Raw genomic sequence first — 57671 nt, 5'->3', positions numbered from 1 at the left:
CGGTGTGGTTCGTCGTCGAAGGTGACGAGGTGGTTTTCAATACGGGTAAGAACACGGCCAAGGGGCGGGCTTTCGCGCGTGATCCGCGGGTCGCGGTGTGCGTCGACCTCGAGGAGCCGCCGTACGCGCTGGTCGAGGTGCAGGGGACGGTCACCCTGTCCGAAGATCTCGATGAGCTCGTGCGGACCGCTACCGCCATCGCGGCCCGGTACATGGGTCCGGACAAGGCGGAGGAATTCGGCCAGCGCAACGGGGTCGCGGGCGAACTCGTGGTGCGGGTGCGGCCGACGAAGATCATCGCGCAGTTCGATATGACGGGCTAGCGGGCGCCGGTCATCGGGACCGCGTCGGGGCCAGGCGGGGTGGGGTCGTACGGCGGGGGATCGGTGCGGTCGAAGAGCGGAGACGAGCAGGTCGCGCCGACTTCCGGGGTGGTGTACGGGTTTTCGCGGAGGGCGACGACGAACTGGTCGATGCGTTCGTCGGTGGCGGAGTCGACGGTGAGCTGGTGACCCCACGACTGCAGTGAGATCGGGTGGTTCATGTCGGGGATCGGCGACATCAGGGTGTACTGGCGGTCGGTGACCCTGGCGCTCAGCGCCGCCTGATCCTGCGCGCTCACCTTCGCGGGGTCGTAGGCGATCCACACCGCGCCGTGTTCGAGCGAGTGGACCGCGTTCTCGGTGCGCAGGGCCTTCGAATAGACGACGCCGGTGCAGGCCGCCCACTGGGCGTCGTGCGGTCCGCCCACCGGGGGGATCGACGGGTAGGCGACTCGCTGGTTCGGCCGCACGTGCTGCTGCCCGGGCGCGATCTCGGTGACGACGACGCCGCGAATCTGTAGCGAGGGGTCACGGTTGTCCGAGGACGGGGCGAAGCTGTCCGCGGTGGCGGTCGCCTGACCGGCGACCTTCTCACCCGAGCACCCGGTCGCCAGCGTGGCCGCCACGACCACGACCGCGCAAGCGCCTGCGCCGCGCACCCCACCGGACCTACTCGAAACCCGCATCGCGGACCCCCGTCTCCTCGTCGCCGACACCTGCCGTCCGACACAGAACCTACTTGTCTCCCCGCGCCGGGGGCACTCCTAGACTCCCGACTATGACTGTGCACTTCATCGGGGCAGGCCCCGGCGCCGCCGACCTGCTCACGGTGCGAGCGGTCAACCTGCTGCGCGACAGCCCCGTCTGCCTCTACGCGGGCACCTACCTCGACCCCGAGGTCCTCGCCCACTGCGCGCCCGGCGCCGAACTGATCGACACCCAGCACCTGAACCTGGACCAGATCATCGACCACCTCGTGCGCGCCACCGAGGCGGGCAAGGACGTGGCCCGGCTGTGTTCGGGCGATCCCTCGCTCTATTCGGCCCTCACCGAGCAGACCCGCAGACTCGACGCCCGCAACGTGGCGTGGGACATCACCCCCGGCGTTCCCGCCTACGCGGCCGCGGCGGCGGCCCTCGGCACCGAACTGACCGTCCCCGAGGTCGTCCAGTCGGTCGTCCTCACCCGGACCCAGGCGCGCTCCACCGCGATGCCGCACGGCGAGGCGCTGGCGAACTTCGCCGCCACCGGTGCCACGCTCGTCCTGCATCTCGCGATCACCCGGATCAGCGTGCTCGCGCAGGAGCTGGTCGCCGAGTACGGCACCGACTGCCCCGTCGCCGTCGTCTATCGCGCCAGCCAACCCGAACAGCTCGTGCTGCGCGGCACCCTGTCCGACATCGCCGACCAGGTGGCGGCGGCCGGGCTGCGTCAAGCCGCGGTGATCCTGGTCGGCCGCGCGCTGGCCACGTCCATCGACTGCGCCCAGTCGCACCTCTACGACCCGGCCAGGGCCCGGTAACACCCACTCCAGCACAGCAGACCAATCGGTGTGATCCATCACTCAGTTGCCGCGGTGCACAGGTCATCCAGCGGGGATGTGAGAACGCAGACAAGCGTCAGCAAACGTGGGTCGCAGGCTTTACCTGGGCCGATGCTCGGCGGCTATGGAGGTGGTTGGTTGCGGGGCGAGCGCACCGGTAGATTGGTGCGATGGTTTGCGACGAGTAGACCGGCGCTGGCGGCCGGACGGTCAGGTGCATGGTCTCGGCCGTGTAACGAGACCAGCCTGGGTGACAGATAGTGCCAATGGACATTTTTGCCTGATTGATTCGAGAACTGAACCCGAGACGCGGGCGCCACGCTTATTCAGGTGGGCGCTCGCGTTCCGGTGTCGTCGGGGAGCGCCTGACCGGGTGTTCCGGAAGCGAGGTTTGGGTTGGACCGGCTGGATTTCGGCGGAAACGGCGAAACTGGTGACGGACGTGGAGGCTCCTCGGAGTACTTCCCGCTTTCGCCCGCACAGCTGGGTATCTGGTACGCGCAGCACGTCGACCCACAGGTGCCGATCAACATCGCCCAGTACGTCGACCTGCGTGGACGCCTCGATGTCGCCGTGCTCGAGCGCGCGAGCGCCGACGCGGCCACCGACCTCGAATCGGGCTGGCTGCGCATCGTCGAGATCGACGGTGAGCCGATGCAGACCATCGACCCCACTCAGGACGCGACGCTGATCTATGTCGATCTGCGTGGCGAGGCCGACCCCGAAGCGGCCGCCGCCGCGTGGATGCGGGCCGAGTACAGCCGCCCGCTCGACATCGTCAACGACCGTCTCGTCCAGGCCGCCGCGCTGCAGCTCAGCGATGACCGCTGGTACTGGTATGCCCGCGTCCACCACATCGTGCTCGACGGTTTCGGCGCCAACAATTTCGTCAACCGCACGGCACAGCTCTATACCGCCGAGGTCACCGGCACCCCGGCCCCGCCGAACAAAGCCACCGATCTGCGTGCGCTCTACGAGTCCGAGCTCGTCTACCGCGACAGCACCCGCTTCCAGTCCGACAAAGAGCATTGGGCCCAGCGGGTAGCGGGCCTGGAGGAAGGCAGCAGCCTCACCGGCCGCTCGGCCCCGCCCTCGCCGGTCAACGACGTCACCAGCGCGGCGCTGAGCACCGCCCAGGACGAGCTGCTCACCGCGGCGATCGCCCGGCACGACAGCACCGCCGCACCGCTGCTGATCGCCGGTTTCGCGGCGTACCTGGCCCAGATCACCGGCACCTCCGACGTCATCCTCAGCCTCCCGGTCACCGCCCGGACCACCGCGGTGATGCGCCGCTCGGGCGGTGTGACCTCGAACATCGTCCCGTTGCGCCTGCGCGTGGGCCACGACACCACGGTCGCGCAGCTGCTGCGCTCGGTGACCACCGAGGTCTCCGGCGCCCTGCGCCACCAGCGCTACCGCCACGAGGACATCCGCCGTGATTCGGCGGGCGAGGGCATGGTCTCCACGGAGTTCTTCGGCCCGTGGGTCAACATCATGCTGTTCGACAACCACCTGAGCTTCGGTGACATGGAGGGCACGCTCAACGTGCTGTCCACGGGCAGCATCGAAGACCTGGGCGTCAACTTCTATCAGTCGCACGGTGGCACCCGCTCCCACATCGACTTCGAGACCAACCCGAACCTGTACTCGGCCGCCGACGCGCAGACCCATCACGGCCGGTTCCTGGAGTTCTTCGACCGGTTCCTGGCCGCCGACGCCGAACTGCCGGTGTGGAACCTGCCGGTCACCGGCACGGCCGAGCTGGAACGCTCGCTCACCGAGTGGAACGACGCGGCACACGAGGTCCCCGCGACCACCCTGCCCGCGCTGCTCGACGCGCAGATCCCGCTGACCCCGGACAACATCGCCCTGGACTTCGAGGGCGAAACCCTCACCTACGCCGAATTCGGCGCGAAGGTGAACCGGCTGGCCCGCTTCCTGATCGCCGACGGCGTCGGCCCGGAATCGCTCGTGGCGCTCGGCATGCGCCGCTCGCTCGACCTCGTCATCGGCATGCACGCCGTGCTGCGGGCCGGTGGCGCGTACGTGCCGATCGACCCGGATCATCCGGCCGACCGCACCGCCTACATCCTCGAGTCCGCGGCACCGGTCTGCGTCCTGACCACCACCGGCGACGACCTCGACCTGCCCGGCACCGTCGCCCGCGTCGAGATCGATCGACTCGACACGACCGGTTTCGACGCCACAGCTCTCACCGACGCCGACCGCCTGTCCCCGCTGCGCCCGGACAACACCGCCTACGTCATCTACACCTCGGGTTCGACCGGTCGCCCCAAGGGCGTCGCGGTCACCCACCACGCGATCGTCAACCAAGAGCTGTGGATGCTCGACGAATACCGGTTGACCGCCGACGACGTCTACTTACAGAAGACCGCCACCACCTTCGACGTGTCGCTGTGGGGTTACTTCCTGCCGCTGATGGTCGGCGCGAAACTGGTCATCGCCAGCCCCGACGGCCACCGCGACCCGCTCTACGTCGCGGACATGATCGAACGCCACGGCGTGACCGTGACCGACTTCGTCCCGTCGATGCTCACCGTCTTCGTCTCGCATGCCACGCAGGTTCAATGCGCCTCGCTGCGTGCGGTTTTCGTCATCGGTGAGGCGCTGCCCCCGGAGACCGCCGCGGGTCTGCGCGCGATCTCCGACGCCGGCCTGCACAACCTGTACGGACCCACGGAGGCCGCGGTCTCGGTCACCTACTGGGAGGCCACCGAAGCCGACACCACGCAGGTGCCGATCGGTATCCCCGAGTGGAATGTCGAAGTCTACGTACTGGATTCACGGCTGCGCCCGGCCGCGATCGGCGCCCCGGGTGAGCTGTATCTGGCCGGTCGACAGCTGGCCCGCTGCTACCGCGGCCGCCCCGACCTGACCTCGGACCGCTTCGTCGCCAACCCCGTCGGCGCCCCCGGCGAGCGCATGTACCGCACCGGCGACCTCGTGCGCTGGAACGCCGAGGGCGTGCTGGAGTACATCGGCCGCACCGACTTCCAGGTGAAGTTCCGCGGTCAGCGCATCGAGCTCGGCGAGATCGAGACCGACCTGCTCGCGCACCCGACCGTGAGCCAGGCGGCGGTGCTCGTGGTCGACACCGCGACCGGCCAGCAGCTCGTGGCCTACATCGTGCCCGCGCCGGGCCAGTCCGCCGACCCGGCGACGCTGACTCGTTTCGTGTCCGAGAAGCTGCCCGCCTACATGGTGCCCGCGTCGATCATGGTGCTCGACGCGTTCCCGCTCAACACCTCGGGCAAGCTGGATCGCAAGGCGCTGCCCGAACCCGTCTTCACCTCTGCCGCAGGCGATTTCCGCGCACCGCGCACCCCGGCCGAGCAGATCGTGGCCGGCATCTTCGGCGATGTGCTGAGCCAGGAACGCGTCGGCGCCGACGACAACTTCTTCGAACTGGGCGGCAACTCCCTGGTCGCCACGCAGGTCGTCGCCCGCATCGGCGCCGCCTTCGGTATCCAGCTGGGTGTGCGCGCGCTGTTCGAGACCCCGACCGTGGCCGGACTCGCCGCGCGGGCCGAATCCGTCACCCCCGCCGATGTTTCCGCCGCGCGTCCGCCGCTGGTCGCGCAGCCGCGTCCCGAGCAGGTGCCGTTGTCGCTGGCCCAGCAGCGGATGTGGTTCATCAACCAGTTCGACCCCACCGCACCCACCTACAACCTGCCGTTCGTGGTGCAGATGAAGGGCAGCGTCGACGTCGACGCCCTGATCGCCGCGCTCAATGATGTTGTGGTGCGCCAGGAATCGCTGCGCACGATCTTCCCCGACGCCGACGGCGGTTTCCAGCACGTACTCGGCGCCGACGAGTTCGACCTCGGCATCGCGGTGACCCCGATCGACCAGTCGCGGCTGCGCGACGAGCTGATCGACTTCGCCTCCACCGGCTTCGATGTCACCCTGGAACTGCCGATCCGCGTGCAGATCTTCAAGGTGGCCGGTGGAACCGCCGAGTCCAACGGTCACGGTGCGGGCACCCCGGAATACGCGGTCGCCTTCGTTGTGCACCACATCGCGGCCGACGGTTTCTCTTTCGGCCCGCTGGCCCGCGATGTAGCCACCGCCTACCTGGCTCGCGCCGCGGGCCAGGCTCCGGCCTGGCTGCCGCTGCCGGTTCAGTACCGCGACTACACCCTGTGGCAGCACGAACTGCTCGGCGCCGAATCCGACCCGGCTTCGATGGCCGCGCGTCAGCTCGACTACTGGAAGAGCGCCCTCGAGGGCCTGCCCGACCAGCTCGACCTGCCCAGCGACCGCCCGCGCCCGCAGCAGCAGAGCTTCCGTGGCGCGCGCGTCGGTTTCGAGATCGACGCCGAGACCCACGAACAGCTCGCCGCCGTGGCCCGTGCCAACGGCGTCACCCTGTTCATGGTGGTGCACGCCTCCCTCGCGGTGCTGCTCGCGCGCCTGTCGGGCACCACCGACATCGCCGTCGGTACCCCCATCGCCGGTCGTGGTGAGCAGGCCCTCGATGACCTGATCGGCATGTTCGTCAACACCCTGGTGTTGCGTTCCGACGTCGATCCCACCCAGCCGTTCACCGAATTCCTCACCCGCACCCGCGAAACCGACCTGAGCGCGTTCGCCAACGCGGATGTGCCGTTCGAGCGGCTCGTCGACGTGCTCAACCCGTCGCGCTCGCAGGCCCGCCATCCGCTGTTCCAGGTGGTGCTGTCGTTCCAGGAGATGTCGCACGGCACCCTGGAGCTGCCCGGTCTCACGGTCACGGCCGACGAGGTCGAGGTCGACATGGCCAAGTTCGACCTGCAGTGGACCCTCACCGAGGAACACACCGGCACCGGCTCGCTGTCGGGCATGACCGGCGTGCTCACCTACGCCATCGACCTGTTCGATCAGTCGACCGTCGAAGAGTTGCTGCTGCGCTGGCGCCGCGTGCTCGACGCGATCCTGGCCGACCCGGCTGTCACCGTCGGCGCGATCGACGTGCTCGACGACGCCGAACGCGCCGACCTGGTCACCCGCTTCGGCGCCCCCGCCGCGGTGGCGCGCACGCTGCCGCAGCTGATCGCCCAGGCCGCCCGCGACACCGAGGCGACCGCCGTCGTGTTCGAGGGGACCGCCGTCTCCTACGGCGAACTCGATCGTCGCTCGAACCAGTTGGCGCGCTTGCTGATCCAGCAGGGTCTCGGCGCCGAGGACTTCGTCGCCGTCGCCGTGCCGCGTTCGCTGGAATCGGTGCTCGCCGTGTGGGCGGTCACCAAGACCGGTGCCGCGTTCGTGCCCGTCGACCCGAACTACCCGGCCGACCGCATCGCCCACATGATCACCGATGCCGGTGTGTCCGTCGGTATCACGGTCACCGGTGAAGCCGATGAACTCCCTGATTCGGTGGGCTGGGTGGTGGTCGACGACATCGACCTCACCGGTATCTCCGATGCCCCCCTCGCACCGCGTGAACTGGTGTGCCAGACCGATCCCGCGCAGCCCGCGTACCTGATCTACACCTCCGGTTCCACCGGTGTGCCCAAGGGCGTCGTGGTCACCCACGCCTCCGTCGCCAACTTCTGCGCCGAGCAGATCGACCTCTACTCGCTCGACTCCACCACGCGCGCACTGCATTTCGCCTCACCGTCGTTCGACGCCTCGGTACTGGAAATGCTGCTCGCCATCGGTCGCGGCGGCACGCTCGTCGTCGTCCCGCCGGGTGTGTACGGCGGTGAGGAACTGCGCGACATCCTCATCACCGAACAGGTCACCCACGCGTTCGTGACCCCGGCCGCGCTGGCCACCTTCGACGCCCGCGGCCTCGATCACCTGCGGGTGCTCGCCGCGGGTGGTGAAGCGGTCCCGCCGGAACTGGTCGCCAAGTGGGCCGTGCGCCTGCCCGACGGTTCGCGCCGCATGCTGGGCAATGTCTACGGACCCACCGAGACCACCATCGCGTCCAACCTCAGCGAAGGGCTGATCCCGGGGGAGCGGGTCGTCATCGGCGGTCCCATCCGCGGCGTCCACACCCTGATCCTCGACGACCGCCTTCGCCCCGTGCCGGTCGGTGTCGCGGGTGAGCTCTACATCGGCGGCGTCGGCATGGCGCGTGGGTACCACGCGCGCGCCTCGCTCACCGCCGACCGTTTCGTCGCCAACCCCTACGCCCCCGGTGCGCGGATGTACCGCACCGGTGACGTGGTGCGCTGGACCGCCGACCGCAACGTGGAGTACGTCGGCCGCTCCGACTTCCAGGTGAAGGTCCGCGGTTTCCGTATCGAACTGGGCGAGATCGACTCCGCGCTCGCCTCGCACGAGACAGTCGACTTCGCGGTCAGCATCGGTCACAAGAACAAGGGCGGCAGCACCTCGCTGGTGTCCTATGTCGTGGCGGTGCCGGGCAGTTCGATCGATATCGCCGAACTGACCGACCATGTCGCACAGCGTCTGCCCGCGTACATGGTGCCCTCGTCGATCATGGTGCTCGCCGCGGTCCCGCTGACCGTCAACGGCAAGCTCGATCGTCGCGCGTTGCCCGCGCCGGTGTTCGAGGTGCGTGAGTTCCGCGCGCCCACCACCCCGATCGAGCAGATCGTCGCGCAGATCTTCGCCGACGTGCTCGAACTGGGCCGGGTCGGTGTCGAGGACGACTTCTTCGAACTGGGCGGCAACTCGCTGATCGCCACCCAGGTCGCGTCCCGCATCGGCATCGCCCTGGACACCCGGGTCCCGGTCCGCATGCTGTTCGAGGCCCCCACGGTGGCGGCGCTGGCCGCCCGGGTGGAGTCACAGGCCGGCGACGGCGCGCGCAAGGCGCTGGTCGCCCGCGAACGCCCCGACCGGGTGCCGCTGTCGCTGGCGCAGCAGCGCATGTGGTTCCTCAACCGCTTCGACACCGCGTCGGCGGTCAACAACATCCCGGTCGCGATCCGGCTGTCCGGTGACCTGGACGTGGCCGCCCTACAGGTCGCGGTCATCGACGTGATCGACCGCCACGAGTCGCTGCGCACCGTGTTCCCCGACTCCGGCACCGGTCCCGTGCAGGTGATCCTGGACGCCGCGCAGATCGTTCCCGACCTCACCCCGTACCGGGTGACCGAGGACAACCTCATCGATCACCTGATCGATCTGGCGTCGATGGCGTTCGACGTGACCAGCGAAGTGCCGCTGCACGCACGGCTTTTCGAGGTGTCGGAGTCCGAGTACGTGCTCGGCATGGTGGTGCACCACATCTCCGCCGACGGCTGGTCGATGGCGCCGCTCTCGCGCGATGTGATCATGGCGTACGCGGCCCGCACCTCGTGGGAGGCGCCGACCTGGGCCGAACTGCCGGTCCAGTACGCCGACTACTCGCTCTGGCAGCGTGAGGTCCTCGGCTCCGAGGACGATCCGCAGTCGTTGATCTCCTCCGAGATCGCTTACTGGGCAAAGGAACTCGCGGACCTACCCGACGAGCTGGTCCTCCCGGCCGATCACCCGCGCCCGCCTGCCGCGTCCTACCGTGGCGGCACGTACAGCTTCGTCATCGCGAGCGAAACCCAGCGTGCCCTGGTCGAATTGGGTCGCCGCTACAACGCCTCGCTGTTCATGGTCATGCACAGCGCCCTCGCGGTGCTGCTGGCCCGTGCCAGCGGCTCCAGCGATATCGCGATCGGTACCCCGGTGGCGGGCCGTGGCGATCAGGCGCTCGACGACCTGGTCGGCATGTTCGTCAACACCCTGGTGCTGCGCTCGCAGGTCGACGGCGCCACCCCGTTCGCCACGTTGCTCGCCCAGGCCCGCGAGACCGATCTGCAGGCCTTCGCCCACGCCGACGTGCCGTTCGAGCGCCTGGTCGAGGTGCTCAACCCGGCCCGTTCGCAGTCGCGCCACCCGCTGTTCCAGGTGATGCTGTCGTTCCAGAACAACAAGCAGGCCTCGCTGCAGCTGCCCGGTCTCGCGGTGAGCGGAATCGATTACGACCCGCAGCTGGCCAAGTTCGACCTGCAGCTCACGCTCACCGAGGTCCAGGACACCGACGGTGGCGTCGGCGGTATGGCGGCCGAATTCTCGTACGCGCTAGATCTTTTCGACGAATCGACGGTCGCCGCGTTCGCCCGCAGGCTCGACAACATCTTCGCCGCGGTGGTCGCCGATCCCGAGGTGTTCGTCGGCGACATCGATCTGCTCGCGCCCGAGGAGCACGCACAGGTCCTCGTCGACTGGAACGACACCGCGCACGCCGTCCCGCACGCGACGCTGATGTCGCTGTTCGACGCACAGGTGGAGCGGACCCCGGACGCCGTCGCCCTGGTCTTCGAGCAGCAAGAGCTGTCCTACCGCGAGTTGCAGGAGCGGGCCAACCGCATCGCGCGCCGCTTGATCTCCGACGGCGTGGGCCCCGGTGACAATGTGGCACTGGCGATCCGGCGCTCCACGGAGTTGGTCGTCGCCATGTACGCGGTGCTGCAGACCGGCGCCGCCTACGTGCCGCTCGACCCGGATCAGCCCGCCGACCGCATCGGCCACATCATCGAGACCGCGCAGCCGCGACTGGTGCTCACCAGCCGCCGCGACGCGTTCGAGTCCGACGGCGTCACCGTGCACGCGGTCGAGAACATCTTCTCGCCCGCCGACTTCAGCGGTGCGCCGATCACCGATGCCGAACGCGTGCAACCGATTCGGGCCACCAATACCGCCTACGTGATCTTCACGTCCGGCTCGACCGGCCGCCCCAAGGGCGTCGCGGTGGATCACGCGGCGATCGTCAACCGCCTGCTGTGGATGCAGCACGAGTACCCGATCGACGCCGCCGACGCCGTTCTGCAGAAGACCCCGGCCACCTTCGACGTGTCGGTGTGGGAGTTCTTCTGGCCCTTGCAGACCGGTGCCCGACTGGTCGTCGCCAAGCCCGACGGCCACCGCGATCCGGTGTACCTGGCCCAGATCATCGCCGAACGCGGCATCACCACCGCGCACTTCGTGCCCTCGATGCTGTCGGTGTTCGTCTCGACCCTCGGCAGCAACGGCAACGGTGACGCGGTGCGCCTGCGACAGGTGTTCGCCTCCGGCGAGGCGCTGCCCGCGCCCACCGCGCAGCGTCTGCGCGAGCTCACCGGCGCCCGTCTGCACAACCTGTACGGTCCCACCGAGGCCGCGGTCGACGTCACCTATCACGAGGTCGTCGACGCCGATGTGGAGTCGGTGCCGATCGGGCGCCCGGTGTGGAACACCCGGGTGTTCGTGCTGGATTCGCGCCTGCACCCCGTGGCGCCCGGCGTTGCGGGAGAGCTCTATCTGGCGGGCGATCAGCTGGCCGTCGGCTACCTCAACCGGGCCGACCTGACCGCCGACCGTTTCGTCGCCAATCCGTACGGCGCGGCGGGCTCGCGCATGTACCGCACCGGTGACCTCGTCACCTGGACCGCGGTGTCGGGCGAGAACGGTCTCACCTACGGCGAACTGAACTACCTGGGCCGCACCGACTTCCAGGTGAAGCTGCGCGGTCTGCGCATCGAGCTCGGTGAGATCGAGGCGACCCTGCTGGCGCAGCCGGGTGTCGCGCAGTCGGTCGTCGTCGTGCGCTCCGACGCGCACGCCGGTGACCAGCTCGTCGGTTACCTGGTGCCAGAGGTGGACTCGGCCCTCGACGTGGCCGCGGTGAAGGCGGGCATCACCACCGAACTGCCCGCCTACATGGTGCCGTCGGCCCTGGTCGTGCTGGATGCTTTCCCGCTCAACGCGTCCGGCAAGCTCGACCGTAAAGCGTTGCCGGCGCCCGTGTTCGAGGCAAAGGTGTTCCGTGCGCCCTCGACCCCGATCGAGGAGATCGTCGCCGAGATCTTCGCCGACCTGCTCGGCGCCGAACGCGTGGGCGTGGACGACGACTTCTTCGCCCTCGGCGGCAACTCGCTCGTGGCCACGCAGGTCGCGGCGCGCCTGAGCACGGCGCTCGACACCGAGGTCGGCGTGCGCACCCTGTTCGAGGCGCCCACCGTCGGCGCGTTGGCCGCCCGCGTGGAATCGCACGCGGGCACCGGTCTGCGCGCCGAGCTCACGGCCCGTCAGCGTCCCGAGTATCCGCCGCTGTCGCTCGCGCAGCAGCGCATGTGGTTCCTGAACCGCTTCGACGTCGCCGACACCGGCACCTACAACATCCCGGTCGCGGTCCGCCTGCAGGGCCTGCTCGACCTGCCCGCGCTGCGCGGCGCGGTCGCCGACGTGGTCGCCCGCCACGAAACCCTGCGCACGGTCTACCCGGTGTACGTCGCCCCCGAGTCGGGGCGCGCCGCCATGGCCGACGGCACCGCCTACCAGAAGGTGCTCGCCGCCGCGGGCTCGATTCCGGACGTCGAGCTGATCGAGGCCGACGAGACCGACATGGCGATCTCGCTCTACGAGTTCGCCCGTCGCGGTTTCGACGTCACCGCGAACGCGCCGGTGCGCCTTCGGGTCTACGAGCTCAGCGAGCGCGAACACGTGCTGGTGATGGTGGTCCACCACATCGCCGCCGACGGTTTCTCGCTGCGTCCGCTGGTGCGCGACCTGATGACCGCCTACGTGGCCCGCACCGCGAACACCGAACCCGGCTGGCCGCCCCTGAACATCCAGTACGTCGACTACGCGCTGTGGCAGCGCGAGATCCTCGGCGACGAAACCGATCCCACCTCGCTGATCTCCGAGCAGCTCGAGCACTGGCGCGGCGCGCTCGCCGATCTGCCCGACGAACTGCGTCTGGGCCACAAGTCGCGGCCCGCGCAGGCCAGCTACCAGGCGGGCACGCACCGCTTCGAAGTGCCGGGCGAGCTCGTCGAGGCATTGAACCGGGTCGCCCACGAGCACAGCACCACCCTGTTCATGGTGGTGCACAGCGCTTTCGCCATCCTGCTGTCGCGGCTGTCGGGCACCCCCGACATCGCCATCGGCACCCCGGTCGCGGGCCGTGGTCAGCAGGCACTCGACGATCTGGTCGGCATGTTCGTCAACACCCTGGTGTTGCGCGCGCAGGTCGATCCGGGCGCCACCTTCGCCGAGTTGCTCGGTCAGGTCCGCGAGCACGATCTGGCGGCCTTCGCGCACGCCGACGTGCCGTTCGAGCGCCTGGTCGAGGTGCTCAACCCGGCGCGCTCGCAGTCGCGCCACCCGCTGTTCCAGGTGATGCTCTCGTTCCAGAACCTGGGCCGCACCACCCTGGAACTGCCCGGCCTCACGGTCTCCGAGCTGGGCATCGACCAGCACATGGCGAAGTTCGATCTGCAGCTCGCGCTCAGCGAGGTCCCCGCCGACGACGACAGCCACATGGATGCCGAACTCGTCTACGCGACAGACCTTTTCGACGCGGGCTTCGCCGCGACCTTCGGCGCCCGCCTGCTGCGCGTGCTCACCGCCGTCGTGGTCGACCCCTCGGCTCCCGTCGGTGACATCGAGCTTCTCGACTCCGCCGAGCGCACCCTGGTGCTCGATCGCTGGAACGACACCGAATTCGCCGTCGACGCCGCGCTGAGCACGCCGAGTGACGACGAACCGGCCACGCTGCACGCGCTGTTCGAGGCGCAGGTCGCCCGGACCCCCGACGCGGTCGCGCTCACGTTCGAGGGGACGAGTCTGTCCTATGCCGAGTTCGCGGGCCGCGTGCGTCAGCTGGCGCGCTGGCTCAAGGACGCCGGCGTCGGCCCGGAATCGTATGTGGCACTCGGTATGCGGCGCTCGATCGATCTGCTGGTCGGCATGTACGCCGTGTCCGCCGCCGGTGGCGCGTACGTACCGCTGGACCCCGATCACCCGGCCGAGCGCATCGAGCACATCCTCGAGACCGCGCAACCGGTCTGCGTGCTCACCTCCGGCGAGAGCCTGCCCGCGGCCGCCGGTCGCGAGGTCCGCATCGACCAGCTCGACCTGTCCGGCCACTCCACCGAGCCGGTCACCGACGCCGACCGGCACCGCCCGCTGCGCTCGGGCAACACCGCCTACGTCATCTTCACCTCCGGCTCGACCGGTCGCCCCAAGGGCGTCGCGGTCAGCCACGCGGCGATCGTCAACCGCCTGGTGTGGATGCACGCCGCCTACGGCCTCGCCGCCGCCGACGTGGTGCTGCAGAAGACCCCCGCCACCTTCGACGTGTCGGTGTGGGAGTTCTTCTGGCCCTTGCAGGTCGGCGCGCGCCTGGTGGTCGCCAAGCCGGACGGGCATCGCGACCCGGCCTACCTGGCCCGGCTGATCGTGGCCGAACAGGTCACCACGGTGCACTTCGTGCCGTCGATGATGGCCGTGTTCGTCACCGAACCGCTGGCCGCCGAGTGTGTTTCACTGCGCAATGTGTTCGCCTCCGGCGAGGGTCTGCCCGCGCCGACCGCGCAGCGTCTGCGCGAATTGACCGGCGCCGCGCTGCACAACCTCTACGGCCCCACCGAGGCCGCGGTCGACGTGACCTATCACGAGGTCACCGATGCCGACATCGAAACGGTGCCGATCGGCGCCCCGGTGTTCAACACCCGTCTGTACGTGCTGGATTCGCGGCTGCGGCCGGTTCCGGTGGGTGTCGCGGGTGAGCTCTACCTCGCGGGCGTGCAGCTGGCCCACGGGTATGTGGGTCGTGCCGACCTGACGATGGATCGTTTCGTCGCCGACCCGTTCGCGCCCGGCGAGCGCATGTACCGCACCGGTGACCTCGTCACCTGGACGCCGGCCGGCGAGCTGGAGTACCTGGGCCGCACCGACTTCCAGGTGAAGCTGCGTGGTCTGCGCATCGAACTCGGCGAGATCGAGGCGGCGCTCACGGCGCTGCCGGAGATCGCCCAGTCGGTGGTCGTGGTCCGTGCCGACGAGCACACCGGCGATCAGCTGGTCGCCTACGTCGTCCCGCAGACCGGCGCCACCGTGGACACCGACGCGGTGAAGGACGCACTCGGCGCGGAGCTGCCCGTCTACATGGTGCCCGCCGCGTACGTGGTGCTGAACGCGTTCCCGCTCAATGCTTCCGGCAAGCTCGATCGCAAGGCGCTGCCGTCTCCGGTGTTCGCCGCGCGTACCTTCCAGGCGCCGGTCACCCCGGTGCAGCAGATCGTCGCCGCCACCTTCGCCGAGGTGCTCGGCGCCGGTCAGGTCGGCCTCGACGACGACTTCTTCGAACTCGGCGGCAACTCGCTGGTCGCCACCAGGGTCGCGGCCCGGCTGTCGGAGGCGCTCGATACCCAGGTGCCGCTGCGCGCGCTGTTCGAGGCGTCGACGGTGGCCGCGCTGGCTGCTCGGGTCGAAACGCACACCGGTCGTGGTGGCCGCATCCCGTTGGCTCCCCGCCCGCGGCCCGAGCTGGTGCCGCTGTCGCAGGCGCAGCAGCGGATGTGGTTCCTCAACCGCTTCGACAACCGCACCGCCGTCAACAACATCCCCGTCGCGATCCGCCTCACCGGTGACCTCGATGTCGCCGCGCTCGAGGCGGCCATCGCCGACGTGGTCGCCCGGCACGAGTCCCTGCGCACCTTCTACCCGGCAGCCGATGTGGCCTCGGGTGCGGTCGAGGAAGGCGCGGGCTACCAGCAGATCCGGCCCGCCGACGAGGTCCGTTTCGCGCTGGCCGCCCAGCCGGTCGCCGCGAGCGACGTGGTGGCCAGGGTGATCGAACTGGCGAGCGTGCACTTCGACGTGACCCGCGAAGTCCCGTTCCGCGCGAGCCTGCTGCGCGTCGACGACCGGAACCACGTGGCCGTGCTGGTCATGCACCACATCAGCGGTGACGGTTTCTCGCTGCGTCCGCTGCTGCGCGATGTCGTGATCGCCTACACCGAGCGCACCCGCGGTGAGAACCCCGCCTGGACGCCGCTGGAAGTCCAGTACGCCGACTACACCCTGTGGCAGCGTGAGATCCTCGGTGCGGAGTCCGATCCCGAATCGGTCGCCGCGAGCCAGCTCGCCTACTGGACCGAGCAGCTGCGCGATCTGCCCGATCAGCTCGAGCTGCCCGCCGATCGGCCGCGCCCCGAGGTCGCCACCAATGCCGGTGACCTGCACCGCTTCTCGGTCGACGCGCACCTGCACCACGCGCTGACCGAGATCGCCCGCGCCCGCGGCGTCACCCTGTTCATGGTGATGCACGCGGCACTGGCCACCTGGGCCGCGCGCCTGTCCAACAGCACCGACATCGCCATCGGCACCCCCATCGCCGGTCGCGGCGAGCGCACGCTCGACGACCTGGTCGGCATGTTCGTCAACACCCTGGTGCTGCGCAGCGAGGTCGACTCGAGCGCGAGCTTCGGCGACCTCCTGGATCAGATCCGCAAGGTCGACCTGTCCGCCTTCGCCAACGCCGATGTGCCGTTCGAGCGCCTCGTCGACGTGCTCAGCCCCACCCGTTCACAGGCGCATCACCCGCTGTTCCAGGTGGCGCTCACCTTCGAGGCGGCCACCGCCGCCGACGCGGGCACCATCGCACTGCCCGGCCTCGATCTCGAGGTCGTCGACTTCGATCCGGGCACGGCGAAATTCGACGTGCAGCTCACCGTGGGCGAAGCCGCCGACGGCTCGCTCGCGCTGTCGTGGAACTACGCCACCGATCTGTTCGACGCCGAAACCGTCGCCGCCTTCGGCGACCGCCTGGTCCGCATCCTGCGCAGCGTCGCCGAGAACCCCGACGTGATCGTCGGCGACATCGACCTGCTCGGCGAGGCCGAACAGCGTGATGTCGCGCAGCGCTGGGTGTCCTCCGGTCCCGACGCCATCGGTCTGCCGGTCATCCACGACGCCAGCACCCCCGCCGGCTACCGGCGTGGCCTGTTCGGCAACAAGCACACGACCCTGGTCGACCTGTTCGACGCCGCGGCCGCCGCCTACCCCGACCGGATCGCCGCCAAGTTCGGCGTCGAGTCGCTGACCTACGCCGAGCTCGATCGCCGTGCGAATGTGCTGGCGCGCAGGTTGATCGACGACGGCGCAGGCCCGGAATCGCTGGTCGCGGTGATCCTGCCGCGTTCGCTCGATCTCGTGGTCGCGCTGCTCGCCGTCGTGAAGACCGGTGCGGGCTACGTGCCGGTCGATCCGACCTATCCGGCCGAGCGCATTGCCTACGTGCTCGAGGACTCGCGCCCCACCAGCGTCGTCCTCGATTCCACCGTCCAGGTGCGGGTGCCCGAGCACCTGCCCTCGGTGGTGCTCGACGGATTCGCCGTGGAAACCGGCAATATCGAAGACGCCGACGATGCCCCGATCACCGACGCCGACCGGCTCGCCCCGCTCTCGCCGGACAATGTCGCCTACGTCATCTACACCTCCGGCTCGACCGGCCGCCCCAAGGGCGTCGCGGTCGCGCACCGCAATGTGGTGCGCCTGTTCGCCAACACCGATCGCGACTTCGGCTTCGGCCCGCGCGATGTGTGGACGCTGTTCCACTCCTACGCCTTCGACTTCTCGGTGTGGGAGCTGTGGGGCCCGCTGCTGTTCGGCGGCTCGCTGATCGTCGTCGACTACTACACCTCGCGTTCGCCCGAACAGTTCCTGGAACTGCTGCGCGTGGAGCAGGTGACGGTCCTCAACCAGACGCCGTCGGCGTTCTACCAGCTGGCCGAGGCCGACCGCAACGCCGGACCGGGCCTGGAGCCGCTGGCCCTGCGCTATGTGGTGTTCGGTGGCGAGGCCCTCGAGCTGCGCCGCCTGTCGGATTGGGTCGCGCGCCACGGTGACAGCTCGCCGACGCTGGTCAACATGTACGGCATCACCGAGACCACGGTGCACGTGTCGTTCCGGGCGCTGGACGCGAAAACCATTGCCGCCGCCGCCGGTTCGGTGGTCGGCCGGGCGATCGCGGGTCTGGGCGTGTACGTCCTCGACAACCGGTTGCGGCCGGTGCCGGTGGGTGTCGCGGGCGAAATGTATGTCGCCGGACCGCAGTTGGCGCGCGGCTACCTCGGTCGCCCCGACCTGACCGCCACCCGCTTCGTCGCCAATCCTCTCGCGGGCCCGAACCAGGGTGGCTCGCGCCTGTACCGCTCGGGCGACCTCGCGCGCTGGAACCGCTTCGGCGAACTCGAATATCTCGGCCGCGCCGACGACCAGGTGAAGGTTCGCGGCTTCCGCATCGAGCTCGGTGAGATCGAAGCCGCCGTGCTCGCGCAGCCGGGCATCGCCCAGGCCGCGGTCATCGTGCGTGAGGATCAGCCGGGTGACCAGCGGATCGTCGCCTACGTGGTCGCCGAGGGCGACCTCGAACCCGACCTCGAGACCATCCGCAGCGGTGCGGCCGAACAGCTGCCCGCCTACATGGTTCCGGCGGCGCTCGTGCGCCTCGAGTGGATCCCGCTGACGGTCAACGGCAAGCTGGACCGTCGCGCGCTGCCCGCTCCCGCGGTGCAGGCGCGGGCCTTCCGCGCGCCGGTCACACCGGTGCAGGAAGCCGTGGCGGCGGTCTTCGCCGATGTGCTCGGCTTGGATCGCGTCGGTGTCGACGACGACTTCTTCGACCTCGGCGGCAACTCGCTCATCGCCACCCGCGTGGTCGCCCGCATCGGTGCGGCGCTCGGTGCGACGGTCCCGGTGCGCGCGCTGTTCGAAGCATCCACCGTGGAAGCCCTTGCGGCACGGGTGGAATCGCACACCGGCGGCACCGCCCGCGCGGCGCTGGTCGCCCGTGAGCGGGCCGAAGGGGAACTGGTTCCGCTGTCGTTCGCGCAGCAGCGCATGTGGTTCCTCAACAAGTACGACACCACCTCGGCCGCCTACAACCTGCCCGTCGCGATCCGCCTCACCGGCGAACTCGACACCGAGGCACTGTCTTTGGCGCTGGCCGACCTGGTCCGCAGGCACGAGTCGCTGCGCACCCGCTACCCCGAACACGGCGGCACCCCGGTACAGCAGATCGTCGCCGCGGAGCGCATTTCGCTGGATCTGCGCCCGATCGCGATCGCGCAGGACGAGCTGTTCGAGACCGTCACCGAGTTCGTCTCCACCGGTTTCGATGTGGCCGAACAGGTTCCGATGCGCGCCCGCCTCTTCCGGGTCGCCGCCGCAGGCCACACGGGTCGCACCGCTGACACGGAGCAGGCCGCGGGTGCCGGGCACGTCGATGGTGGGGTCACCGAACACGTCTTGGTCGTGGTCGTGCACCACATCGCCGCCGACGGTTTCTCGATCGCGCCGCTGACCCGCGATGTGATGCGCGCGTACACCGCCCGGGCCCAGGGCGCTGCCCCCGGTTGGGCGCCGTTACCCGTCCAGTACGCCGATTTCGCGATCTGGCAGCGCGCCGTACTCGGCACCGAGGACGACGCCGACTCGCTCATGTCGCGCCAGGTCGGTTACTGGCAGTCCCAGCTCGCCGGTGTCCCCGACGAACTGACCCTTCCGTTCGACCGCCCGCGTCCGGCCATCGCCTCGCTGCGCGGCGCCACCGTGCACCGCGAGCTCTCGCCCGAACTCGTCGCCGCGCTCGACGAGATCGCCCGCCGCCAGGGCGCGTCGCTGTTCATGGTCATGCACACCGCCCTCGCGGTGTTGCTGGCTCGCCTGTCCGGCTCCGACGACGTCGCCATCGGCACCCCGATCGCGGGTCGCGGTGAGCAGGCGCTCGACGACCTGGTCGGCATGTTCGTCAACACCCTGGTGCTGCGCACCGGCGTGCGCCCGGCCGAGACGTTCACCGACCTGCTCGAGCAGGCCCGCAAGACCGACCTCGACGCCTACGGCAACGCCGACGTGCCCTTCGAGCGCCTGGTCGAACTGCTCGCGCCCGAGCGCTCGCAGTCGCGCAACCCGCTGTTCCAGGTGATGCTGGCCTTCCAGAACCTGGACCGCACCACCCTCGAACTGCCCGGCCTGGCAGTGTCGGCGCTCGACCTCGACGAGAGCGTTGCCCGCTTCGACCTGCAGTTCACCCTCTCCGAGCTGGGCGAACCCGGCCACGGCGGGATGGCACTGGCACTGAACTACGCCACCGAACTGTTCGACGAGGACACCGTCGCCGGCATCGCCGTGCGCTGGCAGCGAGTCCTCGAGGCCGTCGCCGCCGAGGCCGACATCACGGTCGGCGCGATCGACGTGCTCGACGCGGCCGAACGGTCCGACCTGGTGTTCCGGGTCGGCGAACCGCCGGTGCCCGCACGTACCCTGCGTAACCTCCTGGCCGACGCCGTCGCACAGAACCCGACCGGCACCGCCGTCGTGTTCCAGGGGACCAGTGTTTCCTACGCCGAGCTCGACGAACGCTCGAACCGTTTGGCGCGCTTGCTGATCGCCGAGGGCATCGGCGCCGAGGATCTCGTCGCGATCGGCGTTCCGCGCTCGGCCGACTCGGTGCTGGCAGCGTGGGCCGTCGCCAAGACCGGCGCCGCTTTCGTCCCGGTCGACCCGACCTACCCCGCCGACCGCATCGCCCACATGGTCACCGACTCCGGTTCGCCGCTGGGCATCACTGTCGCCTCTGTGCTGGGCGGACTTCCGGACATCGCGCCGCGCGATGCCGCCGGTATCGAATCCACGCCGCACGCGACGGCGACACTCGACAGCTCGGCCGCGGATGCTGCTGCCGCTGGCTGGCTGGTACTCGACGAGCTCGACCTCGCTCGTTTCGACGGCGGGCCGATCGCCGACGACGAGCTCGTGCGGGCGACCACCCCCGAGCAGCCCGCCTACATCATCTACACCTCCGGCTCGACCGGCGTGCCCAAGGGCGTCGTCGTCACCCACGCCGGTCTCGCGAACTTCGGTGAGGAGCAGGCCGAGCGCTACGCCCTCGATACCGGCACGCGCGCACTGCATTTCGCCTCGCCCTCGTTCGACGCCTCGATCCTCGAGCTGCTGCTGGCCCTGGCCCGCGGTGGCGCGCTGGTCGTCGTCCCGCCGGGCGTCTACGGCGGCGACGAGCTGTCCGAGCTGATCCGCACCGAGCGGGTCACCCACGCCTTCATCACCCCCGCCGCCCTGGCGACCTTCGACCCCAGCGGCCTCGACTCGCTGCGCGTCCTGGTCGCCGGTGGCGAAGCGGTCCCCGCCGATCTGGTGTCGAAGTGGGCAGTTCCCTTGGCGGATGGCACAACTCGCGCCTTCCACAACGGTTACGGCCCCACCGAGACCACGATCATGACCAACATCAGCGCCGCGCTGACGCCGGGCGAGCTGGTCACCATCGGTGGGCCGACTCGCGGCATGCGGTCGCTGATCCTGGACGCCCAGCTCCAGCCCGTTCCGGTGGGTGTCGCGGGTGAGCTCTACCTGTCGGGCATCCAGCTGGCCCGTGGGTATCACGCCCGTGCCGGGCTCACCGCCGACCGGTTCGTCGCCGACCCGTTCATCCCGGGCGAGCGGATGTACCGCACCGGCGACGTGGTCCGCTGGACCGCCGAGCGCACCGTCGAGTACGTCGGTCGTTCCGACTTCCAGGTCAAGATCCGCGGCTTCCGGATCGAGCTGGGCGAGATCGACTCCGCCCTCGCCTCGCACGAGACCGTCGACTTCGCCACCACCGTCGGCCACAAGAGCACCGCGGGCGCCGTCTCGCTGGTCGCGTATGTCGTTGCCGCGCCGGGTCATTCGATCGATGTGGCCGCGCTGACCGCGCACGTCGAGGATCGTCTGCCCGCGTACATGGTGCCGTCGTCGATCATGGTGATCGACCACGTGCCGCTCACCCCGGTCGGCAAGCTCGACCGAAAGGCCTTGCCGGAGCCGGTGTTCGCCACCGAGGTCACCTTCCGGGCCGCGCGCAACCCGATCGAGCAGACCATCGCCGAGGTCTTCGCCGAGGTGCTCGGGGTGGAACGCGTGGGCGTGGACGATTCGTTCTTCGCGCTCGGCGGCGACTCGATCGTCTCCATCCAGCTCGTCTCCCGGGCCAAGGCTCGCGGCGTGCTGTTCTCCCCGCGCAACGTCTTCGAGCAGCGCACCGTCGCCGGCCTGGCCTCGGTCGCCGAAACCGCCGATGTCGCGGCGGCTTCCGCGATCACGCTGGCAGAGCTGCCTGGCGGTGGCGTCGGCGAGATGCCGCTGACCCCGGTCGTGCGGTTCATGGCCGAGCGTCCCGGTTCGTTCGACCGGTTCAACCAGACCATGGCGCTGGAACTGCCGGTCGGCATCGACCGCGCGGGCATCGCCGCCACAGTCGGCGCGGTCATCGACCGCCACGACATGCTGCGCTCGCGCCTGCACCAGGTCGACGGCCGCTGGGTCGTCGACACCGCTCCCACCGGCACTGTCGACGCCACCGCGCTCATCGACCACACCTCGTTCGACCCCGCCGTCTCCGATGCCGAACTGGTCGAAATCGCCGCCGCCGCGCTGGATGCCGGCCTCGACCGCCTCGACCCGGCCAACGGCGTCGTCGTGCGCTTCGTCTGGCTGGAACCGGAGCTGAACGCAGGATCAGCCACCGTGGATGGGCTCACCGCCGCGGGCACCGACGCCACCGCGGAGGGGTTGGCGGTCACGCAGACCAGCGATGCCGCCGCGACCGGTGGTGCCGACGGTTCCGCCACCGCCCGTCGGGCCGGTCGCCTGATCGTCGTCGCCCACCACCTCGTGGTCGACGGTGTCTCGTGGCGCATCCTCGTGCCCGACTTCGTGTCCGCGTGGGGTCAGCTCTCCGCCGGACAGCAGCCGGAACTGGTCGCACCCGCCACCTCCATGCGGGCATGGGCGCACGCCCTCGCGGACGAGGCGCGCACCACCGACCGTGCCGCAGAACTCGACTTCTGGCGTGAGGTCGTCGCGACCCCCGACCCGCTGCTCACCGAGCGGCCGATGGACCCGGCGGTCGACGTCTCCGGTGTCGTGGAGAAGCTGCCGGTCGAGGTGTCCGCCGAGGTCACCAAGGCCCTGCTCACCACCGTCCCCGCGCTGTTCCACGGTGGCGTCAACGACGGTCTGCTCACCGCGCTGGCGCTGGCCGCCGCCAAGTGGCGCTCGACCCGGACCGGTCCCGGCGCGCTCGGCAACGGCCACCGCGCCGACCCGAGCGGCGACGCGCTGCTGGTTCGTCTCGAAGGCCACGGTCGCGAGGAAGAGGTCGCGCCCGGCGCCGACCTGTCGCGCACCGTCGGCTGGTTCACCGCCATCTTCCCGGTCCGCCTCGACCTGGCCGGCATCGACATCGATGCCGCGCTCGCCGGTGGTCCGGCGCTGGGACAGGCCGTCAAGGCGGTCAAGGAACAGCTGCTCGCGGTGCCCGACAAGGGCATCGGTTACGGCCTGCTGCGGTACATGAACGCCGAGACCGCCGTCGAACTGCCCACGCAGCTCCCCGGCCAGATCAGCTTCAACTACCTCGGCCGCGTCGCCGACAGCGACGTCCCCGACGCGCTGCGCGGCTTCGGCTGGATCCCCGCGCCCGAGCTGGCCGCCCTCGGCGGCGCCTACGACGCCGACATGCCCGCGATGGCGCCCCTCGACGTCAACGCGATCGTTGTCGGCGACAAGCTCAGCGCCAATATCGGCTACCCGAGCACCCTGCTCGCCGAGGCCGAGGTCCGCGAATTTGCCGACCTGTGGATCACCGCGCTGGAAGCCGTTGCCCGGCACGCCAATTCGGCCGAGGCGGGCGGTCACACGCCGTCCGACTTCGCTCTCGTGCGCTCCACCCAGCGCGATATCGACAGCTGGGAGAAGCGCTACCCCGAGCTGACCCAGGTGTGGCCGCTCGCCGCCCTGCAGGCAGGTCTGTTCTTCCACGCCCGGCTGGCCGCCACCTCGGTCGACGTCTACACCGCCCAGGCCGTCCTCACGCTCACCGGTCGCGTCGACGCCACCCGTCTGCGCGCCGCCGCCCAGGCGCTGCTCGACCGCCACGAAACCCTGCGCACCGCGTTCGTCACCGACCACGACGGCAACGCCGTGCAGGTCGTCCTCGACACCACCCGCGTGGCCTGGACCGAACACGACCGCATCGAGACCGGCGAATTCGCCGACCTCGTCGAGGCCGACCGCACCGCCCGCTTCGACCTGGCCAACCCGCCGCTGATCCGCTTCACCCTGATCCAGATCGCCGAGCACGAATGGCGCTTCGTGGTGTCCAACCACCACATCCTGCTGGACGGCTGGTCGACGCCGCTGGTCATGCGCGACCTGCTCGCCCTCTACGCCCTGCACGGCGACGCGAGCGCGCTGCCCGCCGTCCGCTCGTACCGCCACTTCCTGGAATGGGTCGGCCGTCAGGATCATTCGGTCTCGGTCGAAGCCTGGTCGCACGCGCTGCGCGGCGTCACCGAGCCGACCATGCTGGCCCGCCCCGACGCGAGCCGCGAGATCGCCGCCCTGTCCGACGAGTACCTGTTCGACCTCGACGAGCCCACCACGGCGCGGCTCGTGGCGCTGGCCGCCGACCTCGGCGTCACCCCGAACACCGTCCTGCAGGTGGCCTGGTCGATCGTGCTCGGCCGGATGACCGGCCGCGACGACGTGCTCTTCGGCACCACCGTCTCGGGTCGTCCCGCGCAGCTGTCCGGCGTGGAATCCATGGTCGGCCTGTTCATCAACACCGTCCCGGTGCGCGTGCGTTTCGACGCCGCCGAATCGGTGCGCGACGTGCTCACCCGCACCCAGGGCGAGCAGGCCGACCTGCTCGACCACCACTACATCGGCCTCGCCGAGATCCAGTCGGCGGCCGGCGTCGGTGGCCTGTTCGACTCGCTCGTCGTCTTCGAGTCCTACCCGGTCGACGCCGAGGGCATCAAAGCCCAGGCCGCCGATATCGACGGCATGGCCGTCACCGGTCTCGACGCCGCCGACGCCACCCACTACCCGCTGTCGCTGATCGCGCAGCTCGACACCCAGCTGCGCATCCGCGCCGGCTACCTCAGCGATCTGTTCGACACGGCCACCGTGCACCGCATCGCCGAGCGCCTGATCCGGGTGCTCACCGCGATCACCACGGAACCGGCTGTCGCCGTGGGCGATATCGAACTGCTCGATGCCGCCGAACGCGAACTCGTCGTGCGCGAGTGGAACGCCACCGCGCACGAGGTCGACCAGCGGGTCACCCTCGTCTCGATGTTCGAGGCCCAGGTTGCCCGCACGCCGCAGGCCACCGCCCTGTCCTTCGAGGGCACCAGCCTGTCCTACGCCGAGTTCGCGCAACGGGTCTACCGTCTGTCGCGCTGGCTGATCGACCGCGGCGTCGGCCCGGAAACCTATGTGGCACTGGGCATGCGCCGCTCGCTCGACCTGGTGATCGGCATGTACGCGGTGAGCGTGGCCGGTGGCGCCTACGTGCCGCTGGATCCCGATCACCCGGCCGAACGCACGGAATACATTCTGGCGACGGCGGATCCGGTGTGTGTGCTCACCTCGGGCACCGATCTGGAGATCGACACCGCACAGGTCCGTATCGATCTGCTCGACCTGGACGGCTACACCGACACCCGCGTCACCGACGCCCAGCGCACAGCCCCGCTGCGTCCGGCGAACACGGCGTACGTGATCTTCACGTCGGGTTCGACGGGTCGTCCGAAGGGTGTGGCGGTCAGCCACGGTGCGATCGTCAACCGTTTGGTGTGGATGCAGGAGGCTTACGGTCTGACCGAGGCCGATGTGGTCTTGCAGAAGACTCCGGCGACGTTCGACGTGTCGGTGTGGGAGTTCTTCTGGCCCTTGCAGATCGGCGCGCGGCTCGTTGTCGCGAAGCCCGATGGTCACCGCGATCCGGCCTACCTCGCCGAGATCATCGCCACTGAAGGCGTCACCGTCACCCACTTCGTGCCGTCGATGCTCGCCGTGTTCGTCGCCGACGCCGCGGCCGCGCGCTGCGCGTCGCTGCGGATGGTGTTCGCCTCCGGTGAAGCGTTGCCGCCCAAGCCCGCTCACCGTTTGCGCGAGCTGACCGGCGCCGCTCTGCACAACCTGTACGGCCCCACCGAGGCCGCGGTCGACGTCACCTTCCACGAGGTCGTCGACACCGACGTGGACACGGTGCCGATCGGTGCCCCGGTCTTCAACACCCAGGTCTACGTCCTCGACGCGCGTCTGCGCCCCGTCCCGGTCGGTGTCGCGGGCGAGCTCTACCTCGCCGGTGTCCAGCTGGCGCGCGGCTACGTCGCCCGCCCGGACCTGACCGCCGATCGCTTCGTCGCCGACCCGTTCGGCGACGACGGCGAGCGCATGTACCGCACCGGCGACCTCGTCGCCTGGACCGAACAGGGCGAGCTGGAGTACCTGGGCCGCACCGACTTCCAGGTGAAGCTGCGTGGCCTGCGCATCGAGCTCGGCGAGATCGAGTCCGCGCTGACCGGCCTCGACGAGGTCGCTCAGTCGGTGGTCGTCGTCCGCGGCGATCAGCACACCGGCGACCAGTTGGTCGCCTATGTCATCCCCGCGACCGGCCGCACCGTCGACATCGAGGACGCACGCGAGGAACTGGGCGGCAACCTGCCCGCCTACATGGTGCCCTCGGTCATCGTCGTGCTCGACGAGTTCCCGCTCAACGCCTCCGGCAAGCTCGACCGCAAGGCGCTGCCCGCGCCGGTGTTCGAGGCCGCGGTGTTCCGCGCCCCGACCACCCCGGTCGAGGAAATCGTCGCCGCCACCTTCGCCGGCGTGCTCGGCGTGGATCGGGTCGGCCTGGACGACGACTTCTTCGCGCTCGGCGGTAACTCGCTGACCGCCACCCAGGTCGCCGCCCGCCTGTCGGCCGCGCTGGACACCGATATCGGCGTGCGCGAACTGTTCGAGTCCTCCACCGTCGCCGGGCTGGCCGCGCGGGCCGAGACGCACTCCGGTGCCGAACGCCGCGCGCCGCTGGTGCCGCAGCAGCGCCCCGAGCGGGTGCCGCTGTCGCTGGCCCAGCAGCGCATGTGGTTCCTCAACCGCTTCGACCCCGAGTCCGCGGTGGACAACATCCCCGCCGCCGTCCGGCTGTCGGGCCTGCTCGACCGCCAGGCGCTGCAGGTGGCCGTGGCCGACGTGCTCGCCCGCCACGAATCGCTGCGCAGCTACTACCCGGAGGTGTCCGGCGCCGGCTACCAGGTGATCGTGCCGACCGGCAAGGTCATCCCCGACCTCGCGCCGATCGAGACCACCGCCGCCGAACTGCCGCAACGGCTTTCGGAGCTGGTACGCACCGCGTTCGACGTCACCGCCGAGGTGCCGTTCCGCGCGGCCCTGTTCGAGGTGAGCCCCACCGAACACGTGCTCGCCCTTGTCGTGCACCACATCTCGGCCGACGGCTTCTCCATGGGCCCGCTGACCCGCGACGTGATGACCGCCTACAGCGCCCGCGTCGAAGGCGCCGAACCGGCCTGGCGTCCGCTGGAAGTCCAGTACGCCGACTTCGCGCTGTGGCAGCGTGCCGTGCTCGGTGACGAGGACGACGCGAAATCCGTGATCGCCCAGCAGATCTCGTACTGGGGTTCGACCCTGGACGGCCTGCCCGAGCAGCTCGACCTGCCCGCCGACCGGCCGCGCCCCGCGGTCGCCAGCGGCCGCGGCGCCACCCACACCTTCGAGATCGACGCGAAAACCCATGCGGCCCTGACCGAGCTGGCCCGCACCCGCGGCGCGACGCTGTTCATGGTCTCCCACGCGGCGCTGGCACTGCTGCTCTCGCGCCTGTCCGGCGAGCACGACATCGCCATCGGCACCCCCATCGCGGGCCGTGGTGAGCGCGCGCTCGACGACCTGATCGGCATGTTCGTCAACACCCTGGTGTTGCGCACCGAGATCGACAGCGACGCGAGCTTCGCCGACCTGCTCGGTGCGGTCCGCGCGAGCGACATCGCCGCCTTCGGCCACGCCGATCTGCCGTTCGAACGCCTCGTCGAGATCATCAACCCGGCCCGCTCGCAGGCCCGCCACCCGCTGTTCCAGGTCATGCTGGCCTTCCAGAACACCGGCCAGACCAGCCTGGAACTGCCCGGCCTCACCGTGAGCGGCGTCGATCTGCCGATCGACGTGGCCAAGTTCGACCTGCAGGTCGTGCTCACCGAGAAGCCGGGTGAGGCATCGGGCATCGTCGCCGAGCTGATCTACGCCACCGACCTGTTCGACGCGGCGACGATGGACCGCTTCGGTGCCCGCTTCGCCCGCCTGCTGGCCGGCATCGCGGCGGCGCCGAACCGCGCCGTCGGCGATCTCGCGCTGCTCGACTCGGCGGAAACCGCGCTGGCCGTGCACGGTTGGAACGACACCGCCCGCGAGCTGTCCGAGGCGGGCACGCTGGTGGACGAGTTCGCCCGCCAGGCCGCGGCCACGCCCGACGCGGTCGCGATGGTCGACCCCGCCACCGGCGAAACCTTGACCTACGCCGAATTCGCTTCCCGGGTGCACCGTCTGGCGCATCGCCTGATCGAGGCGGGCGTCGGCCCGGAGTCCCTGGTCGCCCTCGGCCTGCGCCGCAGCATCGACCTGGTCGTCGCCGCCTACGCGGTGCAGGAGGCGGGCGGTGGTTACGTGCCGCTGGACCTGGACCAGCCCGCCGACCGCATCGCGTACGTGCTCGAGACCGCCGCACCGGTGGTGGTTCTCACGACGATTCGCGACGGCTTCGAGGATGCCGCACCGACACTGGTCATCGACGCGCTCGATCTCTCGGCGTACCCGGAGACTCCGGTCACCGATGCGGATCGGATCGCGCCGCTGCTCCCGCAGCACCCGGCCTACGTCATCTTCACCTCCGGCTCGACCGGCCGCCCCAAGGGTGTGGCCGTGCCGCACTCGGCCGTGGTGAACCAGATCCGCTGGATCACCGGCGAATACGGCATCGGCGCCGGCGATGTGGTGCTGTTCAAGACGCCCGCCACCTTCGACGTGTCGGTGTGGGAGCTGTTCGGCCCGCTGAGCACCGGCGGCCGGATCGTCGTGGCGAGCCCCGATGGTCACCGCGACCCGCAGTACCTCGCGGATGTCATTGCCGCGCAACGGGTCACGATGACCTCGTTCGTGCCGTCGATGCTCACCGTGTTCGCGGGCAGCATCGATCAGGCCGCGGTCGAGGGCGGAGCTCTGTCCTCGCTGCGCGCTCTGCTGATCGCCGGTGAGGCATTCACCGCCGATACGGTCGTCGCATTCCGCAAGGTGAGCGACGCGGCGCTGTTCAACCTGTACGGCCCCACCGAGTTCACCGTCCACGCGACGCACGGCCCGGTCGCCGACCAGGTCGACGGCGCTGTCCCGATCGGTGCGCCGGTCTGGAACTCGCAGGCCTACGTCCTGGATTCGCGCCTGCACCCCGTGGCCGCCGGTGTCGCCGGTGAGCTGTACCTGGCCGGTGCCCAGCTGGCCCGCGGCTACTTCGGCCGACCGGACCTCACCGCCGATCGCTTTGTCGCCGACCCGTTCGGAACCGACGGCGAACGGATGTACCGCACCGGTGACCTCGTCCGCCGCGACGAGAACGGCGTCATCACCTATCTCGGCCGCACCGACTTCCAGGTGAAGCTGCGTGGTCTGCGGATCGAGCTCGGCGAGATCGAAGCCGCGCTCACCGCGCACAACACCGTGACGCAGGCCGTGGTGGTCGTGCGTTCGGACGCTCGCATCGGTGACCAGCTCGTCGGCTACGTCGTCCCCGCCGTGGGCGAGACCGCCGATATCGACGTTCTGCGCGCGCAGCTCGCGGCACAACTGCCGTCCTACATGGTGCCGGCCGCGTTCGTCGTGATCGACGAGATGCCGCTGAGCGCCAACGGCAAGCTCGACCGTCGTGCCCTGCCCGAGCCGGTGTTCGAGGCGCGCGAGTTCCGTGCGCCGCGCACACCGATCGAGGAGATCGTCGCCGCCACCTTCGCCGAGGTGCTCGGCCTGTCCGGTGATCGCGCGGTCGGGCTCGACGACGACTTCTTCGACCTGGGCGGCAACTCGCTCATCGCCACCCAGGTGGTCGCCCGCCTCGGTGCCGCCCTCGACACCCGCGTCCCCGTGCGCGCCCTGTTCGAGGCGCCCTCGGTGGCCGCGCTGGCTACCAAGGTCGAGGTCCACGCGGGCAGCGGCAGTCGCCGCGAGCTCGTCGCCGGTGCGCGCCCGGACCAGATCCCGCTCTCGCTCGCCCAGCAGCGCATGTGGTTCCTCAACCGCTTCGACAGCGCGACCGGCGTCAACAACATCCCCCTCGCGGTCCGTCTGACCGGCGACCTCGACATCGACGCCCTGCGCCAGGCCGTCGCCGACGTGGTCGACCGGCACGAGGTGCTGCGTACCGTCTACCCGGAGACCGCCGACGGCCAGGGCGTGCAGGTCGTGCTGCCCGCCGGGCAGATGCCGATCTCGCTGCACCCGATCACCGTCGGCGAGGACGAGATCCGCGATCGCATCAGCGAACTCGTGCTCGCCGGATTCGATGTGACCGCCGAGGTCCCGGTGCGCGCCGAACTGCTGCGCATCGCGGGCTCGATGGACGGCTCGCACCCCGACACCCACGTGCTGGTCTTCGTCGTGCACCACATCTCCGGCGACGGCTGGTCGGTGCGCCCGCTGGCCCGCGACGTGATGATCGCCTACGCCGCCCGCTCGCGCGGTGAGGCGCCCGGCTGGACCCCGCTGCCCGTGCAGTACGCCGACTTCGCCCTGTGGCAGCGCGAAACGCTGGGCTCCGAAGCGGACTCGTCGTCGATGATCGCCCAGCAGGTGGCCTACTGGTCGCAGAACCTGGCCGGGCTGCCCGACCAGCTCGACCTGCCCGCCGATCGGGCCCGTCCCGCCGTCGCGTCCAATCGCGGTGGCGTGCACGAGTTCTCCATCGACCCGGCCCTGTCCGCCGGACTCAACGCGCTGGCCCGCGAACACGGCGCCAGCCTGTTCATGGTCGTGCACGCCGCGTTCGCCGCACTGCTGGCTCGCCTGTCCGGCAGCGACGACATCGCCATCGGTACCGCCGTCGCCGGTCGTGGTGAAGCGGTGCTCGACGATGCCATCGGTATGTTCGTCAACACCCTGGTCCTGCGCAGCGCGGTCGACCCGGCCCAGCCGTTCACCGAGCTGCTCGCGCAGACCAGGGAGAACGACCTCGCCGCCTTCGGCCACGCCGACCTGCCGTTCGAGCGGCTCGTGGAGATCCTCAACCCGGCCCGTTCGCAGGCGCGCCACCCGCTGTTCCAGGTGATGCTGTCGTTCCAGAACACCGGTGAGGCGTCCTTCGAACTGCCCGGCCTCGAGGTAGCGGGCGTGCCGCTGGATGTGGTCACCGCCAAGTTCGATCTGCACCTGAACCTGGCCGATCGTCACCGTGCCGACGGTTCCGCCGACGGCATGACCGCCGAATTCGCCTACGCCACCGACATGTTCGACGCCGACACCATCGCCGTCCTCGCGCAGCGCCTGGTGCGGATGCTGACCGCGGTCGTGGCCAAGCCCGCCCGCGCGATCGGCGAGATCGAGCTGCTGGCCCCGGCCGAATACCGCCAGGTGGTCACCGACTGGAACGCCACCGAGCATCCGGTCGACCAAGCCGCCACGCTGGTGTCGATGTTCGAGGCACAGGCCGCGACCAGCCCGCGCGCGACCGCCGTGACGTTCGAGGGGACGAGTCTGTCCTACCGCGAGTTCACCGCGCAGGTGAACCGCCTGGCCCGCCACCTCATCGCCCAGGGCGTCGGCCCGGACACCATGGTCGCGCTCGGCATGCGCCGCTCGCTCGACCTGGTGATCGGCATGTACGCGGTGAGCGTGGCCGGTGGCGCCTACGTGCCGCTGGACCCGGATCACCCGGCCGAGCGCACCCACTACGTGCTCGAGACCGCGGCGCCGGTGTGCGTACTGACCACTGTCCGGGACGAATTCGGCGCCGGCTCGACCACCGCGCTGAACATCGAAGGCCTGGATCTCTCGGGTTACTCGGATGCGCCGGTCACCGATGCCGAGCGGATCGCGCCGCTGCGTCCGGCGAACACGGCGTACGTGATCTTCACGTCGGGTTCGACGGGTCGTCCGAAGGGTGTGGCGGTCAGCCACGGTGCGATCGTCAACCGTTTGGTGTGGATGCAGGAGGCTTACGGTCTGACCGAGGCCGACGTCGTTCTGCAGAAGACTCCGGCGACGTTCGACGTGTCGGTGTGGGAGTTCTTCTGGCCCTTGCAGATCGGCGCGCAACTCGTTGTCGCGAAGCCCGATGGTCACCGCGATCCGGCCTACCTCGCCGAGATCATCGCCACTGAAGGCGTCACCACCGCGCACTTCGTGCCGTCGATGATGTCGGTCTTCGTCGCCGAACTGGCCGAATCCGCCGCCGTGGCGCTCGCCGACGGTGCCGAGGTCTCGAGCAGCCTGCGACTGGTGTTCGCCTCGGGTGAGGCGCTGCCCGCGCCGACCGCCCAGCGGATGCGCGCCCTCACCGGCGCGGCCCTGCACAACCTGTACGGCCCCACCGAAGCCGCCGTCGACGTGACCTTCCACGAGGTCACCGATGCCGACACCACCTCGGTGCCGATCGGTGCGCCGGTCTTCAACACCCAGGTGTACGTGCTGGATTCGCGTCTGCACCCCGCGCCCGTCGGCGTCCCCGGCGAGCTCTACCTGGCCGGTGTCCAGCTGGCGCGCGGGTACGTCAACCGTCCCGACCTCACCGCCGACCGCTTCGTCGCTGATCCGTTCGGCGAGGACGGCGCCCGCATGTACCGCACCGGCGACCTCGTCGCCTGGACCGCGGACGGCGAGCTGGAATACCTGGGCCGCACCGACTTCCAGGTGAAGCTGCGTGGTCTGCGCATCGAACTCGGCGAGATCGAGTCCGCGCTCACCGCGCTGCCCTCGATCGCCCAGTCCGTGGTCGTGGTCCGCTCCGACGAGCGCCTCGGCGACCAGCTGGTCGGCTACCTGATCCCGGCGGCCGGTGCCGGCATCGACCTCGACGCCGTGCGCACCGAACTCGGTGGCGCGCTGCCGGCCTACATGGTCCCCACCGCCTTCGTGATCCTGGATGCCTTCCCGCTCAACGCCTCCGGCAAGCTCGACCGCAAAGCACTGCCCGCGCCGGTGTTCGAGGCGAAGGTGTTCCGCGCGGCGTCCACCCCGATCGAGGAGATCGTGGCGGGCACCTTCGGCGACGTGCTCGGCGTGACCCGCGTCGGCGCCGACGACGACTTCTTCGAACTCGGCGGCAACTCGTTGCTGGCCACCCAGGTCACCGCCCGCATCGGCGCCGCCCTGGACACCCAGCTCTCGGTGCGCGACCTGTTCGAGGCTTCGACGGTCTCCGCGCTGGCCGCCCGCGCCGAGCACAACGCGGGCTCCGGCCGCACCCGTCCGCGCCTGGCCGCGGGGGAGCGGCCCGCCGTCATCCCGCTCTCGCCCGCCCAGCAGCGCTACTGGTTCCTCAACCAGTTCGACACGTCCACCTCCGCGGTCGACAACATCCCCCTGGCCGTCCGCCTCACCGGTGAACTCGACGTGCCCGCGCTCGAGCAGGCCATCGGCGACGTGTTCGCCCGCCACGAAATGCTGCGTACCACCTACCCGGGCTCGCCGGACGGCCCGCACCAGGTGATCCTGCCCGTCTCGCAGAGCCGCGCCGTGGTGCACCACATCGCGGTCACCGAGGCCGAATTGCTCGGTAGCGTCATCGAATTCGCGATGACCACCTTCGACGTCACCCAGGAGGTGCCGCTCAAGGTCGCGCTGTTCGAACTGAACGCCACCGACCACGTGCTCGCGTTCACCGTGCACCACGTCTCCGCCGACGGTTCCTCGATGGGCCCGCTGGCGCGCGACATCATGGCCGCTTACGTGGCCCGCGTGCAGGGTGAGGCGCCGCAGTGGGCGCCGCTGCCCGTGCAGTACGCCGACTATGCGCTGTGGCAGCGCGAAGTCCTCGGCGACGAGACCGATCCCGAATCCCTCGCGGCCAAGCAGGTCGCCTACTGGAGCGAAGCGCTCGCCGGGCTGCCCGACCAGCTCGAACTGCCCGCCGACCGGCCGCGCCCGCCCGCGCAGTCGTTCCAGGGCCAGGCCATCCGCTTCGAGATCGACCCGGAGCGGCACGCGGCCCTGCACGAACTGGCACGGGCGAACAACGCCTCGCTGTTCATGGTCGTGCACGCCGCGCTCGCGGTGCTGCTGGCCCGCCTGTCCGGCACCGACGACATCGCCGTCGGCACCCCGATCGCGGGCCGTGGCGAGCGTGAGCTCGACGACCTGATCGGCATGTTCGTCAACACCCTGGTGTTCCGCACCGCCGTCGACCCCGGCGCCTCCTTCGCCGAACTGCTCGCCGACGTGCGCAACCGCGACCTGGAAGCCTTCGCCAACGCCGACGTGCCGTTCGAGCGTCTCGTCGAGGTGCTCAACCCGGTCCGCTCCACCGCCCGCAACCCGCTGTTCCAGGTGGGCCTGTCGTTCCAGAACCTGGCCGACGCCACCTTCGAACTGCCCGGCCTGACCGTCAGCGCCGTCGACTACGACTCGCAGCTGGCCAAGACCGACCTGCACGTCACCCTCTACGACCGCTACACCGACGACGGCGCACCGGCCCAGCTGGTCACCGAATTCGGTTACGCCATCGACCTGTTCGACGAGGCGACGGTCCAGAGCTTCGCCGACCGCTTCCTGCTGGTGCTCGACGCGGTCGCCGCCGACGCCACCATCCCGGTCGGCGACATCGACCTGCTCACCACGCCGGAATCCGAGCGGATCGTCAGCGCGTGGAACGACACCGCGCACGCTGTCGACACCGACGCCACCCTGGTATCGCTGCTCGATGCGACAGTGGCGGCCACTCCCGAGGCCATCGCGCTGGTCGTGGACGAGCCGGAATCCGAGGCGGTTGCCGCCGACGCCGAATCCGGTAGTGGCACAGCCGCAGTCGGTCGGATCGTCGCAGGACGCCGCGAGCTGACCTACGCCGAGCTCGACGCCGAGGTCAACCGTCTCGCGCGGCACCTGATCTCGCGCGGCATCGGCACCGAAGACCGGGTGGCTCTTGCCATCCGCCGTTCCGCCGAGCTGATCATCGCGATGTACGCGGTGGCCCGCACGGGCGCGGCGTATGTGCCGATCGACCCGGATCAGCCTGCCGAGCGCACCGACTACATCCTGGAGACGGCCGCACCGGCTGTCGTGCTGACGACGGCGAACGCCGAATTCAGCACGGCGGCAGCCGAAGTCGTGGTCCTCGATGACCTCGACCTGAGCGATGTCAGCGATGCCGCGATCACCGGGCGCACCCTGGTCCCCGCGAACACCGCGTACGTCATCTTCACCTCCGGCTCGACCGGCAAGCCCAAGGGTGTGGCGGTTTCGCACGGCGCGATCGTCAACCAGTTGCAGTGGGAGACGGCCGAATTCGGCATCGGCGCCGACGACGCGGTGCTGCTCAAGACGGCCGCCACCTTCGACCTCTCGGTCTGGGAGTTCTGGACCGCCGCCGTCGCGGGTGCCCGTCTGGTGGTCGCCACCGCTGACGGCCACCGCGACCCGGCCTACCTCAACGACCTGATGCGGGGCACCGGCGTCACCACGCTGCATGTGGTGCCGTCGATGCTCGACGCGCTGCTCACCGAATCCGGTGCCGCACTGCCGCGAACGTTGCGCCGCGTCCTCGCCATCGGTGAGGCGCTGCCCGCCGCGACCGCCCAGCGTTTCCGCACGGCCAACACCGCCGCGCTGTTCAACCTGTACGGCCCGACCGAGGCCGCGGTCTCGATCACCAGCCACGCGGTGACCGACGCGGACACGGTCTCGGTGTCGATCGGCGCGCCGGAGTGGAACAGCCGTGTCTACGTGCTGGATTCGCGCCTGCGTCCCGTTCCGGTCGGTGTCTCCGGTGAGTTGTACCTGGCCGGCGCCCAGCTGGCCCGCGGCTACTACGGTCGCGCCGATCTGACTGCCGACCGATTCGTCGCGGACCCGTTCGCGGTGACCGGCGAGCGCATGTACCGCACCGGTGACCTGGTGGCCTGGAATGCCAACGGCGAGTTGGACTACCGGGGCCGCACCGACTTCCAGGTGAAGATCCGCGGCTTCCGCATCGAACTCGGCGAGATCGAGGCCGCGCTGCTGCGTCAGCCCGGCATCACCTCCGCGGCGGTTCTCGCGCACACGGATCCTGTCGTAGGCGATCGCCTGGTCGCCTACGTCGTCGCCGGAACCGCCGCCGACAAGGCCGCGGCAACCAGCGCTGTGAACTCGGCGACCGCTGACGCCGCGACCGAGAGTGCCCCGGCTCGCTCGGCTGCTGAGCTCGACAAGCTGGCCCTCCGTGCCGCGCTGGCCGCCGAACTGCCGTCGTACATGGTTCCGACCGTGTTCCTGCAGCTCGACGCGCTGCCGCTGAACGCCAACGGCAAGCTCGACCGCAAGGCTCTCCCGGAGCCCGAGGTCGAGAAGGCCGTGTTCCGCGCGCCGGTGAGCCCGAGCGAACAGCTCGTCGCGGCCACCTTCGCCGAGGTCCTTCGTCTCGACGTCCAGCCGCGACCGGCGGGCCCGGAGGCGGTAGCGAAGCGTGACCACGCAGGGCCCTCGGGAGTGGCTGCATCCGGCTCAGCCAAGCGGTTCGGTCTCGATGACGATTTCTTCGCCTGGGGCGGTAACTCGCTGCTGGCGACGCAGGTCGCCGCCCGCCTCGGCGCGGCACTCGATACCCGCATTCCCGTGCGCCTGCTGTTCGAGGCGTCCACGGTGGCCGCGCTGGCCCAGCGGGTCGAGCAGCACGCCGAGACCGGCGATCGCAAGGCGCTGACCGCGGGTCCGCGCCCCGAGCACATCCCGCTCTCGCTCGCGCAGCAGCGGATGTGGTTCCTCAACCGGTTCGACACCCAGTCGGCCGCGTACAACGTGCCCGTCGCGGTCCGCCTCACCGGCGACCTCGACGTGAACGCGCTGCGTGCGGCGGTCACCGACCTGGTGACCCGCCACGAGATCCTGCGCACGATCTACCCACAGACCGAAGCCGGTGCGGCACAGGTGATCCTGTCGCCCGCGCAGGCCGCGCCGGAACTGATCGAACGCACCGTGGCCGCCGACCAGGTGGAATCGGCTGTGGCGGAACTGATGTCGACGATGTTCGACGTCACCGTCGAGGTCCCGCTCAAGGTGGCGCTGTTCCGCGTCGAGAACACCGACGACTTCGTGCTCGCCCTGGTCGTGCACCACATCTCCGGCGACGGTTCCTCGGTCGCCCCACTGACCCGCGACCTGATGACCGCCTACGCGGCCCGCTCCATGGGCTCCGAGCCCGGCTGGGCACCGCTGGCAGTGCAGTACGCGGACTACAGCATCTGGCAGCGTGATCTCCTCGGCAGCGAGGACGACGCCGACTCGATGGCGTCCAAGCAGGTCGCGCACTGGAAGCAGGCCCTCGCGGACCTCCCCGATCAGCTCGACCTGCCCGCCGACCGTCCGCGCCCCGCGGTGCAGACCTTCGCCGGCAGCAAGGTCGACGTCCAGATCGACGCCGACACCCACCGCGCGCTGGTCGAGCTGGCTCGTGCCGAGGGCGCGACGCTGTTCATGGTCGTGCACACCGCCCTCGCGGTGCTGCTCGCCCGCCTGTCCGGCACCGACGACATCGCCATCGGCACCCCGATGGCCGGCCGTGGCGAAGCCGCGCTCGACGACATGATCGGCATGTTCGTCAACACCCTGGTGTTCCGCACCAAGGTCGACGGCGGCGAGGCGTTCACCGAACTGCTGGCCCGCCAGCGTGAAGACGACATCGCGGCGTTCGCCAACGCCGACGTGCCGTTCGAGCGCCTGGTCGAGGTGCTCAACCCGGTGCGCTCCACCGCGCGTCATCCGCTGTTCCAGGTGGGTCTGTCGTTCCAGAACCTCAGCCGCGCCACCCTGGAACTGCCGGGCCTGACGGTCTCGGGCCTCGATATCGCCACCGAGCTGTCGCAGTTCGATCTGCACCTGATCGCCACCGACCGCTACGGCGATGCCGGTGAGCCCGAGGGCATCTCGGGTCTGTTCACCTACGCCACCGACCTGTTCGACCACGCCACGGTCGAAGGTTTCGTGGAGCGTTTCGTCCGGCTGCTCGGCGCGATCGTCGCCACCCCGCGTACCGCGGTCGGCGATATCGAGCTGCTGGCCACGGCCGAACGCACCCAGATCCTCGACGCCCGCAACGCCACCGCCTACTCGGTCGACACCGAGGCCACCCTGGTCTCGCTGCTCGACGCGTCGGTGGCCGCCGACCCGAAGTCGACCGCCCTGGTCACCGACGACGGTGCCCAGCTCACCTACGCCGAACTCGACGCGAAGGTGAACCGCCTCGCACGGCACCTGATCTCGCTCGGTGTGGGCCCGGAGTCCCGTGTCGCGCTGGCGATGCGCCGCTCGGTGGACCTGGTTGTCGCGATGTACGCGGTGGCCAAGTCCGGTGGCGCGTACGTGCCGGTCGACCCCGATCAGGCGGCTGAGCGCACCGATTACATCCTCGAGACGGCGGCACCGGTCTGCGTGCTGACCAACGCCGAGTTCGCCACTGATGTCGCACCGGTCGTGCGGATCGACGAGCTCGACCTGGAATCGATCGGCACCGCACCGATTTCCGATGCCGAGCGCACCGAGCCGTTGCGTCCGGAGAACACCGCGTACGTGATCTTCACGTCCGGTTCCACCGGCCGCCCGAAGGGTGTCGCCGTTCCTCACCGATCCATCGCCAACCAGCTGCAGTGGAAGCTGATCGAGTTCGGCATGGACGCCGCCGACGCGGTGCTGCTCAAGACCGCCGCCACCTTCGACCTCTCGGTCTGGGAGTTCTGGTCGGCCGCGGTCTGCGGTGGACGCCTGGTGATCGCCTCGGCCGACGGCCATCGCGACCCGGCTTACCTCAACGAGCTGATGTCGCGCGAATGGGTCACCACCCTGCACGTGGTGCCGTCGATGCTCGACGCGCTCATCACCGCGGGAATGCCCGATTCGCTGTGGCGGGTCCTGGCCATCGGTGAGGCGCTGCCGGGTTCGCTGGCCCAGCGCTTCCGCGCCGAGTTCAGCCGTACCGAGCTGTTCAACCTGTACGGCCCGACCGAGGCCGCCGTCTCGATCACCTCGCACCGGGTGAACGCCGCCGACCAGGTGTCGGTCTCCATCGGTTCGCCCGAGTGGAACAGTCAGGTCTACGTGCTCGACGAGCGTCTGCGCCCGGTGCCAGACGGGGTCGCCGGTGAGCTGTACCTGGCGGGCGCGCAGTTGGCTCGCGGCTACTACGGTCGCCCCGACCTGACCGCCGATCGCTTCGTGGCCAACCCGTTCACGCCGGGCACTCGCATGTACCGCACCGGTGACCTGGTGGCCTGGCACAACCGCGAACTCGACTACCGCGGCCGCACCGACTTCCAGGTGAAGATCCGCGGCTTCCGGATCGAGCTCGGCGAGATCGAGGCCGCGCTGCTCGCGCTGCCCGAGATCGCCCAGACAGCGGTGATCGCCAAGTCCGATCCGCGCACCGGTGACCGTCTGGTCGCCTACCTGGTCGGCTCGGATATCGAGGTGGCACAGGTCAAGTCGACGCTGGCCGCCGGTCTGCCGTCGTACATGGTGCCCGCCGCGTTCGTGGTGCTGGACGCGCTGCCGCTGAATGTCAATGGCAAGCTCGACCGCAAGGCGCTGCCGGAGCCGGAGTTCGAGGCGCAGACCTTCCGCGCGCCGTCGACCCCGATCGAGGAGATCGTGGCCGGCGTGTTCGCCGATGTTCTCGGCGCCGAACGCGTCGGTGCCGACGACGACTTCTTCGCCCTCGGCGGCAACTCGCTGCTGGCCACCCAGGTCGCGGCCCGCCTCGGCGCCGCTCTGGACAGCCGGGTGCCCGTGCGCCTGCTGTTCGAGGCGTCGACGGTGGCCGGGCTCGCGGTGAAGGTCGAGCAGGGTGCGGGTGCCGGTGGGCGTCGCGCGCTGGTCGCCGGTCCGCGCCCGGATCAGGTGCCGCTGTCGCTCGCGCAGCAGCGCATGTGGTTCCTGAACCAGTTCGACACTGCCTCTTCGGTGAACAACATCCCCGTCGCCGTTCGCCTGTCGGGCGCGCTGGACGTGGTGGCGCTGCAATTGGCCGTCGCCGATGTGCTCGCACGGCACGAGACCCTGCGCACGGTGTACCCGTCGACCGACGGCACGCCGCACCAGGTGATCCTGCCGGTCGAAGGCAACGTCCCGGATCTGACGCCGGAAACCGTTGCTCCCGAACAGGTGCGCGACAAGATCGCCGAGCTGATCACCACCGGTTTCGACGTGATCGACGAAGTTCCGTTGCGTGCGAAGCTCATGCAGGTCGCCGACGAGGAATTCGTCCTTGTCTTCGTGGCCCACCACATCAGCGCAGACGGTTGGTCCATGGGCCCGCTGACCCGCGACGTGATGATCGCCTACGCCGCCCGTGCCACGGGTGAAGCACCGGGCTGGGCGCCGATGCCGGTGCAGTACGCCGACTTCAGCGTCTGGCAGCGCGAGGTGCTCGGCGCCGAGACCGACGAGACCAGCCTCATCGCCCAGCAGGCCGGCTATTGGAAGCGCGCGCTCGCCGGTGTTCCCGACGAGCTGAACCTGCCCCTGGATCGCCCGCGTCCGAGCACGCAGTCCTTCGCCGGTGGCCGGGTGCTGTTCCCGATCGGCGGCGACATCCACGCCGGACTGTCCGCCATCGCTCGCGAGCAGAACGCGACGCTGTTCATGGTCGTGCACACCGCGCTGGCGGTATTCCTGGCACGCATGTCGGGCACCGAGGACATCGTCATCGGCACCCCGATCGCCGGCCGCGGCGAAGCCGAACTCGACGACGTGATCGGCATGTTCGTCAACACCCTCGCCCTGCGCACGCAGGTCGGCGGACAGCTCACCTTCGCGGAGCTGCTGACCCAGGCCAAGGAAGCCGACCTGGCCGCCTTCGCCCACGCCGACATCCCGTTCGAACGCCTGGTGGAACTGCTCAACCCCGAGCGCTCCACCGCGCGGCACCCGCTGTTCCAGGTGGCGCTGTCGTTCGAGAACCTGCCCGACGCCGGCTTCGAGCTGCCCGGCCTGTCGGTCTCGGCCGTCGACTTCGACGTCGACACCGCCAAGTTCGACCTGCTGCTCACCGTGCGGGAAGCCGCAGCTGGTGATGACGCGGGCGCCTACGCCGAGTTCTCCTACGCCAGTGCGCTGTTCGACCAGTCGACTGTGGAGAAGTTCGCGCAGCGCTTCCAGCGTCTGCTCGCCGAGGTCGTCGCCGACACCACCACCCCGGTCGGTGACCTCGAACTCCTCGACAGCGCCGAGCGCACCGAACTGCTCAGCCGCACAGGCGGTCCCGCCGCAGAGGTGAGCACCCTGCCGGAGTTGCTGGCCCAGGCCGTGGCAACCAACCCGACCGGTCAGGCCATCGTGGCGCCGGGCGAGTCGGCCTCGCTGACCTACGCCGAGCTCGACGCGGCGTCTTCGCGCCTGGCACGGGTGCTCATCGAGCGCGGTGCGGCACCGGAGACCGTCGTCGCCATCGCCATGCAGCGTTCGCTCGACACGACCCTGGCCATCTGGGCCGTCAGCAAGACCGGCGCGGCGTTCCTTCCGGTCGACCCGAAGTACCCGGCCGAGCGCATCGCGCACATGATGTCGGACTCCGGTGCGGCACTGGGCATCACGGTGTCCGCCGAGGCCGACCACCTGCCGACGCCCGTGCTGGGCGACTGGCTGACCCTCGACGACGCGGCCACCGAGGCCGAGGTCGCCGCACAGTCCGAGGCCCCGATCACCGAGGCCGATCGCCGTGGTGAAGTCCGCCCCGGCAACACGGCTTACATGATCTACACCTCGGGTTCGACGGGTCTGCCCAAGGGCGTCGTCGTCACCCATGCCGGTGTGCCCAACTTCGCCGCCGCCCAGGTCGCGCAGTTCGGTCTCGACAAGAACGCGCGGACCCTGGCGTTCGCGTCACCGTCGTTCGACGCGTCGATCCTCGAGTTCCTCCTGGCCGTCGGCTCGGCGGGCACCCTCGTGATCACACCGGTCGGTGTGGTCGGCGGCGAGGAGCTGGCCGACATCATCGCCGGCGAGCAACTGACCCATGTGTTCCTCACCCCGCTGGTCGCGGCGTCGATGGAACCCGCGGCACTGGCCGGGCTCGAAGCGCTGATCGTCGGTGGCGACAAGGCTCCCGTCGACCTGGTCGCGAACTGGCACAGCGCGGGTACCGACCCGGCGCTGCACCGGTTCTACAACGCCTACGGTCCCACCGAGGCGACCATCGCCACCAACCTGTCCGATCCGCTGCTGCCGGCCGACACCATGAACATCGGTGGCCCGATCGCGGGCGCGACCGTGTACGTGCTCGACAGCCGCCTGCGCCCGGTCCCCGAGGGCGTGGCCGGTGAGCTGTACCTCGGCGGTGTCCCGCTGGCGCGCGGCTACCACGCGCGCCACGGCCTCACCGCCGAACGTTTCGTGGCCAGCCCGTACGTGGCAGGCGAGCGCCTCTACCGCACCGGTGACGTCGTCGCCTGGCGCACGGTGCACGGCAAGCCGGTCGTGGAATACGTGGGCCGCAACGACTTCCAGGTGAAGATCCGCGGTTTCCGCATCGAACTGGGCGAGATCGACGCGGTCCTCACCGCGCACGACAACGTCGAGTTCGCCGCCACCATCGGCCGCAAGACCGACGCGGGCGCCACCATCCTGGTGTCCTACGTCCGCGGCAACGTGGATCCGGCCGCCCTGGTCGAGTACGCGGCGCAGCATCTGCCCGCGCACATGGTGCCCGCCGCCGTGATGGTCCTCGACGAGATCCCGCTGACCCCCGCGGGCAAGCTCGACCGGCGCGCACTGCCGGAGCCGGTCCTCGCTCCGCGCGAGTTCCGCTCGCCGACCAGCGAAATCGAGGCGATCATCGCCACTGTCTTCGCCGAAGTGCTCGGTGTGGACGCCGTGGGGCTGGACGATTCGTTCTTCGCCCTCGGCGGCGACTCGATTCTGTCCATCCAGCTGGTCTCGCGGGCCAAGGATCGCGGCGTGCTGTTCAAGCCGCGTGATGTGTTCGACAAGCGCAGCGTGGCAGGGCTTGCCGAGATCGCCGTGCTCGCGGGCGACGCCGAACAGATCGTGCTCGAGGAACTGCCGGGCGGCGGTGTCGGCGATATCCCGATGCTGCCGATCATGCGCCAGATTCTGGCGAGCGGTTCCACCTACGACCGGTTCTCCCAGTCGATGGTGCTGCGTCTGCCCGACAACATCACCGCCGATGTCCTGCACGCCACGATCGGCGCGGTCTTCGACCACCACGATGTGCTGCGCTCGCGAGTGGCGAAGGACGCCGCGAACGGGTGGATCTTCGAGGCTCTGGCACCGGGCGAGGTCGACGTGACCACGCTCGTGCGCCGGGTCGAGGTCGCCGGTGACATCGCCGACGATCAGCTGTCCAAGCTGGCCAGCGTCGAATACGACGAGGCCATGGGCCGTCTCGACCCCGCGAACGCCGCCATGGTGCAGTTCGTCTGGTTCGCCTTCGGTGAGCCCGCCGAAGGTCCGCGCCGGCGCGACGCCCTGCTCATCGTCGGCCACCACTTCGTGATCGACGGCGTCTCCTGGCGCATCCTGATCCCGGATCTCGGCATGGCCTGGGGACAGATCGCGGCGGGCCAGCAGGTGACGCTGCCGGTCAACGGCACCTCGATGCGTCGCTGGGCGCACAGCCTGGTCGAGCAGTCGACCGATCGTCGCGCGGAACTGCCGTTCTGGCGCGAGGTGTCGGCCACCGTCGATCCGCAGCTCGGCGCGCGGGCCTTCGACCCGCAGGTCGACACCTTCGCCACCGTCGACCGGGTACAGGTCACCCTCTCGCCCGAGGTCACCGACGCGGTCCTCACCGCGATCCCGGGCCTCTACCACGGCGGCGTCAACGACGGTCTGCTCACCGCACTCGCGCTGGCCGTATCCCGTTGGCGTGGAGACGAATCCGGCACCGCGGCCCTGATCAAGCTGGAAGGCCACGGCCGCCAGGAAGAGATCGTGGCCGGTGCGGATCTGTCGCGCACCGTCGGCTGGTTCACCACCGCGTTCCCGGTCCGGCTGGACCTGGGCGGTGCCGACCTCGACGACGCGTTCGCCGGTGGCGCCGCGCTCGGTGACGTCATCAAGTCGGTCAAGGAGCAGATGCTCGCGGTGCCGGACAAGGGCATCGGCTTCGGCATGCTGAAGTACCTCGACGGCGCCGACCTGCCGAGCGTGGGCCAGATCAGCTTCAACTACCTCGGTCGCGCGACCGCCGGTGAGATCCCGGCCGAACTCGCCGAACTCGGCTGGGTGCCGGTGGCGGATCTGGGCCAACTCGACGCCGAGATGGACCTCGACATGCCCGCCAACGCGACCCTCGACATCAACGCCATCGTCAACGACGGCGACGAGGGCCCGCAGCTCGGCGCGAACATCGCCTTCCCGAAGGGTCTGCTCACCGCCGACCAGGCACAGGAGTTCGCTGATCTGTTCGTGGCCGCGCTCACCGCGCTCGCCACGCACGCCCAGCGGGTCGACGCGGGTGGCTTCACCCCGTCCGACATGTCCCTGGTCCGGGTCGGCCAGTCCGATCTCGAGCTGTGGGAGCGCGACTACCCGGCGCTGTCGGAGGTGTGGCCGCTCTCGCCGCTGCAGGCGGGCCTGATGTTCCACGCCATGCTCAGCTCGGCGACCGTCGACGTCTACACCGTGCAGGCCGTCCTCGACCTCACCGGCACCCTCGACACCGAGCGCCTGCGCGGCGCCGCCCAGGCCGTGCTCGACCGGTACCCGAACCTGCGGACCGCGTTCGTCACCGATTCGGCCGGTCAGCCGGTACAGGTGGTGCTCTCCGAGCTCGAGGTGCCGTGGCGTGAGGTCGACCTCACCGACCTGCCCGAAGACGAGCGGATGCCGCGCATGCGCCAACTGCTGCAAGCCGACCAGGCGAACCAGTTCGACATGGCCACCGCGCCGCTGATCCGCTTCGGTCTCTACAAGATCGACGAGGAGCACTCGCACCTGGCGATCACCGTGCACCACATCCTGGTCGACGGCTGGTCCATGCCGCTGCTCATGCGCGACCTGCTCGTGCTCTACGCGGTGCACGGTGACCTCACCGCGCTCCCGCGCGTGGCGTCCTACCGCAACTTCCTGTCCTGGCTCTCGGGCTGGGATCGCGAAGTGTCGCTGCAGGTGTGGGCCGACGCGCTGGCCGGGGTCGAAGGCCCCACCCAGCTCGCGCCCGCGCCGCGCACCGAGGAACGCTACGAGCTCGGCAAGGTCATCGTCGAGATCGACAACGACCGCACCAGGGCGCTCGGCAAGTTCGCCGGCGAGCTCGGGGTCACCGTGAACACGATGCTGCAGACCGCGTGGGGCATCGTCGTCGGTCGCCTCACCGGGCGCGACGACGTGGTGTTCGGCGCGACCGTCTCGGGTCGTCCGGCGGAACTGCCCGGCGTCGAGTCGATGGTCGGCCTGTTCATCAACACCCTGCCCGTGCGCATCCAGATCGACGACCGGATGACCGCGGAGAAGCTGACCCAGCGAGTGCAGTCCGAGCAAGCCGAGCTGCTCAGCCACCACTTCGTCGGTCTGTCCGACATCCAGCGGGTGGCGGGCATGGGCTCGCAGTTCGACACGCTGGTGGTGTTCGAGTCCTACCCGATGGACAAGGACGCCGTCACCGCGGCGAGCTCGATCGACGGCATGCAGGTCACCGGTGTCGGCCTCGACGACGCGACCCACTACCCGCTCACCCTGGTGGTGATGGCCGAGTCGACCATCGAGATCACGATGAAGTACCTGACCAGTACCTTCACCGCCGACGAGGTCCGCACGCTGTCGCAGCGCCTGCTGCGGGTGCTCGACGAGCTGCTCGACAACCCGTCCGGTCTGGTCGGCGACATCGACATCCTCGATGCGAGCGAACGCGCTCAGCTGCTCGCCGATTCCGGTGTGACAGCCGCTGTTTCGGCTCCGGTTGTTTCCGGTGTCGGCGCGCAGACGGTGGCCAAGATCCTCGCCGAGGTCGTCGAAGCCGATCCGCAGGCTCCGGCGTTGCTGCGCGGTGACAGCGAAATCGCCTACAGCGCACTGGATCGCAAGTCCTCCCAGCTGGCCCGGGTGCTCATCGCGCGCGGTGCGGGTCCCGGCGACGTGGTCGCGATCTCGCTGCCGCGCAGCGTGGATTCGGTCCTGGCCGCCTGGGCGGTCCAGAAGGCGGGTGCCGCGGTGCTGTTCGCGGGCGAACTCTCCGGCGTCGAGATCGCCGCCGCGGGAGCTCTTTTCGGGATCAGCGCGTCGCCGGTCGCCGGGGTGGCGGGTCAGTGGCTGATCCTGGCCGACGTCGAGGACGAGATCGCCGCGGCCGCGGCCCATCCCGTCTCCTACGCCGACCGCGTCCGCCCCCTGGCCGAGGACCACCCGGCCTTCGTGCTGGTCTCGGGCGAGAACACCACGGCCCTGGCCCAGTCCGACGCGGTGGCCCTCGCCGAGCGCCTGCGCGATGAACACGCCATCGACTACGAAGGCACCACCTACACCACCCACGCCTCCGGCCCGGCCGCGGTCCAGGAATTCCTGGCCTCGTCCACCGCGGGCGCCCTGTCGGTCCTGCCCGACGCCTCGGTCGAAGACGACCTGGCCGAGGGCGAGGTCACCCACTGGTTCGTCGTGGCAGGCGATCCGACCGACGCGGCCGAGGGTGAAGTGACGGTGATCGTCGCCGAATAGTCCGCCGCTACTCGCCTACCGAAGCGCTCGGTAGGCGAGTAGTTGTGGCGCAGGTGCCCTCGTCGGCCCTATCCTGGGTGCAGGAACAAGGGGAGGGCCTATGACCGATCAGCACGACGACCAGACCGATCCACGAGCGCAGTGGCGACAGCTTCCGCCCGCTCCCGCGGAGTGGATCGAGGAAACCCCGGCCAACACCCAAGCCACCGATCTCGGACTCCCGGCGATCGACCTCACCGAGGAATTCGTCCGCAAGTACGGCCTGTGATGTAGTTCCCCCCGATGTGACGTGGGGTCCTTCTTTCCGAAATGTGCTCGAAGCAGAACCGGGATAAGGTCCGGGTTCGCTTCGGGAAAAGGAAGGGAGCGGTTGCCATAACGCTTCGGATTTGGCTGAGCAGTGCGGGTGCGGCCAGCGTTCAGGTCATGCGGTTGCTACGGGAGAACCCTGATGGGGTCGAGGTCACTGTTTTCGCCAGCAATGTGGATCCGAGTGCGGCAGCTCTCTCGGCGTGTGATGTGTCGGCGATCGAACCTCGGTATGTCAGCAACGAGGAGTATGCGCAGTTCGCGCTCGATTTCTGTCGGACACATCGCATCGACGTGCTCATTCCGCCGCGACGGCTCGACGCACTGGCGGGCCGCGCGGCGGACTTCGCCGCGGTCGGTACCAGTCTGATGTGTTCGCCGCTGTCCGCGGTGACGGCGCTGACCAGCAAGGTTCTCACCTACGAGATAGCCGGTGCCGCGGGGATTCCCGTACCGCCGTGGCGCGAGGCGGCCGACGTCGATGAGTTCTACGCGGCTGTCGACGAGCTTTCGCTCACCGGGGAGACGCTGTGTATCAAGCCCAGCGGTGAGTACTCGGCGTTCGGCTTCCGCATCCTCGACGACCGCCCGCTGACCATGGCGAACCTGCGGGTCGCGCCCCGGCCGGTGGCCTCGGTCGAGGCGGTCGCGGGGGCGATGCGGCGGGCGGCGGAAGAGGGCGAAGCGGTGCCGCCGCTGCTCGTGATGCCGTTCCTCGAAGGACCGGAGATCAGCATCGACTGCCTCTCCGCGTCGGGAGGCGAACTGCTGATGGGTATTCCGCGGGCCAAGCAGGGGCGTTTCCGCATCCTGCTCGACGATCCCGCGCTGGTCGACATCGCGCGCCGGCTCGTACGGCATTTCGAACTGGCCTATCTGACGAATGTTCAATTGCGTTATCGCGGTGGCGAACCGGTGCTGCTCGAGGCGAATCCACGCCCCTCGGCGGGCCTGTTCCACACGTCGTTCGCTGACGTGAACCTGCCATGGGCCGCGGTTCGGCTCCTGCTGCAAGGGGATTCGGGATTGCGCCGACTGCCGCGGCTCGGCGCCTGCCTCGCCGTGGCGGAAGCGGTGATGGAGGTCGCGCCGCAATCGGACGGTCAGTTCCCCGGTGCCGTGCGCAGGAGCGCGGACCTGGTACCCGGTTGATCGGCTGCCGGAGTCGGTCACTCGCCGGTGGTGAACAGGCCCCGCTTCATCGCGACGATGACCGCGTGGGTGCGGTCGTTGACGTCGAGTTTGGCGAAGACGCGCAGGAGATGGGTTTTGACGGTGGCTTCGGCGATGACGAGGCGCCGGCCGATCTCGGGGTTGGACAGGCCGTCGGCGACCGCGCGCAGGACGTCGATTTCTCGCGGTGTCAGGGTGACCGGCTCGGGGCGGCGGATGCGGGCGACCAGGCGTTCGGCGACCCGGGGCGCCAGGACGGTCTGGCCGCGGGCGGCGGCGTGGATGGCGTCGACGAGTTGATCGCGGGTGGTGTCCTTGAGGAGGTAGCCGATGGCGCCCGCTTCGATGGCGCGTTCGATCTCGGCATCGGTGTCGTAGGTGGTGAGGATCAGGACGCGGGTTCCGGTGCGGCGCACGATGTCGCGGGTCGCGGCGACGCCGTCCAGAACCGGCATTCGTAGATCGAGCAGCGCAACATCGGGGCACAGCCGTTCGGCGAGATCGATGGCTTCCGCGCCGTCGGCCGCCTCGCCGACGATCCGGATGGACGGTTCGGCCTGCAACAGCGCGACGAGACCCGCCCGCATCACGAGGTGATCGTCGGCGAGGATCAGGCGCAGGGGCTCGGTCACGTCGGTCCGGTCGCGGGGAGAAGGGCGAAGATCCTGGTGCCCTCGCCGGGCGAGCTGGTGACGTCGAATTCGCCACCGAGCTCGGCTAACCGGTTACGCATCCCGTTCAGGCCGAATCCACGAGCCTCGTGCGGTGCGAAACCGATTCCGTCATCGGTGATCTCGAGTTCCGGTCCGGCATCGGTGTGGGAGAGAACCACGCTCACAGTGCTCGCCTTCGCGTGCTTGCTCACGTTGGCCAGTGACTCCTGCGTGCAGCGCAGCAGGCCGATTCTGGTGGGTTGGTCGCAGACGATGTCCGCCAGTTCGGCGTGCACGGTCAGCCCGGTGTCTTCGACGAAGCTATCGAGGACCCGGCGCAGCGTCTGGGCGATCCCGGTGCTGTCCGCGCGACTTCCGCCGACCAGCACCCTTGCCTCGGTGAGATTCTCGCGGGCGGTGCGCTCGATCGACAACAGCTGTTTGGCGGTGGCCGCCGGATCGGTGCCGATGCCGTCGCGGGCCGCCTCGGCCAGCACGACGATGGAAGCGAAGCCCTGGGCGAGCGTGTCGTGGATTTCGCGGGCGATCCGTTCGCGTTCCTCGGCCGCGCCCTGCCGCTGGTGGGCGGCGGCCAGATCCGATTGGGTGCGTTCCAGCTCGGCGCCGAGGGCGCGAGTACGTTCCGCGCCCTGCCTGATCACCTGGTCCATCCACAGCCCGAGCAGGACGCCGCCCGCGTATCCGAGCAGGGTGAAGGTGGCATTGCCGGGGGAGAAGATCGGTCCGGTGAGATTCCCGATGAGGGTGGCTACCGCCGCCGCGCTGAGGTAACCGACCGCGCGGCGCGGTGTCGGAGTGTAGATCCAGAACAGCGGAATGGAGACGATGAAGAAGGCCGCACCGCCCTCGAGCAAGATCGCTGTCATGCCGAGGACGGCGACCAGCAGGCACAGAAAGCCGGTGGTGCCGACGACGCGGTGACGCGGAAAGGTCGTCAGCGCCAGATAACTCGCGGCCAGCGCCGTGATCAGGATCCACGTCGAGTACTTCGTCATATCGGTGCGATCGTGCACGGCGATCACGGGCGGGCCGAGGCCGAACAGCACCCAGCATCCGGCGTACCACCGGCGCAGAATCCGCATCCGGGTCGGCCTCTCCTCCATTTCGCTCAGCCTACTTTCACCGGCTCGGCGGTGCGGGCGGGGCGGGCGGGCCACCAGGTGCGATCACCCAGCAGCAGCAACATCGCGGGCAGGATCACGATCCGGATCACGAACGCGTCGAGCAGGACCGCGGCCGCGAGGGCGAAGCCCATCTGCTTCATCTCCATGATGTGCAGCGGAACGAAGCTCGCGAACACTGTGACCATGACGAACGCGGCGCTGGTGACCGCGCTCGCCGAACCGCCGACGCCGTCGAGTACGGCCCGGCGGGTCGGCACCCCGGCGCGTGCGAGCTCGCTGATGCGGCTGAGCACGAAAATCTGGTAGTCCATCGACAGTCCGAACAGGATCACCAACAGCAGCAGGGGGACTCGGGAGCCGATCGAGCCGGTCGAATGGAAGTCGAGCAGGCCCTCGGCCCAGGTGTTCTGGAAGACCGCGGTCAACAGGCCCAGCGATGCGCCCGCCGAGAGCAGATTCAGCACGACACCGATCGATCCGAGGACCACGGAGCGGAACGTCACGACGGTGAGGACGAACGTCACCAGCAGCAACGTCGCGATGATCAGGGGCAGCTTCTGTTCCTGGTGGCGCGGGTAGTCGGCATAGCGAGCGACATCACCGGTCACCGCGTAGTCCACGCCGGAGAGGGTGCCGACGGTTGCCGGTAGGTAGTCCGTGCGGAGGCGTTCGAGGGACTGTTGGGCCGCATCGTCGCTGACGTGGTGCTGGACCGGCAGTTCCAGCAGGCTGACCCGGCCGTCGGGGGAGGTGCGCAGTTCGGCTTCGCCCGCGAGGGCGGGATCGGACTCGGCTCGTCGGGCCAGTGCGCGCAGCGCGTCGGTGACCTCGTCGGCTCGCTGCGGCTCGGCCGCCACCACGACCTGGTGCATCGACTTCAGCTGGGGGAACGCGGTAGTGAGCCGATCGAACGTTTGCATGGCGGGGATGGAGCGGGGGTGGGTCTCGCGGCCCATGTCGGTGAGGTCGAGGCCGAGCAGTGGCACGGTGAGTGTGAGCATGGCCAGCACCGCGACGGTCAGTGCGGCTACCGGGCGTGCGGCGGTCAGTCGCAGCAGCGAACCGGTGAGTCGGCCGGTGCTCTCTCGCTCCGGTGCCGAGGGCTTACGGGCCGCGCGCCGCTCGGCTCGATCGGCCAGCACTGTCAGCAGGGCGGGCAGTGCGGTGAGCGAGCTGGCCACCGCGACCAGGGTGACCAGAATCGCGGCGGTCGCGATCGAGGAGAAGACCACGTCGTCGGCCAGATACATCGTCGCGCTGGAGACCGCGACGGCGATCCCGGAAACCACCACCGCGCGCCCGGAGGTCGCCGCGGCCAGTTCCACCAGCGCCCGTGAACTGAGCGCGCCGCCCGCGCGGGCCCGCTCCTCGCGCGCCCGCTTCAGATAGAACAGGGTGTAGTCGACGCCGACCGCCATCCCGATCAGCAGAATGATGTTCGTGCCGACACCGTTGTCGGGGAACAGGTGTGAGGCGGGCAGCGACAGCCCGATTGCCGCGACGATCGACGATATCGCCAGCAACAACGGCACCAGAGCCATTGCCGCCGAACGGAACACAACGAGCAGGGTGAGCAGGGTGATCGGCAGCGCGATCATCTCGGTTCTCGCCAGATCGCGCCCGCGCAAGACTTCGACGCCGCTGCTGATGGAGGGACCGCCGGTCTGCTCGACCTGTAGGTCCGGGTATGCCCGCTGTACCTGATCGGTTTGCGCACGCAGCGCGGCCACGTGCTTCTTGGCATCGAGTTCGGCGCCCGCCATGGTCACGTCGACGCGCAGCACCGTTCCATCCGGTGAATACACCGCAGCATCAACGGATCTGACCTCGGGCAGGGTCAGCATTCGGTCGATGACATCCTGAGCGGCGTTGTGCGCGGCAGTTCCGCCGCCGGTGATCAGCACCCGTTCCATCGGCGCCTGCTGCAATCCGCCCGAGGTCGCGAGCGCCTCACCGCGGCCCGCCTCGCCGATCCAGAAGTCCTCGGTGGCTGCGGGTTTCCCGCCGATGCCGACCCCGATTCCGACGCACAACGCCACGAAGACGAACCAGCCCACAATGGCCCGCCACGGATGGCGCGCGCTGGCAACGGCGATCAATACCAAGCGATTTCGCATGTCGTCGATGCTGCTCGGGTGGCCGGTGCCGTAGCCAGCATCGACCGGTCGAACTTCGTGTCCACCGATCGGTGGACAACCTCTGGCCACATTCCGGAACGGTGTATTCGGTGGCACGAAGGTCACGGGTCGGTAACATTCGTTTTCGCGGTATCACGCCGGGAAAACCGCCGGCTTCCGCGGCAGGGGACGTTTCGCGGGCGAACCGTCGAGGCCCGGAAGTGACAGTTCCGCGATGCCACTGCGTCTGACGTAATGCTTTCTTGCCTGGAGTTTGCCCTCGTCACAGCGAAGACTGAGGGAGCGCGCAGCTAGGAACCAACCAACCGAGTTCACCCAGAGAAAGGACTCCCCATGTCCGCGAAGATCAGCAAGGCGGCCGCCGCTGCCGCCATCGTTCTGGCTCTTGGCGCTGTCGCCGCTCCCGCGGCCTCGGCTGCCGTGCCCGCGCCTCCCACAGCATCGGAAGTCGGATCGGTGGCATTGTGCTTCCCGTTGGGCAGCGTGGAGATCTGTATCTGATCACCACGCCGTTGTCAGCGGGGGAGCAGACCGGCCAACCCCTCGAGAATTAGCTCGAGGCCGAAGGTGAAATCAGCCGCGCCGGAGTGGGTTCCGGCGATGACGCGCGCGGCCAGCGCGTGCATGTGGGGATGGGTTTCGGCGGGAACGAGCGGAAGGAATTGTTGTGCCGCCGAAGCGTATTCGGAGGGGTCGAGAGGGAAGTTGACGGCCTGGACGGTGAAGCCGTAGATGTGGCTGTCCAGGGCATTCCAGGCTCGGTCGGCCTGTTCGTAGGTGAAGCCCGCGGTGATCAGGCAGCCGAGGGTGGCGTCGACGTAACGCAGCATGGCGGGGCCGACGTTGATGCGGGAGCCGAGCAGGCCGGTGGCCCAGCGGTGGCTCAGCAGGACCTCGTGGGCAGAGGCGGCGCGGCGGCGGAGTTCGGCCTGCCAGTCGCCGCCCGCACGGGGGACGTAGATCTCCGCGACCACCAGGTCGATGATGCCGTCGTAGAGGTCGTCCTTGTTGGCGACGTGGTTGTACAGCGACATCGCCTCCACGCCGACGGTCTTGGCGAGGTTGCGCATCGACAGGGCGGCCAGGCCCTGCTGGTCGGCGAGGTCGATGGCGGCGCGTAGGACGCGTTCCCTGGTGAGTGGGGTGCGCGTCGGCATGGGTGTCCTCTCCTTGACCTACTTACGGCGTAAGTGTACCGTTTCGTCTCAGAGACTTACGCTGTAAGTGCGAGATGAGGGACAGTTCTCATGACCGATGTCGATACCGCCTCGATGACCGCCTGGATCGCGCCCCGATACGGCGGGGGTGAAGTGTTGCGGACCGAGATCGTGCCGAGGCCGACGCCGGGGGACCGGGACGTGGTGGTCCGGGTGCGGGCGGCGTCGCTGTGCAGCGGGGACCTGCATCTGCTCACCGGGACGCCGTACCTGCTGCGGCTCGGGTTCGGGTTGCGCAGGCCCAAGTGTCGGATGATCGGGCAGAACTCGGCGGGCGAGGTCGTCGCGGTGGGCGCCTCGGTCGCTGAATTCCGGGTGGGCGATCAGGTTTTCGGTGCGGTCCCCAGCGGCGGGTTCGCCCAGTACGTGTGCGCGGACGCGGGTTCGTTCGCCGCTGTCCCCACTGGGTTGAGCCTGGAAGACGCCGCGGCGATACCGGATTCGGGAATGACGGCCCTGCAGGGGCTGCGCGACATCGGCAAGGTCGGGCCGGGACAGCGGGTGCTCGTGAACGGTGCGTCCGGTGGGGTGGGCAGTTTCGCGGTGCAGATCGCGAAGGTGCTCGGCGCGCACGTGACGGCGGTGTGTAGCACCCGGCATGTCGACATGGTGCGTGATATCGGTGCCGATGTCGTAATCGATTACACCACAGACGATTTCACTGTGACAGACGTGCCTTATGACGTGATCTTCGACCTTGCGGGCAACCGTGAACTGCGCGAAATCCGTCGCGTGCTGACCGTGGACGGTGTGTTCATCTCCTCCGCCGCCGCGCCGGGCAACAATTGGTTCGGCCCGATCCGATGGCTCGGTCAGGTGGCACTCACCGACCTGTTCGCGCGACAGACCCTGAAGGCACTGCTCATGCGACCCGCCACCGCCGACCTGCGATACCTGGCCGAATTGGCCGTCTCCGGAAAGTTGCGGCCGGTGATCGGGCGGCGGTTCCCCTTGTCCGACACGGCCCTTGCCATGGCCGCGTTCGAGCAAGGGCACGCGTCGGGGAAAACTGTTCTCATTGCCTGACGTCGCTCAGTCGGTGAGTTCTCCTGCGGTGCGCCAGGATTGGCGTTCCTCGGCGAAGGCTCCCGCCTGCAGGGTGCGGAAGTCGGTGATGGAGTCGGCGTTGTCCGCCAGGAACGTGCGATAGTCGGCCAGGCGGAAGTCGCCGTTCTCGGTGGTGATGTCCACCTTGCCCGCCGCGAAATCCGCGCGAAGGTCGAGTAGCTCGTCCGCCTCGACCGGGTGCCAGCGGATGCGGTCGAAATAACGCAGAAGCCAAGGGGTTTCGGGGTCGGTGGAAAAGCGGTCGACGCCGGGGCCCGCAGTGCCGCTCGGGCGTGCCCGGTGGTTCCAGACCTGGGTGGTGCGCCCCACGAATTGGTAGCCGCCCGGGCCTTCCATGCCGTAGATGCACAGGTAGGCGCCGCCGATGCCGACCGCGTTCTCCGGGGTCCAGGTGCGGGCCGGGTTGTATTTGGTGGTGACGAGGCGGTGGCGGGGGTCGGTCGGGGTGGCCACGGGGGCGCCGAGGTAGACATCGCCCAAGCCGAGGACCAGGTATTCGGCATCGAAGACCGTCTTGTAGACATCCTCGACGGAAGGCAGGCCGTTCATGCGTCGGATGAACTCGATGTTCCACGGGCACCAGGGGGCGTCGGCGCGCACGCCGTGCATATAGCGGGTGATCGCTTCCCTGGTGGAGGGGTCGTCCCAGGACAGCGGGAGATGGACCGTGCGACTCGGGACGACCAGCTGATCGGAATTCGGCAGCTGCGCCTCGGCTTCGGTGAGGAGGTCTAGCAGGCGGGGGATCGGCAGGACAGCGGGGTCGACCCTGATCTGGAGTGAGCGAATCCCCGGGGTGAGCTCGATGACGCCACGCAACCCGATCGCGATGAGGTGCTGGTGCAGGGCGTGGACGCGGGCCCGAAGTCCGAGATCCAGGGTGAGCGTGCCGTATTCGACGAGCACGCCGTCGTCGCCTTGGCGGCGGTAGGTCACGCCGGTCTCGTCGTCGACTTCGGTGCGGCGCAGGATGCCGTCGTCGCCGTCTCGACCTGCCGAAAGGACGGTGCCGAAGCAAGCGCGTCGACGAGCGCCGAGTTCCGCCGCGGGGGCGGCGTGTTCGGAACGGATGGGGACGAAGCGGACCTTGTCGCCCGGCGTGAGTTGGCCGAGTTTCCAGCGATCGGCGGCGACGACGGTGACCGGGCAGACGAATCCGCCCAGGCTGGGGCCGTCCGGGCCGAGCAGGATCGGAGTATCGCCGGTGAAGTCGAGGGCGCCGACGGTGTACGCGTTGTCGTGGATGTTCGACGGATGCAAGCCCGCTTCGCCGCCGTCGGTGCGGGCCCACTCGGGCTTCGGGCCGATGAGGCGGACGCCGGTGCGATCGGAGTTGAAGTGGACTTCGTAGTCGGTTCCGATGATGGTGTCGAAGTCGTAGCGGGTGAAGAACTCCGGTGCGCCGTGGGGGCCCTCGGTGACGGCGAGTTCCCAACGATGCGCGAAGGCGGGCTGGTCGGCCATCGGGACGGCGGGGGCGCGGCGGGTCGACGGCGCGCCCAGCGTGAGCGAATCGTCGGCGCGCAACGCGGCACCCGTTCCGCCACCGAACTTGCCGAGTGTGAATGTCGCTGCGCTGCCGAGGAACTCGTCGACATCGATACCGCCCGCGATCAGGATGTAGGTGCGCATGCCGGGGCCCCGGATCGCGCCGACATCGAGCACGCCGCCCGCCGGGACCTCGACGGTCCGCCACTGCTCGACCGGGACGCCGTCCACCCGGACATCGGCGACCGCGCCGGTCACGCACACCCACGTCGGCTCGGAGAACCGCAACGCCGGTCCGCCCAGCGTGCACTCCAGCCCGGCCGCGCCCTCGAGGTTGCCGAGCACACGATTGCCCAGGCGGAACGACAGGTCATCCATCGGCCCCGACGGCGGAACTCCGATGTGCCAGTATCCGATTCGTCCCGGCCAGTCCTGCACGGTGGTCTGCATTCCGGGACGGACGACATCGAGGCGCCGCCGACTGGGCGCCGGCGCCGCCGGGGTGTCCGAAGTCGGCTCGGTCGCACTGGTGCCTGTCGGGTCGACCGTGCTCGCGGGGCGCGACTCGGCCGGGTCGACCGCCTGCTTCGTGGTCGAGTCGATGACACCACTGGGCGCGGGGAGCTTCGTCGGGGCCAGGTCGGCAGCGGGATCGATGCGGGTGTCGGTGAGGCTCATCGGGTCACCACCATGCGGACCGGGGTGGGGTCGAAACCGTTGCAGGGGTTGTTGATCTGGGGGCAGTTGGAAACCAGGACCAGAGTGTCGATCTCGGCCCGGAGGGTGAGCTTCTTGCCGGGGGCGGACAGGCCGTCGACGATGCCGAGCGTGCCGTCGGGTTCGACGGGGACGTTCATGAACCAGTTGATGTTGGAGACCAGGTCGCGTTTGCCCAGGCCCCATTCGAGAGCGGCGGTCAGGAAGTTCTCCACGCACGCGTGCTGGTGGCGGGTGTGGTGGCCGTAGCGCAGCGTGTTGGATTCCTGGGAGCAGGCGCCGGCGATGGTGTCGTGATTGCCGACCTCGTCGGCGACCACCGTCATCAGCGGGGTGCCGCCTTCGGTCCGCAGGACGCTGCCGGTGGTGAGGAAGATGTTGCGCTGGGCGGCGATGGTGGCCTGGGCGCTGTAGCGGTCGGTGCGATCGGCGGCGGAGTAGAGCAGGCAGTCGACGGCCTGATTGCCGTGCAGGTCGATGATGTCGACGTGGTCGCCCGCGCGGACGACGGCCGACCACGGCGCCCGGGCGGGGACGGTCTCGTCGAGGACGACGGTGCGGGTGGCGGTCATGCCGGAACCTCCGTGTTCAGTGCGGCCGTCCAGGCGGCTTCGGTGTTCTCCACGGCCCGGCGGTATTCGGGGTCGTCGTTGCGGGTGTCCAGATCCGCGGGGGAGGACCAGGCGAGAAGGTCGAGGTCGCCGGTGGGGCGGTCGTCGAGGGGGTGCGGGGCGTTGGCGACCAGGAGGGTCAGGGGGAGGTGGACGATGAGGTCGAGGGTGGCGCCCGCCGGGCCGTTGCCGGTGGGCTCGATCGCGCCGTCCACCGCGACCACGGCTCCGCGGAACACGGCGATCGAGGGGCCGATATCGCGCGGCTCCAGACCTTGTTTGGCACCTGCCAGGTGGAGTTGGTGGCGGCCCTCGGTGGTGGGGCCACAGAGGGTGTCGTGGTGGCCGTCGGAGTCGGCGAGGACGGTGGCCAGGACCCGGCCTTGGTCGGAGAGCAGTGGATGGCCTGCGCTGAGGTAGGCCTGCCACGGGACTTTCACGGTGTCGGCGACATTCAGTCGTTCCCAGGGGGATTCGGTCCGGAGTAGGAACAGGTGGGCGCAGGTGGTGCCGGTGGGGTCGCTGAGGCGCACTCGAGTGCCGCGGCCGAGCGCGATGTTTGCGTAGCTGCCTTGGGGGATGCGTTGTGCGGCAACGATTTTTGTGGGATCTATGTCAGAGGGTGTGTCGGGGGTGGTGATGGTCGCTGCTGCGGCTTGGGCGCGTGCGTGGGCGCGGGCGCCGGTGGTGGAGTGGGTGTTTGTCATCGTTGACCTCCTGGGATGACCTGGGTTCGGTAGTCCCAGGACGGTTTGACGCTGTGTTTTTGGCGCGCGGGCGCGCGCGTGTCCGCGGCCCTGAGGGG

The 57671-nt window shown here is 69.4% G+C and carries 15 protein-coding genes (1 of these 15 running past the window's edge); 7 read left to right on the top strand and 8 right to left on the bottom strand.

Annotated elements, in window-relative coordinates:
* Window positions 1-323, top strand: the 3' portion of a protein-coding gene (locus ACFQ9R_RS13860) for a PPOX class F420-dependent oxidoreductase (protein WP_378990850.1). 103 nt of this gene lie to the left of the window's left edge; the window shows 323 of its 426 coding nt (coding positions 104-426); the start codon falls outside the window, past its left edge; its stop codon occupies window positions 321-323.
* On the opposite strand, the gene ACFQ9R_RS13855 is transcribed toward ACFQ9R_RS13860, so the two are convergent.
* Window positions 320-1009 (bottom strand): DUF3105 domain-containing protein, encoded by a 690-nt coding sequence (locus ACFQ9R_RS13855; RefSeq protein WP_378990848.1) that lies wholly within the window; start codon window positions 1007-1009, stop codon window positions 320-322. The two genes, ACFQ9R_RS13860 and ACFQ9R_RS13855, sit on opposite strands and share 4 nt — an antisense overlap.
* Window positions 1010-1101: 92 nt before the next feature.
* On the opposite strand from ACFQ9R_RS13855, the gene cobM reads away from it, so the two are divergent.
* From cobM to ACFQ9R_RS13835, 4 genes are all read left to right on the top strand, one after another.
* Window positions 1102-1845 carry a precorrin-4 C(11)-methyltransferase gene (gene cobM, locus ACFQ9R_RS13850; protein ID WP_378990847.1) on the top strand — a complete coding sequence of 248 codons (744 nt, stop codon included), beginning with the start codon at window positions 1102-1104 and terminating at the stop codon, window positions 1843-1845.
* A 417-nt stretch (window positions 1846-2262) separates the two neighbouring features.
* The gene (locus tag ACFQ9R_RS13845) at window positions 2263-46347 is read left to right on the top strand and encodes a non-ribosomal peptide synthase/polyketide synthase (RefSeq protein ID WP_378990846.1); all 44085 of its coding nucleotides are present in this window, start codon (window positions 2263-2265) and stop codon (window positions 46345-46347) included.
* A gap of 100 nt (window positions 46348-46447) precedes the next feature.
* Complete coding sequence (locus ACFQ9R_RS13840) at window positions 46448-46615, top strand: hypothetical protein (protein WP_378990843.1); 168 nt, start codon at window positions 46448-46450, stop codon at window positions 46613-46615.
* A 41-nt stretch (window positions 46616-46656) separates the two neighbouring features.
* Complete coding sequence (locus ACFQ9R_RS13835; RefSeq protein WP_378990841.1) at window positions 46657-47808, top strand: ATP-grasp domain-containing protein; 1152 nt, start codon at window positions 46657-46659, stop codon at window positions 47806-47808.
* A 17-nt stretch (window positions 47809-47825) separates the two neighbouring features.
* On the opposite strand, the gene ACFQ9R_RS13830 is transcribed toward ACFQ9R_RS13835, so the two are convergent.
* Genes ACFQ9R_RS13830 through ACFQ9R_RS13820 form a run of 3 tightly spaced genes read right to left on the bottom strand, consistent with a single transcriptional unit; the run spans window position 47826 to window position 51744 of the window.
* A complete protein-coding gene (locus ACFQ9R_RS13830; RefSeq protein ID WP_378990839.1) occupies window positions 47826-48461 on the bottom strand; it encodes a response regulator in 636 nt (211 codons plus the stop codon).
* Window positions 48458-49606: a sensor histidine kinase gene (locus ACFQ9R_RS13825; RefSeq protein ID WP_378990838.1), complete on the bottom strand. Its 1149-nt coding sequence runs from the start codon at window positions 49604-49606 to the stop codon at window positions 48458-48460. Before ACFQ9R_RS13825 ends, ACFQ9R_RS13830 begins: the two co-directional genes overlap by 4 nt.
* Before the next feature lie 5 nt (window positions 49607-49611).
* Window positions 49612-51744 carry an MMPL family transporter gene (locus ACFQ9R_RS13820; protein WP_378990837.1) on the bottom strand — a complete coding sequence of 711 codons (2133 nt, stop codon included), beginning with the start codon at window positions 51742-51744 and terminating at the stop codon, window positions 49612-49614.
* A 354-nt stretch (window positions 51745-52098) separates the two neighbouring features.
* Here ACFQ9R_RS13820 and ACFQ9R_RS13815 point away from each other — a divergent pair, with 354 nt between their 5' ends.
* Window positions 52099-52266 carry a hypothetical protein gene (locus ACFQ9R_RS13815; protein WP_378990835.1) on the top strand — a complete coding sequence of 56 codons (168 nt, stop codon included), beginning with the start codon at window positions 52099-52101 and terminating at the stop codon, window positions 52264-52266.
* 14 nt (window positions 52267-52280) lie between these two features.
* On the opposite strand, the gene ACFQ9R_RS13810 is transcribed toward ACFQ9R_RS13815, so the two are convergent.
* Window positions 52281-52922 carry a TetR/AcrR family transcriptional regulator C-terminal domain-containing protein gene (locus ACFQ9R_RS13810; RefSeq protein WP_378990833.1) on the bottom strand — a complete coding sequence of 214 codons (642 nt, stop codon included), beginning with the start codon at window positions 52920-52922 and terminating at the stop codon, window positions 52281-52283.
* Between the two features lie 90 nt (window positions 52923-53012).
* On the opposite strand from ACFQ9R_RS13810, the gene ACFQ9R_RS13805 reads away from it, so the two are divergent.
* Window positions 53013-54008 carry an NAD(P)-dependent alcohol dehydrogenase gene (locus tag ACFQ9R_RS13805; protein ID WP_378990831.1) on the top strand — a complete coding sequence of 332 codons (996 nt, stop codon included), beginning with the start codon at window positions 53013-53015 and terminating at the stop codon, window positions 54006-54008.
* 6 nt (window positions 54009-54014) lie between these two features.
* On the opposite strand, the gene ACFQ9R_RS13800 is transcribed toward ACFQ9R_RS13805, so the two are convergent.
* Genes ACFQ9R_RS13800 through ACFQ9R_RS13790 form a run of 3 tightly spaced genes read right to left on the bottom strand, consistent with a single transcriptional unit; the run spans window position 54015 to window position 57573 of the window.
* Window positions 54015-56216, bottom strand: coding sequence for a 5-oxoprolinase/urea amidolyase family protein (locus tag ACFQ9R_RS13800; RefSeq protein WP_378990830.1), 2202 nt, complete (start codon window positions 56214-56216; stop codon window positions 54015-54017).
* Window positions 56213-56827, bottom strand: coding sequence for an urea amidolyase associated protein UAAP2 (locus ACFQ9R_RS13795; RefSeq protein WP_378990829.1), 615 nt, complete (start codon window positions 56825-56827; stop codon window positions 56213-56215). The genes ACFQ9R_RS13800 and ACFQ9R_RS13795 overlap by 4 nt, the downstream gene beginning before the upstream one ends.
* The gene (locus tag ACFQ9R_RS13790; RefSeq protein WP_378990827.1) at window positions 56824-57573 is read right to left on the bottom strand and encodes a DUF1989 domain-containing protein; all 750 of its coding nucleotides are present in this window, start codon (window positions 57571-57573) and stop codon (window positions 56824-56826) included. Before ACFQ9R_RS13790 ends, ACFQ9R_RS13795 begins: the two co-directional genes overlap by 4 nt.
* Between the last annotated feature and the right edge of the window lie 98 nt (window positions 57574-57671).

Origin of the sequence: Nocardia sp. NPDC056541, assembly GCF_042794235.1 — a bacterium.
In the GTDB taxonomy this organism is placed as follows: Bacteria; Actinomycetota; Actinomycetes; order Mycobacteriales; family Mycobacteriaceae; genus Nocardia.
The sequence above is the reverse complement of the archived record's forward strand: the minus strand, read 5'-3'. Positions and strand labels throughout refer to the sequence as shown.

Coding starts and splice junctions, on each gene's coding strand:
- cobM (WP_378990847.1), top strand. CDS start 1,102: ATGACTGTGCACTTCATCGGGGCAGGCCCCGGCGCCGCCGACCTGCTC.
- ACFQ9R_RS13795 (WP_378990829.1), bottom strand. CDS start 56,827: ATGACCGCCACCCGCACCGTCGTCCTCGACGAGACCGTCCCCGCCCGG.
- ACFQ9R_RS13800 (WP_378990830.1), bottom strand. CDS start 56,216: ATGAGCCTCACCGACACCCGCATCGATCCCGCTGCCGACCTGGCCCCG.
- ACFQ9R_RS13820 (WP_378990837.1), bottom strand. CDS start 51,744: ATGCGAAATCGCTTGGTATTGATCGCCGTTGCCAGCGCGCGCCATCCG.
- ACFQ9R_RS13855 (WP_378990848.1), bottom strand. CDS start 1,009: ATGCGGGTTTCGAGTAGGTCCGGTGGGGTGCGCGGCGCAGGCGCTTGC.
- ACFQ9R_RS13790 (WP_378990827.1), bottom strand. CDS start 57,573: ATGACAAACACCCACTCCACCACCGGCGCCCGCGCCCACGCACGCGCC.
- ACFQ9R_RS13805 (WP_378990831.1), top strand. CDS start 53,013: ATGACCGATGTCGATACCGCCTCGATGACCGCCTGGATCGCGCCCCGA.
- ACFQ9R_RS13835 (WP_378990841.1), top strand. CDS start 46,657: ATGTGCTCGAAGCAGAACCGGGATAAGGTCCGGGTTCGCTTCGGGAAA.
- ACFQ9R_RS13825 (WP_378990838.1), bottom strand. CDS start 49,606: ATGGAGGAGAGGCCGACCCGGATGCGGATTCTGCGCCGGTGGTACGCC.
- ACFQ9R_RS13815 (WP_378990835.1), top strand. CDS start 52,099: ATGTCCGCGAAGATCAGCAAGGCGGCCGCCGCTGCCGCCATCGTTCTG.
- ACFQ9R_RS13840 (WP_378990843.1), top strand. CDS start 46,448: ATGACCGATCAGCACGACGACCAGACCGATCCACGAGCGCAGTGGCGA.
- ACFQ9R_RS13810 (WP_378990833.1), bottom strand. CDS start 52,922: ATGCCGACGCGCACCCCACTCACCAGGGAACGCGTCCTACGCGCCGCC.